Origin of the sequence: Mycetohabitans sp. B8 (assembly GCF_021991875.1) — a bacterium.
Taxonomy (GTDB): Bacteria; Pseudomonadota; Gammaproteobacteria; order Burkholderiales; family Burkholderiaceae; genus Mycetohabitans.
Genome location: NZ_JAHLKR010000020.1, coordinates 1 through 57,671 on the forward strand (window position 1 = coordinate 1; position 57,671 = coordinate 57,671).

The window sequence follows — 57,671 nt, forward strand, 5'->3', positions numbered from 1 at the left end:
GGCCTATGTGCCGCTGGACCCAGCGTATCCGGGCGAGCGGCTCGCGCATATTCTGCAAGATGCGGCGCCCGAGATTGTGTTGGCGGATGCGGTGGGTTGTGCCACGCTCGGTGATGCGGCACTCGCGTCTCGCACGGTGCTCAACCCGAACACAGTGCCGGAGCAGAGGGACACGAATCCGTCGGTACCGGAGCTCACGGCTCATCATCTTGCCTATGTGATTTATACGTCCGGCTCCACCGGTACGCCGAAGGGCGTCATGGTGGAACATCGCGGCGTGATGAATCTTGTGCACGCGCAGATTGCCCGCTTTGATGTGCGCGCGACCAGCCGTGTATTGCAGTTTGCCTCACTCAGTTTCGATGCGAGTATCTCTGAAATTCTGATGGCGTTTGGCAGCGGTGCGACATTGTATCTGCCGCCCGAGACCATCCGTTGGGATCAACGGGAGCTTTGGACTTATTTGGCAAGTCACGCGATTACGCACGTGACGTTGCCACCCGCGCTGTTTCAACAGGGCGAAGCACTGCCTACCCTCAGTACGCCCTTAACGCTGATTCTTGCGGGTGAAGCCCCTGATCCGGCATTAGTGCAGTATTTAAGCCAACACTACACCGTCTTCAATGCGTATGGCCCGACGGAAGCCACGGTGTGCGCCACCGTATGGCGAGGCGGGCGGGAGATGAACAGCAAGGTTGTCCCGATTGGTCGACCGATTGCGAACACGCGGATTTATTTGCTCGATGCCCATCGCCAGCTTGTACCGTTGGGTGCGGTCGGTGAGTTGTATATTGGCGGAGCGGGGGTGGCACGCGGTTACCTGAACCGGCCCGAACTCACGGCCGAGTGCTTCGTGCGTGATCCGTTCTCGAGCGAAGCCGACGCACGGATGTACCGAACAGGTGACTTGGCGCGTTATTTACCCGACGGTAATTTGGAATACCTGGGCCGCAATGATCATCAGGTCAAGATTCGCAGTTTCCGGATTGAGTTGGGCGAAATCGAGGCGTGTTTGGCTAAGCATGCACAGGTACGCGAGGCGGTGGTGTTGGCCATGGGCGAAGGGAGCGCCAAGCGCCTGGTGGCGTATGTGGTGGCGCAGGCCGATGAAGGGTTAGCCAATACGTTGCGCACACATGTGGCCTCAGCGTTGCCCGAGTACATGGTGCCCAGTGCGTTCGTGCGGCTCGATGCATTGCCCTTGACGCCAAACGGCAAGCTTGATCGGCGGGCACTACCCGTACCGGACGTCCACGCATTCGTGCACCAAGCGTATGAAGCGCCGCAGGGCGAGCTCGAGACGACACTGGCCCAAATCTGGTCCGAGCTGTTGGGTGTGGAGCAGGTGGGCCGTCACGACAGCTTTTTCGCGCTGGGCGGCCATTCGTTGCAGGCAATGCAGATGCTCAGTCGCAGCCGCACCGCATTGGGTGTGTCCATTCCGATGCGCACGCTATTTGAGGCCCCCACCCTTGCCGCGCTGGCGCAGCGTGTTTCCACGCAAGGTAGTGTGCAGGATGATTCCTTTGCAGTACTGCTGCCGATTCAACCGCACGGCTCTCGGCCCCCGCTTTTCTGCATCCATCCCGTTACTGGGCTGAGTTGGCATTATCGAAGCCTGGCAAGCTATTTGGGAGCCGATCATCCTGTCTATGGTTTGCAAGCCCGCGGACTGGATGGCGCTTCGTCACTCGCGCCTACGATCGAGGCCATGGCGGCGGACTATATCCAGCAGATCCGCCGTATTCAGCCCCGTGGTCCGTACTATTTGCTGGGCTGGTCGTTGGGTGGCAACGTTGTCCACAGCATGGCGACGCAACTCGAGCAGCAGGGCGAGCGAGTCGCATTACTGGCAGTGCTGGATGCTATACCAGACCATGCTCAACGCAATGGTGAACAAAGCGTCATTGAAGAGGCGGATAGTTATATCCCTCTATTTTTGCGCCACGATGCAGAAAGTGTGTCGGAAGTCGACAAATACCTGTGGGAGAAAACTCGCGTGGTGATTCAGAATAATAAGCATATTATTCGAAGATTTTCGCCGCGTATTTATAACGGCGATATGCTGTTTTTCCGCGCGACGGTGGCACAGGACGGATCTATTGAACCCATTTCACCGCAGGCATGGCAGCCTTACGTGCTGGGCAACATCGAGGTCCATGACATTGCTTGCAAGCATGACGACATGGAGCTGCCAGCGCCGGCATCACATATTGCGGGCATTCTACGCCAAAAGCTAAATGACTTACAGGGATATCGGTCAACCGGGGATAAGGAGGTGCCTTTAACACAGTAATTGAAGTTGTTGATAACAAAGTGTTTTTATCATTATTGACGGGGTATTAATAATATGAAGATTCTCGGTATTAATTCGGCTTATCACGAGTCCTCCGCATCGCTTGTCATCGATGGAAAAATCGTGGCGGCAGTGGAGGAAGAACGATTCACGCGGATTAAGCATGCGAAAGAAGCCAGCGTAACAGGACCCGCTGAATTACCTGAACACAGCATTCGCTTCTGTCTTTCGTATGCTGGATTAAAGGCCTCTGATCTAGACGGAGTGGCTTACTCGTTCGATCCGTCGCTCAGAAAGCGCGAATTTAAGCTTGACCCGCTGAGTCAGCCAGGTGATTGGGGAAGCGCTGAGGGCGAAGAAACCTTTCTTGCTAAGCTTCGTGAAGTTCCCAACGCAATCGATTGTCTTTTGGACCATCAGTTCGGTGACAAGCTAGCCTTTATTCCGCATCATATCGCTCATGCGGCGTCTACCTTCTATCCATCTGGTTTTGCTCAGGCTGCCATTCTGGTCGTCGATGGCATCAGTGAGGCAGGATGCACGCTGTTAGCCCAAGGGGATGGGAATAAGATCACCACGCTGGATCAGATTTATTATCCGCACTCGCTTGGATTCTTGTGGGAAAAGCTGAGCAAGTATCTAGGGTTTTCTGAATATGACGCTTGCAAATTGATGGGGCTGGCAGCCTATGGCGATCCGGCAGTTTTCCGCGAGACATTTAAAAAGCTCCTCGATACAGGAGACAAGCGATATTCGATCGACGTAGAAGTTGCGCGCTTCCGTCTTGCAGACTTCGGCGCGATTGAGGCATTGTTTGGGCCGGCGCGAGCGGACAAGGAACCGATCCTCGATCATCATCGCCATGTTGCCGCCGCATTGCAGGAAGCGACGGATCAGGCATTACTTGGGGTGGCACGTGAACTGCGTATGCGCACCGGATCGGATAAATTGTGCTATGCAGGCGGAGTCGCACTCAATTGCGTGAGCAATTCCGTCATTAAAGAAAGCGGTTTGTTCTCGCAAATGTATGTCCCCACCGCGCCACACGATTCGGGTACAGCAGTGGGTGCCGCACTTCATCTTTATTATTCGCTTTCCGGTCAGCGCCCATCGTGCGCGGATAACAACCCTTATCTTGGCCCCTCTTTTTCCGATGCCGATATCGATACCGCATTCCGTGATGCAGGCTTGTCACCGCAACGCAGCGCCGACCCTGCGCGCGACGCGGCTAAGCTGATCGCCGAGGGCAAAATCGTGGCCTGGTTTCAAGATCGCATGGAATTTGGCCCGCGCGCGCTGGGGAACCGCTCATTGCTAGCCGATCCACGCAGTGCGTCAATGCGCGAGACGCTGAATGTGAAAGTCAAACACCGCGAGGAGTTTCGCCCTCTGGCGCCGAGCGTACTGGCTGAAGAAGCGGAAAACTGGTTTGAGATGGGGCAGGCGTCGATGAGTCATCATTCCATGCTCTTTGCGTGTCCGGCGAAACAGGAGCGTCGTGCATCAATTCCGGCGGTCCTACATAAAGATAATTCGGCACGCGTACAAATGGTCAGCCAACAGAGCAATCCGAAGTTTCATGCACTGATCAAGCATTTCTTTGATATTACAGGGGTGCCGGTTGTGCTGAATACGTCGTTCAATGATAGCGAACCGATTGTCTGTACGCCCTCGGATGCAATTAAAACGTTCCAAGGCACGGCAATTGACGCCTTGTTTGTGGGTGACAGGTTTATCGTCAGATAATCGGCTGGGCAGCGTTAGACAGAATGCCGAACTGCAGTGAGGGCTGACGCTGCGTAAAGGCGTTCTGTCGCGTTAAGCCAGTATATTAAGATTGAAGGTTGTTCAAGTTTGTTGGATACCATGCCGAAACAGAAGAACTCCCTACCGACTGGCGTAGCCAAGGTACTGAAGCGCTTGCATTACCCGCTGGATGTGATCTTGTTATGTGCGCGCTGGTATGTGGCTTAACCGTTGAGCCTGCGTCACTTGGAAGCGCTGATGGCCGAGCGGGAAATCGAAGTGGACCATAATCCACCATACTAAGCGCGGATGCCGTTTTTGTCAGCGCCGCAAGCATTGGGAAATCTTAATCAAGGCTGGACTCGGCAAGCTTGAAGCCGACGTGAACGAGCTCGTAGCGCCCATGGAAGAGGTGGGTTTTCGCGAACTGCCGGTGACAGCGGTACACGCTGCGGCAGTGCGCGGCCTGCTCGATATTCACCGTGCTTCGTTTGATCGGTTGTTGGTTGCACAGGCTATGACTGAGCCGCTGCGGCTGCTATCCGACGATGACAACGTGGCGAAGGACATGGGTCTCGTCATCAAGATTGGAGCCGGCGAATCGCAATTGGGCGGTAGACTGATCATCGTAAAAACCGGCCAGACTGGGCGGTCAAGCCGCCCACGCTCGTGTAAGCGACGCCCATGTCGATCACACGGTCGGCCGGTGCCTTTGGCGTTATGCTTGCTGCGTGTCGGGGTGAGCCGTGTGGTAGGCGTCCATCATCTCCTTGATCTTGCCTCCAAGCGGCCCGCCGCCGAGGGGCCCATTGAAAAGCTGGCTGAGCGCCTCAAGCTGTTTTTCTTGATCCGCCGACATAGTTTTGGGGTCTAGCGACTGCAGGCTAGTCGGATCCATAAGACTGCCGCCAATGGTAGGCATCATAACGCTCTCCTTGAAGTAGATCAGTGCTGAGCTGGCTTTCGATCGCCGAGCAGCACAACGATGCCATGCCGAACTGCGTGGAGTCCGGTGATCGCGAAGTAACACGTTGCGACACGAACTCAGGCGCGCGCTGTTGCGCAGGCATGGGCGTCAAATGGCATTGACCCTGTAACGCAGGACACCCGGACACTGTTAAGTAGATCCTTCCTATGTAGCGTGAGACCAACCAAAGCTTAAGTGAATCAAGGCGAACGCAACGGAGGCTATCATGCGTACAGATCACTGAGCCGGCGTCGATGCTGAGAACGTAATACTGGCAACGTCACCCGACCTGGCGGGGGCCCAATGGAAAATTGCGTTGCACGATGGACGCAGACAGAGCCCAGTTGTTAGCGCCGATGTAAAAATGGCTCTTCCACACTTTGTGTGAGTCTGGAACGGCCAGCAGTCGCCGTAGGCTTCCCGGCAAGACGGTTAGCACCATGCCATGCACCAGCGTGGCTAGCGCGACCTGCAGATGTTGGGCCACTTCGATTCTCAGCGCCGCCGTGCGGTGGGCACTCAACCGTTGCGCTAGCCGGTTGGAGACCTTCGCAGTCTTGGCCACTTCGTCAGCCTCATCGCCTTTGTCCTCATTCGCGTCTTCGCTTGCGGTGAAACGCTGCCGCAGCTCTTCCCGCGTGCGCAGCGCCTTTGCCTCTTGCAGCGGCTCACGATGAATGACGGCTTTGCCTTCGTGGTCAAGAGTGACAATGGCACCGGCTACGGCGCGCACCTCCGAGGCACAGCCCTGCAGGGCACGCTCGATGGCTTGCAGCTCCTCGGCTACCTGCGCGCGCCGCTGTTCCTGCGCCTCCCCCTTGTCCCTGTCCTCGGCAGCGTAAGCGTCTTCCGACTTCCGCTATTAACCTACTTTACAAATCAACCAAGTAGGTTAAAATAATTAGATGGAGAAAGGCACCCCTCACTGTAAACTGACAATCGTCAAAGATTTGGTAAAGGTCGGACAAGTCCGGGCCACCGCAAGCGCCTACAGTGGAGCGCGTGAGCTTGGCATCAATGATCTGGCCGGGATGTGTGCCGTTGTTTTGGCGCTCACTACCGCCGACTTCTACAAGAGCATGACGACCCATGCCGATCATCGTATCTGGCAGGACGTATACCATGCCAAGACAGCAATTGGCGATGAGGTGTACCTGAAGCTGACTGTTATTGATGACGTGCTGATCGTTTCTTTCAAGGAGCTGTGACCATGAAATGCCCATGCTGCGGCGCGGCGGAACTGATCCACGATACCCGCGACGTGTCCTACACTTATAAAGGCGAGACTACCTCCATTCCAGCGGTAACGGGCGACTTTTGTCCTGCCTGTGGTGAAATCACCTTGGACCGTGAACACGGCGACCGCTATAGCGAACTGGTGGGCTTGTTCCAGTATCAAGTCAATGCCGCCTATGTTGATCCTGGCTATATCTCCAAAGTGCGCAAGAGGCTCGGCCTTGACCAGCGGCAGGCCGCCGAACTTTTCGGCGGTGGCGTCAATGCTTTCTCTCGCTACGAAAACGGCAAGACTAAACCGCCGCTGGCCTTGGTCAAGCTGTTCAAGTTGTTGGATCGTCACCCAGATCTGCTTAACGAGATCAGAACCGTCTGACAGACTGGAAAACGCTAGCTGTAAAATGGCGTCGTCAATAATTTTAAAATTGAGTTGTAAGCCAGCGTGTCGTTTGATGTGCCGGCAGGCATCGTTGGGTGGAAACGTTGTTCCCAGCATGGCGACGCAACCCGAGCAGTAGGGCGAGCGAGTCGTATTACTGGCAGTGCTGGATGCTATACCAGACCCTACTCAACGCAATGGTGAGCAAAGCGTCATTGAAGAGGCGGATAGTTATACCCATCTATTTTCGCGCCACGATGCAGAAAGTGTGTCGGAAGTCGACAAATATCTGTGGGAGAAAATTCGTGTGGTGATTCAGAATAATAAGCATATTATTCGAAGATTTTCGCCGCGTATTTATAACGGCGATATGCTGTTTTCCGCGCGACGGTGGCACAGGACGAATTTATTGAGCCCATTTCACCGCAGGCATGGCAGCCTTACGTGCTGGGCAAAACCGAGGTTCATGACATTGCTTGCAAGCATGACGACATGGAGTTGCCAGCACCGGCATCACATATTGCGGGCATTCTACGCCAAAAGCTAAATGACTTACAGGGATATCGGTCAACCGGGGATAGGGAGGTGTCTTTAATATAGTATTTCTCTTCAAAAGTGTGAGTTGCCAACAAACGAGGTAACAACTGCCGCATATTGGCATTGCACTATCCGCCAAGAACATGACGGTCAAAGTCCACCGCTGTGCTCAGCTTCCCACTTTTAGCTAATCTGGTGTGTGGCCTCACTTCGTATTGCGCCGTTTTTTATCGACTGCCGAGCTTACAGATGGACTTTGATCTGCATGCCGCTTTGAACGACTACCCAGCCTACATGTGTGCGTTGGAGTCGTGCCCGCAGCCTGCTACGTCGGCGCCCCCGCCGACATTGAAACCAGCAAGCGGTGGGTTGGCGAACCTGCCGGCCAGCCGGCCCACGACATATCATGATCTGCCGCGCGAACTCATTGAACGGATCGGTGACTACGTGCCCGTGCAAGACGTGGGAAATTTTTCCGCAGTCGATCGTCGCACGTACCATGCGATGCAAAGTCGGCGCTTAGTCTACCGCTACTGGCAACGAGCGAATCAAGCCGTAAGTCTCGCGTCAGTCAACCAGCTGCTCAGTGAGATGGGTAGCACGCTCGCCGATCCGGCGCAGCACGTCGAGCCGCTTGACGCGTTGCGCCAGCGTTTGGAAGCATTGCCGTATCGCGAGCAAGGCGAAGCCTTCAAGCGCGTGTACGCGGCGGCGCAGCGCATTCCGAAGGAGGGCGTGCAGATACAAAAAGCGCTGTTGTTGCACTCATTGCCCGATTTTCATTGGAGCCATCGGGATGAATTATTCGACTTTGCTTACGCGATGGCGCAGCGGCGTGCGCCCGAAGAAGAGAATGTTTGGGCGGAACTGGCTGACAGTTTGAAATTCTTGTTGTTTGGCTCAGCTGAATTTGTCGAGCGTTATCAGGCGCTCGTGGCTCGGCTGGCGTCCTTGAGGGTGTCCGAGCAAGCGGAGCTGATCCCGGTATTGTGTCTGCGAATGATTCACTTTGGGGGAAACGACGACCGCCGCCCCGAGTTGTACGCAGTGTTACGCGGACACGCGTTGCAACTGCCGCCCTCTCATCAAGGCGCATCGGTTGGCATGTTAGCAAGTTTCATATGGGTTTTACCGCAAACGGAACAGCTTGCACAGTATACGCAGCTGCGTGATGTGGCGCTGTCGCTGCCTGACGAGCAGTTGGGCGTTGCGCTAAGCGATCTCCCAGAGGGGCTGACGCATTTATCGCGCGAGCACCACGCACACGAACTCCAGTTACTGGAGCCAGCATTGCTGCGCGTACTGCCAGCACAGCGCGCACAGGTCGCACTTGGCCTACTAACGTGCACCTACAATCTGGACGATGCACTGGTAAAGTGGGCCTGGCAGCAGGGGTTGAGTCTACTGAATGGCACGGGCGAAGCCGCTTTATGCGATGTGCTTAACCGACTTCGATTCGCGGGTGTGCTAAAGAACTTAGACGATCGTCAATGGAATATAGCGGTGGGTGAAATTACCCGCTTTATGGAAGCCAACCAGTTCTCTGAGCCGGCCCGGGCGCGAATCCAGGACAGTGTGCCTTGGTTCAGAAGTCGGTCACATTAACCTGCGGCTGAACCCGCATGCTTCGTTTATACGGGAGATCCTTCGTGAGTCGGACAGGGTGATGTCAGTCCACCGTCTATCTTCAAGTGCTGAACACCACCCTAGGATTCACCATGGACCCCCGGATACCCCTCTCTTCCATTAATGTAGGCGCCAGCACATCATCCGCGCCACCCAGCATTTCGCAGCGCTCAACGGCTCCCTTGCAGGGAACCCCTCGATCTACCTCCTCGGCGCTCTCAGGGCTGTGTTGTCTAAGCCGAAGCTCGGCAAGGACTTGTTCTACCGGCAGGCCGAAATGGGCGGCGACGCCGCCTATCAATGGGCCGCGCAGACGATGGCATGCAACATGATGGACGGGGCCGCGTTGGACGGCGTCCAGGCGTTCATCGACCAACGTGGCACGCGACGTTGACTGACCTGTCGGGCGCCGGGGCGGCGCTTGCATCACATCAGGGGCCTCGCTGTTTTGCGCCAGCTGGCTTATCCTTCGGCGGTTGCAAAAAAGCGGAGTCACCGATGCTGATTAACTGCGCTGCATACCACGATGGTCGCAAGATGGGCGACATCCCGGTGGGTGACATTAGCGAATACGTCGCGAAACCGGACTGTTTTGTCTGGGTGGCGCTGAAAGACCCGGGTCCCGAGGAATTGGCGCAGATGGCACACGAGTTCGGCTTGCACGAGCTTGCGGTCGAGGACGCACGCCACGGTCATCAACGGCCGAAAATCGAAGAGTATGGCGCGTCGCTATTCGCCGTGCTGCACACGGTCGAGCAAACGTCAGACAAAGAATTGGAAGTCGGCGAGGTGGCGATCTTTGTCGGCGCAAACTATGTGTTGACCATTCGTGCAGGCAGCAAGCACGGCTTCCAGGACGTGCGTGCCCGCTGCGAGCGTGACGCGCATTTGCTGCGGCACGGCTCGGCCTTCGTGCTGTACGCATTGATCGACAGCGTAGTGGACCGCTATTTTCCTGTCGTCGAGGCGTTGATCGACGAGTCGGAGATCGTCGAGGACCGGATTTTCGAGAAGAAGGGCACCGCGGCGTCGCGTGACGTGATAGAAGATCTGTATTCGCTCAAGCGCCGCTTTGTGCGGCTGCATCACCACGTCGCGCCTTTGCTGGAGGCGGTGGGGAAGTTGCAGGGTGGCCGCGTCCCGGCGCTGTGCGCCGGCATGGAGGCATATTTCCGTGATGTCTATGATCATCTGGTGCGCATCGACAAGCTGATCGATGGTCGCCAAGAGATGATTTCGACCGCGATTCAGGTGAACCTGGGCATGATCTCGCTGGCAGAAAGCGAGACGACTAAGCGGCTCGGCGCGTTTGCCGCGCTGTTCGCCAGTCCGACGATGATTGCGGGGATCTACGGGATGAATTTTCAAAGCATACCGGAGCTGCACTGGCAGTATGGCTATCCGGCGTGCCTGGCGGTCATGCTGGCGATCGATGCGGTATTGTGGTGGCGGTTTAGGAAGGCGGGCTGGCTTTGACCCGGCAGCATGGGCCGAAGGGAGATTCCGACATTGAGAGGCCGCGCCGCCGCGCTACCCTTGACGCTATTATCAAAGCCGAATCGACCCACGCCGCGGGCTATGACGGACTAACTTCACGCACGTGGCGCACACCCTGCATTTGCTCGAGCCGGCGCACAATGGTCGCGAACTCTGGATCGGTGACCCGCGAGAACGCGATTGTCACCTCATCGATATCGCCGCCGTCTTCCTGTTGCTGCACGATGAAGCGCTTGATGCGCGCGCTGCCCGGGCCAAGCACCTCGGACAACGTATCGATCGACAACGCACCGCGGCTGGCGACGAGCCGCACCTCGCGGCGGAGCTTAGCCGCGATGAAGCGTCGCTCGAGCGGCTTCACGCCGACCAGGATCACTAGGATGATCGCCGTCGCGGCGCTGGCCGCGACGTACAGTCCGCCGCCCACGGCCAGCCCGACGCCAGCCACGGTCCACAGGCTTGCCGCGGTCGTCAGCCCCCGGATGACTTCCCCGCGCAGCAGGATTGAGCCAGCACCAAGAAACCCGATGCCAGACACCACTTGGGCCGCGACCCGCGACGGATCCAGCACTACGCCTTCCTTGCCTTGCACCTGTGTGAAGCCATAGGTCGACACAACCATGATCAAGGCGGAGCCGACGCAGACCAGCATGTGGGTGCGTAGTCCGGCTGCCCACTGCAGCCGTTCCCGCTCGATGCCGATCACGCTGCCGAGCGCCGCCGCCATCAGCAACCGCCCGACCAACTCCAGGTTGCCGATCGAGCCAGCCATTTCAATCAGAGTCCAGTTCATTGCACGCTTCCGGTGTTGGATCGCGCCAGCGCGAGGCGCCGACGCAGCCGCCAAAATGCAAGGTTACTGGAAATCTTGACGTTCGCCGATCCCGGGCCAGTCATTTGATCGTTCTCAGATTAAAAATTCATCACGTGGCGGCGCAGCATCGTGAAGGCGGCAAGCATTGCCTGCTGCTCGCGCCGCTGTCCGCCGATAGCGCGGCATCGCCGGAAACCCGCGCGGGCATTATTCCAAGGCGTTCTATGCTGTGCTACATTTATTGGTTTGAGAATCGTCCTGTCGATGCTATGGTAAGCCACCTTGCGGCACTGATCTGGTGCACGCGCCGCTCAATCATTAAGGTCTACAAGACATGAAATCGACAGTGTTTTCCACGCTGCTGGCCGGCTTGCTGATCATCGCGGCTGGCGTCGCTCACGCTGACCGGCTCGACGACATCAAGAAGGCGGGCGTGTTGCGGGTGGCGACGTTCGACAGCAATCCGCCATTTGGCTTCGTCGACGCGAAGACGCATCATATTGTCGGCTTGGACGTCGATTACGCCAAGGCCCTGGCCGATAAGCTCGGCGTGAAGCTCCAGTTGCAGCCGACCAATCCGGCGAACCGGATTCCGTTTATCACGTCCAGGAAGGTCGATCTCGTGCTGGCAAACTTCACGATCACCGAGGAGCGCGCCAAGCAAGTGGACTTTAGCATTCCATATTTCTCTTCCGGCCAGCAGTTCCTCGCCAAGAAGGGCGCGCTCAAGTCGGCCGAGCAGCTCAACGGTCTGCGGATCGGCGCGGACAAGGGCACGATCAACGAAATTACGCTGCGCGAGAAATTCCCGCAGGCTACCATCGTCGCGTACGACGACACGCCTTTCGCGTTCGCCGCGCTTCGGGTCGGCAACGTGCAGGCGATCACGCAGGACGGTCCAAAGCTGGTCGGCCTGCTCGCCAACGTGCCCGACAAACAGAACTACGAAATCCCAGCGTTCACGATTTCCAACGACTATATGGGCGTAGGTATCCCGAAGGGCGAGACGCGGCTGGTCGCGTTCGTCAACGATACGCTGCGCGGGCTGGAGAAGAGTGGCATGGCCGAGCAGATCTACAATCGCTGGTTTGGCCCGCACACGAGCACGCCGCTGCCGCGCCTGTTCAAGATCGGCGACAAGGTCTGAGCCGTGCCGCAGGAGTGGATCCTGACGCCGAAGTACGTCGGCTGGCTGCTGCAAGGTTTTGGTGTCACGTTGGCGCTGGCCGCGACGGTGATCGTCGCCGCCACTGCGAGCGGCTTTGCGTTGGCGATGGCGCATAGTGCCGATGCGCGGCTGGTGCGTCGCGCCGCCGCAGCCTACGTACTGGTGTTTCGCAATTCGCCGTTGCTAGTGCAACTCATGTTCTGGTATTTCGGCGCGGCGACATTGCTGCCCGATGGGTTGATGCAGTGGCTGAACGCGCCTCATGTGATCCAAGCCGGTGCATTGTCGCTACGCTGGCCGCCGTTCGAATTCATCGCTGGTTGGGTCGGGTTGACGTTCTACTCATGCGCGTTTATCGGCGAGGAGTTTCGCGCCGGCCTGCGGGGTGTGTCCGGCGGACAACGCCAGGCCGCCGCCGCGCTCGGGCTCACGCGCTGGCAGGCGTTCTGCCATGTCGTGCTGCCGCAGGCGGTCCGCAACGCGATGCCGCCGTTATTCGGCCAGTACATGAATATCGTGAAGAACTCGTCGTTGACGATGGCGATCGGCTTAGCCGAGCTCTCGTATGCGTCTCGCCAAGTTGAGACTGAGACGTTCAAGACGTTTGCCGCATTCGGCGTGGCGACGGCGCTGTATATCGGCACAATCGCGGTGATCGAGGCGCTCGCGCACGTGGTGCAGCGGCGTCACCCGGCTGCTCGCTCGGGGTGACGATGGACATCTCAATCCTGCTGGACAATCTGCCGTACTTGCTGGTCGGCACGTTCCCGAACGGGCCGCTTGGCGGCGTGGCGTTGACGTTGGTGCTCGCACTGACGTCGGCCTTCGCCTCTGGCGCGCTCGGGCTCGTCGCCGGTATCGCGTTGGCGGTGACGCGCGGCGCTATTCATACGGCGTTGCTCGCCGTGCTCGGGTTCTTCCGCGCGATTCCCGTGCTGATGCTGATGTTCTGGACATATTTTTTGCTGCCCATCGTGCTGCATATCGATGCGCCCGGTCAACTAACCGTTGTCTGCGCATTGTCGCTGATCGGCGGCGCCTACCTGTCGCATGCGGTGTACGCGGGCATCCGCGCGGTGGGCGCCGCTCAACTGCAGGCCGGGCTGTCGCTGGGTTTCACGCGGATGCAGGCGCTGCGCTTCGTGGTGCTGCCGCAGGCGTTGCGGATCATGGCGCCGTCGTTCATCAACCAATGGGTGTCGCTGATCAAGGACACGTCGCTGGCGTACATCGTTGGCGTGCCGGAACTGTCGTTGCTCGCCACGCAAGTCAACAACCGGTTGATGGTCTATCCGGCCCAGATTTTTGCGCTGGTCGCCTTCATCTATGTACTGATCTGTACCGCATTCGATGCGATTGCGTCGCGGCTGGTCGCCGTGACGACGCCGCGGCCGTTACACTAATCACGGCACAACGGCACAAATGCGTTGAGCGAATAACGTAGCGTGCTTTAGTGCGGCGCGAGCGTGGCACGCCCGTGGGTTAGGTCGCGCAATGCTTGCTGGGCGGCGTCCAGCGCATCCTGCGGCAGCACGACGGTCAGCGTGACGCGCATGCCATGCTGGCTGTCGGCGAGCACATGGCCTTGTTGCGCGATCCAGTGCCGGATACGTGCCTCATCTGCGTAGCCGGCGTCAATGGTCAAGTGCTTCTGGGCGATGCGCTCGATGCGCGGCGCGTGCTGCAGCGCCGTCGCAACCGCGTCTGTGTACGCACGCACGAGTCCGCCTGCGCCGAGCTTGGTGCCGCCGTAGTAGCGCACCACCGTCGCGAGCACGCCGTCCAGGTCGTGATGGCGCAGCACCTCCAGCATCGGGCGGCCCGCGGTGCCGGACGGCTCGCCGTCGTCGGACATGCCGGACTGGCCGCCGGCGAGTAGCGCCCAGCAAACATGCGTCGCATCCGAGTGGACGGTGCGCAGGCGATGGACTTCGGCCAACGCAGTAGCGCGGTTTTCGACTGGCATGACGGCGCTGATAAAGCGACTCTTGCGAATATCGAGTTCCGCGTGGACGGCAGAAGCGAGCGTGTAGGTCGGCAATTGACAGGACTTTCGAGGACAGGCTGGGTTCGCCAGCAGCCGTGCCGATGACATCGCGGCCAGCTGCCGTTCGGCTATCATACCCGATGAGTTCCACGAAGGCGGCAGCGCCGCCGGCGCTCGCGCCGGCGGTTACCGAAGGGTTCATGATTCGAAAGACGTTGAACGCGACGCGGCTGCAACAGGAGTTCGAGCGCCGACTCCACCGGCTTTATCACATTGCTGACGACGGCGTGAAGATCCGCGTGCCGCGGCCGCGCATGCAACCGCCCGACGCATCCGGATGCAACTGGACGCTTGGACACTTCAGCAACGCGGCCGGCTATGAGAAAGACATTGCCGCGGTGCTGACGGCGATGCGAGCGGAGTACAACCTAGTGGGCGAGGTGACGCGTCCGGATGATCCGTTCGGCGCATAGCCCCCGCTGTTGCACCCTGCACGCCGGACCGCGGCGGGCCGTGCGTGATGGCACGGTATGCCGACGACGCTTAGATTACGAAGAAGCAGTATATGCCGTTGCGCTCCCCGCTGTGCGATGAGGTCCAGTTGTGCGACGAGGGCATATTCCCAGTCCAAATACGCCTGCGTGGCGTCATGCAGGTCGTCGGTGCCCTGATACGGACGCCGGCAGCGGTCGATTCGGAGTGACGCGGTGCGCGCCTTGCCGGTCTCGATGGGCAAGACCCGCATCGATCCATGCCGCTGTGCCGTCGGTGGGCACTTACACTGGCTTGCCGGCCAGCGCGGCGATGACGGGCGCCCCATAAGGCGCCAGCGCATGGGTCCTCTATACCGCGATGACGCGCGCAGACGGGTTCAACGCCAATGCACACGCGCGCTACGAGTGCACGGCCTGGCGCGCTGAGTCCTTGAGGTGCATTATCTGATAGTCCTCTGTGAGAGACGCATTGCCTGATATTCATATTGACCGTTTGCCAATAAGATAAGTGATGCGGCGGATTCTTAAAGCGCTGGCCTGCCAACGTGCTGTGAGCGGACGCAAGGGCGCTGCGCTGGGATAGAATGAGTTAGATCGGCTGGTGGCCGTCGCGCGATGGGCCACGTGCCGACTGCTCGCGGGACGGTGTGCGCGATGCCGTGTTGCGTGGCTTCGATGTACGATTTACCACGCTGTAATCGAGCCTATTGCAAAGAGCCATGTGCCGATGACCAACCGCGGACCTGCCCCCGACAGCCTGACGTGCGTTTGGCCGATGTTGTGGGTCGAAACGATTGCCGACTATGCGATATTCGCGTTGTCGCCGGATGGCCACATACTGAGCTGGAATGCCGGTGGCGAGCGTATCTACGGGTATACCCGCGAGCAAGCGCTGGAGCGCATGCTTGACGACCTGTATCCAGACCAGGACCGCCGGGCCGGCGCGCCCGCGGCTGCGCTGCGCACGGCGGCGCGCGACGGCCGTTATGAGAGCGAGGGATGGCGCGTGCGCCGCGACGGTACGACGTTCTGGGGCAGCATCGTGATGACGCCGCTGCATGGCACGCACGGCCAGCTACTCGGCTTCGGTAAGATCGTGCGCGACATGAGCGACAAGAAGAAAGTGCACGATGTGGCGATGGAGAGCGAGCGGCGTTTCCGGCTGCTCGTTCAGGGCGTGACCGACTATGCGATCTTCATGCTGTCGCCACAGGGCATTGTCACGAACTGGAACCAGGGCGCGCGACGCATCAAGGGCTACCAGGCCGAGGAGATCATCGGCTCGCATTTTTCCCGCTTCTACACGCGGCAGGAGGCTGCCGCCGGGGTGCCGCAACGCGGCCTCGAAGTGGCGGCGCGTGAAGGTCGCTGGGAGTCGGAAGGCTGGCGTGTGCGGCGCGACGGCTCCCGTTTTTGGGCGCACGTGGTGCTCGATGCCATCCGCGACGATGATGGCGAGCTGATCGGCTTTGCCAAGATCACGCGCGATATCACCGAGCGGCGCGAGGCGGCTCAGGCGCTGGAGGAAACCCGCACTGCGCTGTTCCAGGCGCAGAAAATGGAGGCGATCGGCAAGTTGACCGGCGGTGTCGCGCACGACTTCAACAATGTGTTGCAGGTGCTGCGTGGCAACCTAGAGCTGCTCGAGAATCGCCATGGCGGCGACGCGTGGAGCCGTGAGCGGCTCGGCAAGGCCATCGACGCGGTGAACCGCGGGGCCAAGCTGGCCGCGCAATTGCTGGCGCTGGGCCGCCAGCAGCCGCTCAAGCCCCGGGTCGTCAACCTCAGCGGTGTGCTGCACGGCATGGACGACTTGCTGCGACGCGTGCTTGGCGAGACGATCCATATCGAGACGACGGTGGCCGACGTGCTTTGGAACACGCTGGTGGACAGCCATCAGCTCGAAAACGTGATCCTCAATCTGGCCATCAACGCCCGCGATGCGATGCCCGACGGAGGTCGGCTGGTGTTGGCGCTGGCCAATGCGGTGCTAGGTCCACAGCCGGTGGCCGGGATTCCGGATTTGCGTCCTGGTGAGTATGTGACGTTGGCGGTTACCGATACCGGCACCGGCATGCCGCCCAGCGTGATCGAGCGGGCGTTTGATCCATTTTTCACGACCAAGCCGGAAGGGCAGGGCACAGGGCTGGGCTTGAGCATGGCGTACGGCTTTGTGAAGCAAAGCGGAGGGCATATCCTGATCCGTAGCAAGCCGGGGCAAGGCACGAGCGTGCGCATCTACCTGCCGCGCTCCACGGCGCCGGCCGATACGGTGCGGGTGCCGCCGAGCGCGGCGCCGCAGGGCGGCAACGAGACGATCCTGGTGGTCGAGGACGACAAGGCGGTGCAGGCCACCGTAGCCGAGACGTTGATGGGACTCGGCTACCGGGTGCTGCGCGCTGACGACGCAGATCAGGCACTGGCATTGATCCGCAGCGGCGTGCATGTCGACGTGCTGCTTTCGGATGTGGTGATGCCGGGTTCGATCCGCTGCCGCGAACTCGCGCGTATGGCGTTGCGCCTTCGACCGTGGTTGAAGATCGTGTTCACATCCGGCTATACCAAGGACGCAATCGAGGACAATGCGCGGCTGGACGACAGCGTCGAACTGCTGCGCAAGCCATACAGCCGCGAGCAGTTGGCGGCGCGTTTGCGCACCGTGCTCGGCAACCACGACGTGTCCGTCACCGCCGGCCGGGCATGCTCGGCGGTGCTGGCCCCGAGCGATGCGACTGCCGCGCTCCGCCGCGCCCCTCGGCCCGCAAAACGCGTTGACCCGCCGCCGCAGGGGGCGGCCAGTGTGCGTCAGTCCCCGGTGCCGGACGATCCGGCTGCGCGTGCCGAGCGCTTGCGCATCCTGCTAGTCGACGACGACGCGGCGGCGACCGAGGCGGTACGGGAAATCCTATCGATGCAGGGACATGTGACGGTCGCGGCGGGCACGGCGGAAGCGGCGCTGGACGCGATCCGGCGCGATCGGTTCGACGTATTGCTCACTGACATCACGCTGCCGGGCATGTCAGGGGTCGAATTGGCCCAACGCTCGCTCGACGTACAGCGCAGTCTGCGCGTGATCTTCGCTTCCGGCAACGATGTTCCGGGCAACTGTGATCTGGGTTTCGCGTGGGAAGCGCTGCGCAAACCGTACACCGTGGAGCAGTTGCGTGCCGTACTGGGGCGGCCGTGACGGGTGCGGGCCACGCAAGATGACGATAGGAGCATCACTATTGTCGCAGGAATGCAATGGGTATGACTGAAGTAGCGGTCACCCGTGTCGGCTCGTCGATGAACGGTTTTGTGCAATCCGGCGCAGGCCGGGACAATGTGGCAAGGCCAGCGAACTCGGTGAGTTCCGTCTATTTGGGTCATTGAGCGGCGTCGTTGGATCAAGCAGATCGCTTCATGCCGATCCGCTCGCGCATTTGCGCGGTGATCGTCTGTCGTACGCGGACGTAGCCATGCCACGGATCGGTATTCTGTTTGGCGAGACGGTGGCGAAGGTTGGCGATCGTCCATTGATTGGCGCGCTTCAGTGACGTAAGTTCGTCACGCCGGAGCGGGACCGAGACGGGCAACTGGGCTCGGGCGCGTACCGCGTACGGTGCAATCGTTGTCACGCCTTGGCCATTGCGTAGATAGTCGATGAAAATACGACCGACCCGGTTTCTCGGGCCGGATACCGCTGAGGATCGGTCCGGCAGCTGTCGTGCCATATGCTGGACAAGCGCTTGCGTGAACTCTTTCACAACGGCCCATTCCTGTGACGCCGTTAACGGCACCACCAGATGAAGCCCCTTGCCGCCGCTCGTTTTCAGGAATGATGTCAGACCGAGTTCGTCCAGCACGGCCAGTGTCAGTTGTGTCGCCTCGATCATTCGTTTCCACGGTAGCGCAGGGTCGGGATCGAGGTCTAGTACGAAAGGGTCGGGATGATCGAGCCGCGCGGTGGTCGCATTCCATGTATGCAACTCGATGGCGCCCATCTGCGCCGCGCATCGAATGCGTTTTGCAATGACTGGAAGTTGGGCAGCCCCGCTTTGTTGAGGACTACCACTTCGCCGTCCAGCCATGCCGAGTCCAGTTTTAGGTGGCCTAACGCCTCGGCCTGGCGCGGCATCTTCAAGGTCCAGTCGTTGCCGTTACGGGTGAACAGCCTGACCTCATCGCCGTCGATCCGCGCCAGGATCCGATAGCCATCAAACTTGATTTCATACCGCCAGTGGCCGGCCGGGGCAGCATCCACTAGCGTCGCGAGCGCTGGTTTGAGCGATTGGGGTAACGGTGCGGCGCGTGCGCCGTCCAGCGCAGGCGTGTGGAGCTCACGCCGGCTCTGTGTCGTGGCGGGCTCGTGTAGGGGGGCTTGCGCCGACGCGTTGCTTGTCGTTCCAGGTTGGCGCTGGCGCGTCGCCTGACGCGTCGCGGGGCGTTGGCCCGAGGTCGCGGGCCGCAGGGTGCGGTCACTGAGCACGCTGTCCGGCAGCGCTTGCACAATATCGTATTCAGATTCCGGGCGCGCATAGCTGTCGTCCGATTTGATCAGCAGCCATGGCTCTTGCTTGCCTTCCTGCCGGATACGTACGAGATGCCAACGACCGGTGAGTTTTTCGCCGTTAAGGTGGAAGGTCAGTCGGCCTTTTCGGTAAGCCTCGGTGGGCTCGCCGTCCGGCACCCAGACGCCGCGGTCCCATACGATCACGTCGCCGGCGCCATAGTGGCCTTTCGGGATATGACCTTCGAACGTCGCATAGTCGAGCGGGTGATCCTCCACATGGATCGCGATGCGCTTGACATGTGGGTCCAAGCTCGGCCCCTTCGGGACCGCCCAGCTTTTCAATGTGCCCTCTAGCTCGAGGCGCAAGTCGTAGTGCAACCGCGTCGCGTCGTGCTTCTGCACGCAGAACTGCAATGCAGGGTTGGTACGCCCCCGTTGTGCCGACGGCTTGCCCGTTTTCCCCGACGGCTCTGGGGTGGTGTCGAAGTCGCGCTTACGCGTGTATTCATCTAGTGCCTTTCGCATCCGGGTCTCCGTTCGTGCGTCGGACCTGCGCGCCGTGCTTGGGTGTGCCGGTCCACCGTCCGCGTCACTCCCCCATTGCAATTCGGTCTAGGTCGGTGCATGGTCGCTCGCCTGTGGCCGGCCGCGCACCCAAGTGTCTACCCCCGCGGGTGGGGTAGATATCATCGTCAGTCGGCACCCCGTTATAGTCGCCTGCTAGCACGACGGGCCGGCTGTCGTTGACCATCGTCGCCGCATGTTCGATCAGCTTGTCAAACCAGGCGAGCTTGTAGTCGAACTTCGGGCTGGGCTGCGGATTGCCGTTCAGCAAGTACAACGTCGCAATCAGCAAGCCGGCGACGCTGACTTCCAGGTACCGGCTATGCGTGTCGGCCTCGAAGCCGGGCAGCGCCCGTCGCATAGTACATGGCTGCTCGCCCCGCGCCAGGATTGCCACGCCGTTCCACGCTGCCTGGCCGCGCCAGAGCGCGCCGTAGCCGGCCCGCTCCAGCTCGCTTGCCGGAAAGCGCTCGTCGGGTGTCTTCAGTTGCTGCAGGCAGCCCGTGTCAGGCGCCTTGCGCTCGAGCCATTCCAGCAGTTGGCCGAGTCGTGCCCGCAGGCCGTTGAGGTTAAAGGTGGCGATTTTCAATGGTCGGGTACTTCGATGGCGCGCACCCCGCTAGCCCAGCAAGCCTCATGCCGATCCGTCGTTGTCGTGCGCTGCCGCCGCAGCGCGTCACACCGCGCGGCGGCGCGCACCCGACAAGCGAAACGGCCACGGCGACCTCGATAAGGCGCCGCGCCGCATGCCGACCCAGGATTTTGCCGGATTCGCCAACAACTATGATGGGCCAAGGCTTGGCCTGTGGCGTTCCGCCTATTACCGGGCGGTAAGCTACCTATCAGTTCGCGATCCTGTTCGGCAAACGATTCGCTTGCGCCATCAGCTGAGATTTTTTAACCGACCTCAGCACACAAAATTTCTGATATCTCCATTGCTATGCTCAGATAACGGCTTGGTATTCAATAGCCGCGACTACACCGCGCTAGTAAGCGGTTAGGGGCGACGCCAGCCGTTCATCATGCCACATTGTCTGCGGCAAAACGGCATGGTCGAGCGCGTGATACGCACCCTCAAGGAGCAATGCACGCATCGCCACCGCTTCGAGACCTTGCAGCACGCGAGCCGGGTCATAGACGACTAAATACAGTTCTACAACCACCGGCGCTTGCTCAGGCGCTGGGCATGCAAACGCCCGTACAGGCGTTCAATTGAGCAGCCTGATGTGTGCCCATTGTGCTAGGTCATTACAGTAACGCTGTATCGACCATTGGTTGGCGGTTGAGCGATATTCGTTGTCGATCGTATAGCCGCCGGCCATTGGGAATATCCAATATAAATGGCGGAATCATTGTTACGGCGTCTCATAACATAGAAGAGCGCCGTTGCGGTTGCGGTTGCCGTTGCCGCTTGGTTTTTCAAGTCTGGGGAGGAAGCGATGACGATCTTTGGTGTTATCGTAAGCAAGCTGCTGCGTAACGCGAAGCCGGATGCGTGTATCGTTTCGCTGGAACCCGCGCCGGACCCGGCGGCGGCTACGGTGTCGACCGACGCGCCGATTCCGGTGCCGACACCGCTGAGTGGCGTCGATGTCGCCGCCGTGCTGGATGCACGGGTGTGCGAGGGCGGGCATGCGCTGGATTGGCGGCGATCTTTGACCGACCTGTTCGCCGCGCTGGATATCGACGACGGCCTTGCGCAACTCAGCCAGCTTGCCGGCGAATTGAGATGCGACGGCCCGATTGACGACCCGGCGACGATCGAGCGGTTGCACGGCAAGTTGATGCATGCGCTGGCCGCTAATGGCGCAAAAGTCCCCCCGCCGTTCCATTGAGCGGCGCTTTGTTGTGGACCTTGAAATTGATTGACAATGCTCATGACATAATCTAACCGGACGTTGCCGATAGAATGTCGGCTTCGCGATGGCAGCTAGGGCGTCGCGTTTTCCTCCTTGTCACGATTTTCCATATGTATAAGAAAGGCGCTGTTGTCGAGATTCAATTCACCGCCAACCGGCTCAACGACCACGTAGGAGAGCCTTACTGGATCGACCTGGACCCGGACGAGGCGGCGGCTCTGTATCGGCAATTGCACGCCAGGTTTGCCAATGCGACGCCGCAGGCTCAACCGCTTATCGTATCGTTAGACGCACCGGCGGCCGGGCACGGCCCGGCAGGGGACGCATCATGTCAGGCGGGCCTCGCTGCACGGCTCGATACCGCCGCAGCGGTGCAGCCGGCTTCGGCGCAGCCCGACGTGGTCGCGTTTCGACAATGGGTCTGCGTGATCTGCGGCTGGGTCTATGACGAGGCGCACGGCGCGCCAGACGATGGGCTCCCGCCAGGGACCCGCTGGGAAGACGTGCCGGCCGATTGGCGGTGCCCGCTTTGCGATGTGGGCAAGGCGGACTTCGCGATGGTCGAGTTCTGAACCGGTATCAGTCAGTGTCACGGTTCACTGGTATGCGTCGAGGATGCCGGGTAGGCTGGCATCGCATACTTTGCACAGCGTGGCTGGCGCCGATCGTGGCCGATCGGCGCGGTCGCCATACAGGCGTGTCGTTCTGTGTCATGGTCAACAATAAATGGGTCACGTACTTGCGATGCTTGTATCCCCTCTACACGCAAGCGCCAACTTCATGTCCAAGTCGCCTCGAGATCCTGCCTAGGCTTTCGCTGAACCGGCCCGGTGGCCGCTTCACGCAGCAGCAGGTGCGGGCTCCGTCAGCGAGGGTTAGGGTTCCTCGCCTGGCAGCCCAGGCAACGTCATGACAAAGCGTGCGCCGCCGAGCTCGCCTTGCTCGAGCCATACGCTGCCGCCGTGCAGCAGTGCGACGCGCCGCACGATCGCCAGTCCCAAGCCGAAGCCGCTGGTTTGCCGGTCGCGGTTGGAATGCAGCCGGTAGAACGGCTCGAATACCCGTTGACGATCTTCGATGGGGATGCCTGGGCCGTCGTCCTCGACAGCAAGCTGCAGCGCGCCATGCGCGTCAGTCGTTGCGCTCAGCATGATGTTGTTGCCCGCATAGCGCAGGCCGTTGCGCACCAGGTTCAATAATGCGCGGGCAACCAGCTTCGGATCGCATACGTGCCGCTGTGGCGCGCCCTGCGTCGATACCGACAGTGTCAGCCCTCGGTCGTCGACGTCATGCGCGACGCTGCCGGCGACGCTGTCGAGCAGTTCGCCGACCGCCACATGCATCGGCGTCTTGTGCGGCGCCCACTGCTCAAGGCGGCATAGCGTTATCAACTCGGTCACTAAATCGTCGAGCTCCCGCACGTCGGCGTGCAGCGCGTCGTGGCGCTCGCGCTGGCGCTCAGGCGAGTCTGGCGACGCAAGCAGCGCCAGCCCAAATTCGAGCCTGGCCAGCGGCGTCTTCAGCTCGTGCGAAATACCGTACATCATGTCACGCTGCTGCAGGATCGAGGTCTCGATCTGCTCGGCCATCTCATTAAATTGCCGCGACAACGCATAGATGTTCGACTTGCTGGACACCTGGGCCCGCGTGGACAGCTTGCCTGTGCCGAATGCACGAGCAGCGGCCTCAAGCTTGCGCAGATCGCGCCAGTGGTAATGAATCCATGCCCCGACGGCCAGCAGCGTGGCGAGCGCGATGAACCCGTATGCGTAGATCTGGATGTCCAGATTGGTCGGCTCCTCCGGATTGGCGTGCACGATCATGCCGTCCGGCAATGGCATGTAGTAGTGATTGGTATCCATGCTCATCACGATCTTGCCGGCACGCAGTTCGCTCAACTGCCGCCCGTTGAGCAACCGCTCGACGTCCTGCCATGTCATGAAGCTGAAACTTTCGCTCCCATGCTTGCTCAGTTCGCGTAGCGCCGCGGCGCGCTGATCGCCGGCGTGCCGCGCGAGATAATCGGTCAGCACGAACGCGTAGGTGGACAGCGAATTGCGCGCCTGCTCGCTGGCGCGCTCATGAAAAATGCGAACGAACGACACGTTGACCAATGCGATGGCGGCACCCGCGACGACGATGACGGCCAAGTACAGCTGGATCAGCGAACGAAGCATTGACTCCTCCCACGCGAACGGGCTGAATCGGTAGCCGCGTCCCAGATGGTCTTGATCTTGCACGGCGCTGACGTAGCGTCTGCGAAGCGTCGCCTGAGTTGTGAGATGCTGGAATTGACGGAACGGTCCAGTGCGTCGAATTCGATGCCGCGCAGTGCATCCAGCGCGACGTTCCCGCGCCGGACCCCATGGACCAAGGATTTGTCGCTGTCGAGGATCTCGCGCACCAACTGCGCGAGCGGGTCCTCATCCTCAATTAGCAGGACCTGATGTTTAAGCGGTACGTCTTCCATGGTCTTTTTTGTGTCGCACCGGCCGATTCTATCCGGCCTAGCGGTGCCATGGATAGTGCGCAGATAGCCCAGGACAACCCGTTAAACTGGGACACAAATCTGCACAACTTCAGAATAGAGGTGCAGTCGGCGATCTTAGACTATTGTTTCCATCACAACCTTTTTGCTGACTCGCGTACAAACGTCTACTCTCCCTGGCGTTGCCGCTGGCCACGTTGCCTGCCGCGCCACCGACTCATGCCGAGCACATCTATACGATCATGGTTGGCGGCGGTGTAGACTATTCGCCGTTTCACGCTGGCACGTACCCCATCTGGGCGTTGTCGCCCATCAGAAACGCGTGGTTGGCGTCGGCGACCGCGCGCAGGTAGTGCCACAGGGACGTGACGCGGCGCAGCTTGCGCAAATCCTCGCGGCAGCATAGCCAGAAGCGACGCGTGACGAATACTTCGTCTACCAGCACGGGCATGATCGCCAGATCGGCCTCGCGCTTGGACAGGCTCACGAAATGCGGCACCGGCAGCAGGTCGATCGAGATGTCGGGATGGTGCGCGCTGAAGCGTGCCAATTGCGGCGACAAGAAAAAACAGCCGTCACGCGCGCAGCACGCTCGCGATGGCGTCGGCGACCACGCCGACGTTCTGCTCGTTCAGGCCCGCGACGCACATCCGCCCGGAGCGAACCAGATACACGCCGTGCTCGGTGCGCAGCCGGTCTACCTGCGCGGCGCTCAGCCCGGTATAGGTGAACATGCCGCGCTGTCGGATATAGCGCGACAAGGCATCGTCGGCGACACGGCCCTGCAACCGTTGGTGGATCGCCTGGCGCATCGCGGCAATGCGCTTGCGCATCGACGCGAGCTCGGATTGCCACGACGCGCGTAGCGCCGGCGTGCAAAGCACCTTGTGTACCACCTTGGCGCCGTAGGTCGGCGGATTGCTGTAGTTCGCCCGTACCGCGCCGGTCAGCTGCCCGAGTACGCGCGTTGCCTCGTCGGCGGATTGACACACGACGCTCAGGCCGCCGCAGCGCTCGCCATACAGCGAGAAATTCTTCGAGAAAGAGTTCGCGACCAGGCATGATAGGCCGCGCGCGGCCAGCTCGCGCACCGCGAAGGCGTCATCGTCCAGATCCGTGCCGAAACCCTGGTACGCCATGTCGACGAACGGCAGCAGCTCGTTTTGCTCGATTAGCGAGATGACGTCGCGCCATTGGTCGCGGTCCAAGTCGGCGCCGGTCGGGTTATGGCAACACGCGTGCAGCAGCACGATGTGGCGCTTCGGAATCGCGCGCAACGCATCGAGCATCGCGTCAAAGCGCAAGCCGCCGGTGGCGCCATCGTAGTACGAGTAGGTGTTCACCGTGAAGCCGGCGCGCTCGAACACCACGCGGTGGTTTTCCCAACTGGGGTCGCTGATCCACACCTGCGCGTCGGGGAAGGCGCGCCGCAGGAAATCTGCGCCGACTTTCAGCGCACCCGAGCCGCCCAGCGTCTGTAGCGTTGCGATGCGCCGAGCGGCGCGTGCGCCGCACGCGTCGCCGAACACCAGTTGCTGTACTGCGTCGCGATACGCGGGCAGTCCCGACATCGGCAGGTAGGGGCGGGGTCCGTGCTCGCCGGCCAGCGCCTGTTCCGCATCGCGTACGGCAGCCATGACCGGCAGCTTGCCCTGTGCGTCAAAGTAGATGCCGATGCTCAGATTCACCTTGTCGGACCGGGAGTCGACCTGAAAATCCTCATTGAGCGTCAAGATCGGATCACCGGGAAACGCTTCGACGTGCTCGAACATGGAATATCCTAAAAAGGTAAGACGTTACCGCCTGGAGGTCTCGCCAGATAGCGCCAACGGCGCACCGGGCTGGCGAAAGCGATAGCTTACCGCCAACACTGCCAGCCAGACAGGAATGAGGTAAACCGACAGGCGCAACGGTGGCGTGCGGTACATCACGATCAAGATCGCGGCGAGGAACGCCAGGCACAGATAGTTCGTGAACGGATAGCCGACGCTGGCGAAGTGGCTCGTCTGGCCGGTCCTGCGCTTGTGCTGCCGAAAGCGCAGGTGGATGATGCTGATCATGGCCCAGTTGATCAGCATCGCCGATACCACGAGCCCCATCAACAGTTCAAGTGCCTGGGCCGGCATCACATAGTTAATGACCACGCACACGCCGGTGATTGTCGCTGACACAGCGAGGGCGGCGACCGGCACGCCGCGCCGGTTCACCGCGCCGAGTGCGCGCGGCGCGCTGCGTTGCTGCGCGAGCGCGTACAGCATCCGACTGTTGCTGTAGACCCCGCTGTTATAAACCGACAGCGCGGCGGTTAGCACCACGACGTTGAGCACGGTGGCCACCACGTTGCTGTTCATCGCGTGGAAGATCATCACGAACGGGCTGCTGCCGCTAGCGACCTTCTGCCATGGATAGAGCGACAGCAGCACGGTGAGCGCGCCGACATAGAAAATCAGGATCCGGTAGACGACCTGGTTGGTGGCGCGCGGAATACTGTTGTGTGGATCGTCGGCCTCGGCAGCCGTGATGCCGACCAACTCCAGGCCGCCAAACGAGAACATGATCACCGCCATCGACATCGCCAGACCATTGGCGCCGTTCGGGAAAAAACCACCGTGCTGCCACAGGTTGGCAATGCTCGCTTGCGGGCCCGCCGAGCCGGACAACAGCAAGTAGGCGCCGAATATGATCATGCCGGCGATCGCGGCCACCTTGACGATCGAGAACCAGAATTCTATCTCGCCGTATGATTTGACGCTGCCTAGGTTGATTGCGTTGATTAGCACGAAGAACACCAGCGCCGAGGTCCACGTCGGCACGCTGGGCCACCAATATTGGATATAGATGCCGACCGCCGACAACTCGGCCATACCCACGAGGATGTACAGTACCCAGTAGTTCCAACCGGACAGGAAGCCGACGAAGCGGCCACAGTACTTGTCGGCGAAGTAGCTGAACGAGCCGGCGACTGGCTCGTCGACCACCATCTCGCCGAGTTGCCGCATGATTAAAAAAGCGATGCCGCCGGCCAACGTATAGCCGAGCAGTACCGACGGCCCCGCCATTTGGATCGTCTGTGCGATGCCTAGGAACAAACCGGTGCCGATGGCGCCGCCCAGCGCGATCAGCTGGATATGCCTATTTTTCAAACCACGCTTGAGCGCGGTATCTGTATTGTCTGCTACTGCCATGCGTCCCTCCATTCTTGTGGAATCAGGTGTGGTGCCGCGTCGATGGGGTTATGGGCCGGCCTTGCGGCCCCTGGAATTCAGGCTGAATTTATCAATTGCGCTAGGTAATAGTATTACGTGACTCGCCGAGTTAACCCATTGCTTAGGCTATAAAATTTTGTGTTTTGCGAAGAACAGAACATCAAAGTGCAGAGACTCGAGCTCGATTGTACGGATCGCCAGTTATTGAGCGTACTACAGGAATAGGCGCGGGCTTCAAACTCGGATCTGGCTGAGACGATCCTGCTGTCGCCGGCGCAGACACTGCGTCGCCATCGGCACCTGGCGGAACTCGGCGTGATCAAGCGGTACGAGGCCCGCCCATGCGGCGCGATGACGATTGCGCCGGCCAGCGAGTTAGGAAACGCGATCGAGCCGCCGTCGCTGTGCCCAATGAGCCACATCCGTGCACGCTCGGCCGCGTCGATGCCCAGTGCATCGAGCAGTGACGGCAGCACGTCGCGGGCCTGCTCGTTCCACATCGCCACGCTGCCCAATCCCTCATGTAAAAATACCGCGATCGGCGCGTCGTGACGCGTGCGGTTCAGCCAACGATACTCGATTGGCAGCGTGCCGTGCGTCGCGCCGGCGGGCAGCGTTGTCAGTGCGCCATCGGCGGTGACTTGGCCTGCTGTGCCGGTCTGAGCGGTGTGTGCCTTCGCGGAGCCTGCGCAATGATGCATGAAGACCTCAGGATTGTGCTCGCAACTTGAAGCGTTGGATTTTACCTGTTGCGGTCTTCGGCAACGCGTCGACGAACACAATTTTGCGCGGAGACTTGTGCGGCGCGAGCCGTTGCTTGACGAATGCGCGGATTTCGTCGGCTAGCGCATTCGAAGCACTCACGTGAGCCTTGAGTAAGACGAACGCGCGCGCTTTCAGCAAACCGTCACGCTCGACGCCGACGACGGCGGCCTCCAGTACCGCCTCGTGATGCGCCAGCGACATTTCGACCTCGACTGGCGAGACGTACTGGCCGCTGACCTTGAGCATGTCGTCGCTGCGGCCTGCGTACACATAGCGGCCGTTGGACTGGCGGCGGAATTTGTCGCCACTGCGCAACCAATCGCCAAGGAACGTCGTACGGGACTTCTCGCGGTTGCACCAGTACATGAGCGCTGCGCGGGGGCCCTTATGAACAGCTCGCCGATCTCGCCGTCCGCGACGGGCGCGCCGGTCTCGTCGCGTAGTTCGACCTCGTAGCCGGGTACTGGCGTGCCGGTGGTGCCATATTCGACGTCGCCCGGCCGATTCGACAGGAAAATATGCAGCATTTCCGTCGAGCCGATCCCGTCGAGGATCTCGCAGCCGAAGTGCGCGCTGAATCGCTCGCCAATCGCCTTGGGCAGCGCTTCGCCGGCGGACGTGCAGATGCGCAGCGCAACCTGCTCGCGCGCGGGCAGGCCAGCATGTTCGCGTACAGCGTGGGCACGCCATAAAAGATCGCGGCACGATGCCGCACGAGTCGTGCGAACACCGCGTCTGCACTGGGGCGTTCGGCCGTTAGCACGGTGGTCGCGCCGACCGAGAGTGGAAATGTGATTCAGTCGCCGACGCGGCGCCCCATGCTGCGATGGGACGGTAAATTCGACTGTTGGCGAACGCGCTCAATCCGTCCAGACATGACGACCGGGGAAAATTGACCGTTGTGCGCCGACAGCGGAACGTATGGCTTTTACTGACTGTCTGTTCATTGCCGGGGCGGCGAGCCTGCGGCATCATTTGAAGGAGAATCATGAACAAACAGGAACTCATCGATGCGGTCACAGCGGCGACCGGCACCAGCAAGACCGCGATCGCCGATACGATCGATGCGATCATCGGCACCGTGACCACGATGGTTGCCAACGGCGAAGTCGTACAATTAATCGGATTCGGCACGTTCGGCACGGGTGCCCGGGCGGCGCGTATCGGCCGCAATCCGGCCACGGGGGCGCAAATGCAGATCGACGCGGCCAAGACTATTAAGTTTACCCCGGGCAAGGCGTTTAAGGACGCGGTGAACGCCTCGTGACGCCGCGCCGCGCCGCGGCAGGCATGTCACCTGCGCTCAATGTCAAAATAGCTGCCTGTCCAGGCTGGACAGGTTGGCCCATTTGACCGTGCTTGTCAGCGTCCGTCCCGTTTCATCGATCGATTCGATCATCGCGCGCTGTCCACGGGCTTCGGCGAGGACGCGCACGATCCGCTGTTGATAGCGCATCAGCGCGCCGATGGGCGGACATTCGATGTTCTTTCGTCTGTAGACGGGCTTGGGCATACGAGCGAGGACGCGAGCAGACAAACGCGGCCGGATTATCGCACGAATACGGGCGGGCGCTGCCGCCCGCAGCGGCGGCGCCCTCAGCCTGCACCGCCGGGTACTTTTCCTGCAGCGAATGGGCGAGCGCCCAATGCATGATGAGCAGAACGCGAACAAGGCACTGCAGGTGGCCGATCGCGGCTACGTATTGGAAACCGGCCGCGTGATGCTGGCCGATACCAGTGCAAATCTGCTGGCCAACGAACGCGTCAAAAGCGCGTACCTTGGCGGCTGACCGCGGGGCATTTCCGCGGTCCCACCCAACGGCACGGCTACGCCCAACGGCGTGGCTGCGTCGCCGGGCCGGGGCGGCTACGAGTCAGAGCCGATAGTCTCCCGCCGCCTCGGGCTGGAACACGATCTGCTCGACCTTGAGCGTTTGAGGTGCCCCGCTGGGAGGCGTCACGCGCAATTCATCGCCTGGCGTCGCGCCGAGTAGCGCGAGACCGACCGGCGAAAACACGTTCAACCGTCCCTGCGAGAAGTTGGCGTTCGGCGGGTAGACGACGGTCCATGTCATGCGTTCGCCGGACGACGGATTCGACAGCGTTACAGTCGAATTCATCGTGACGACGCTCGGGTCGATGTCGGTGGCCTCGACCACGGCTGCGCGCTCGAGCAGGGCATCGAGCATCGTCTGGTAGCCGGATTGCGGGCTCGCTTGTGCCGCATGGCGCTCGAGTCGGCCGACATCGGTTTCTGTCAAATAGCAGGTCTTCATCTCGTTTCTCCAACGCAACGACAAATCAAATGGTTGGGTGCGCCCGGTACCCGCCCAGGCAGCGGCTGAAACAGGGGGCCGCTCAGTGCGAGTGCCGGGCCAATGAAAGCGGTGCCGCAGCGATGTATCGGAGCAGGTCGGTACCGGGTCGGTCCGTGCGGATCGCGCGCGCCGCTGCCGCCGCACGCATGGCGCGGCGACGTCGCAAAGGCATGGGAAGCAGGAACACGCGCATGGCGGGTCTCGACCGGAGAACGGGGAATGAAGAGAACAACATGATGCTATCACAGCGACAGCGTGCCGTATCAAGTAGCCCGAAGGCGGTATCGTTAAGCGTGCACGCTGGTGTGGAGCCCCGAGCCCACGGACATGCGCGATCAGCGTCTCGAGCTCGCCGATGATATCGTCGAATTCTCGAGTGCCGCCCCAGCGCACGAGGACTTCGCCGGCGCTCGCCTCAGCGGACCACGCGCTAGGGCAAACGGCGCTTGCGGGGCCTCGGAGTAGAGCAGTCCATAGGCGTTCTGCGCCTGCTCCATTGCAGCCGGAACATGCGCTGCAGCAGCGGGCGTGGACCGGCCAGCGCGACCACCACTGCGCGCTGCGGGAGCGGCTATAGTTGGGCGGACAGGGGCCTGGTGGCCGGCAGACCTAGGCGTGGTGTCGCACGCGGACAGGGGGTGTTCAGAATGGAACACCGATGCCGCGTGGAGCAGCGCGCGCGGCTGCTGCGCTGCGGCGTCAATTGTCGGTCCGTGAACCGGACGCGCCCGCCACACCGGGCATTTTGCGATAGATCGTATTGCGCGATACCCCGAGTGAGCGGGCTGCAGCCGACACGTTGCCGCCATGGCGCGCAATGGCGGCAGCGATTGCACAGGCCTCGACGTCCTGTAGCCGCACGGGTGGCGGCAATGGCGCGGAGCCGCCGCACCAGGTGGCATCCAGGGCGCCAGCCGCGGCATGCGCATCGCTGCTTGCCCGACACAGGTCTTCGAAGAAATCGTCCGGCAGATGCTCGCGCCGAATCACGCCGTCATCTTCGACCATCGCGGCTGCCGTGCGCAGTAAATTGCCCAACTGCCGGAAGTTGCCGGGCCACGTGCATTGCTCAAACAGCTTCATCACGTCACTGGCCACACTCAGCGGCGGTACGCCGGCGGCGCTGTGCGCCGACTCCAGTTGCAGCATGCGTTGCACGACCGGCGTGAGGTCGGTGCGCTCACGCAGCGGTGGCAATTTGACGACTAGCCCATTGAGCCGGTAGTACAGGTCTTCGCGGAAGCGATTGTGCGCGATCATCTCCCGCAAGTCGCGATGAGTGGCGCAAACGATTGCGATGTCGACTGGGATTGAGCGGTTGGATCCAAGGGGGTTGACCACGCGCTCCTGCAATACGCGCAACAACCGGACTTGCAATGGATACGGCATGTCGCCGATCTCGTCGAGAAATAGCGTGCCGCCGTCGGCCTGCAGCAGTTTGCCATTCGAGCCTTTGCGCCGGGCGCCGGTGAACGCGCCTTCCTCGTAGCCGAACAATTCCGATTCGATTAATGTCTCCGGAATCGACGCGCAGTTCACGGCAATGAACGGCCCATCGCGGCGCGGTGAATCGTTGTGGATTGCCTGCGCGAGCAACTCTTTGCCGGTCCCCGTCTCGCCGTTGAGCAGAATCGGGATGTCCTTGCCGAGCACCTTGCGGACCTTGGCGATCACCGAGGCGACTTGTGGGTCGCCGGTATCAAGGTGGCTCAGCCGCGATTGCGCCGCCGGTGCTAGGGGAGCCGGGCGGAGCGTGCTCCGCGTCGTGGTGCGCAACTTGAAGCCCGCGTCATGCGGCGACGCGGCCGGAGCGCCCGGCGTGCGCCTGAAGTCGACTCGCGCGCGCACTACCGCGCCGTTGTGCAGATTGAGTGTCAACCATTGCCCATCGTGATGGCGTACCGTATCGATCAGTTGCGCGCTGGTCAAGCCGAACAGCGATGACAACGTGTGCGCACGCAGCGCGCTGAGCGGCAGATTCAACTGAAATTGCGCGCTGCGGTTCGCGGACAGGAAGCGGCCATCGCTGGTGAACGCGGCGATGCCTTCCATCAACGTGCCGAGGAACTCCGCACGCGCATGGAACGCGACCTGCAGCGTCTCGCGGAAGGTGCTGGCGAATAAATGATTCTCGATCATCTGCACCGACATTTTGGCCAGTGCCATCGTGTGCTGATGATAGCTGCGATAGTCGCCCGTTACATCCAGCACACCGATCAGATCGCCGTACGGGTCAAGGATTGGCACGCTTGAGCAGGTCAGGAACTGGTTAGCTGCCAGATAGTGTTGCTTGCCATGCACGACGATCGGACACTGCTCGGCGATCGCGGTGCCGATTGCGTTGGTGCCCTGCCGGTCCTCGGCCCAATTTGCGCCAGGGCGCAGGGCGACCTTTTCAGCGCGCGGCAGGAAGTCATCGTCGCCGATGGCGTGTAGGATCAGCCCGTGCGCGTCCGTCAACACAATCATGCTTTGCGTGTTGATGATTTGTTCATGCAACGTTTCCATCACCGGCATCGCGTGCGTGCACAGCATTCGGTTTTGCTCGCGCTTCACGCTAAGTTCGGGGCCGCTTAGCACATGGTAGTCCGGGCGTGCCAGTTCGCGTAATCCATAGGTTTCGGAGCGCTCGCGTGACTTCTGGATCGATGGGGTGAGCCAGCCGAACTTGCCCGGTTGCGGGGCAGTAGCGGCATAACGAGCATTTTCTGCCATGATCTCCTCCGTGTGCGATGCCGGTCATATCGCAGGAACGTCGGGCCGTAAGTTTATGCGACTTCCATGCCGAAGTTCGGGTGCGGCATCGGCTGTCGGATCGCGTTTATCGCGGGCCCGGGAACGCGAGGCGTAAACGGTACCGCGAAAGCGGCGTCCGCGCCAGTGGCGGGCAATTGGGTAAAACCCATGACGCGTCCCAGGCATGCCACGCACGCTCATTGGCCATTTTTGCGCTTGAGCGCTGGCTTCAAATGAAGTCGAATGATCGGACGAGTTTTATGACCGGAAAGACGGCATGATAGACGGCGGAATGCACTAGGGCGCAGCGTTGCTGCGTCCGGCCAGGCTGTACGCTATGTGCGGATCGCTAGTTGCGGAACGAGTCAAGCGACAGGCCCAGTTCCCCGGCCAAGTGCGCCACCATAGCCTCCAATTGGGTGACCTTGTCAGCCAGATGTCGATGCTCGAGCTTCAATCGCTCGAGGTTGTCGTGCGGGCCGCCGGTTTGGGTGTGCCCGGCGGTCCGTCGGCCGGCCCGACAGGGACTTCGCCGCACAGCAGGTGTGCCCAACGGCTCTCGCGTTCGCCCGGTGCGCGCGGCAACTTGACCACGCGCGGCGGTTCGTGACCGGCCAACTCGTCCAGGAATGCTTCAACCGACGAATTGTCGGCAAAGCCATGCAACCGTGCCGTTGACAGCCTCAGTTCGGCACATGTTTGCGGGCCTCGCAGCAGCAACGCGGTGAGCAGTGCTGCGGCTTGCCGCGGTAGGCCCAACACGCGTTCGAGGTTGTGCTCGAAGCGCGGCACGCGACTGCTGCTCGACTCGATGATCAGGCTCAAGTGCTTCAGGCCATCCAGTGCCGCGAGCACGTCGGTCTCGCCGACGTCCATGAGCGGCACGCGCGCGGTTTTTTGGTTGCAGCCGGACGTGAGCCCATTAAGCGACAGCGGATAGGTGTCAGGCACGGTGTGTTGCTTCTCGAACAACACGCCCAGCACACGCGCTTCGAGGGGCGTAAGGGGGCGGATCGTGCGCAGGCGTGGCGTGTCTGGATTCGGGGACATGGTCGGCATCGTAGCGGTTCGGACAGGCCCAGGATTGTCGCCTAAAACGCATCGTCGCAGAAGGCGTGGCCCGCCGCTGAGAGGGGATAGCATTGTCAGCTTGGCGCGCTCGTGGGGCACCCATAGAACAAAATGCGGCCATGCGTCGGCAATGCGGATCATCGAGCATGACTTCTTTCTTGCGCGCTTGGATGGTAGAATGCGCTCCGCCCTCTCCCGGGGTGATGAAATTGGTAAACATAGCGGACTTAACAATTTGAGTGCACGGCTGGAAACGGCCGATGTAGAACCCTTCAAATTCGGCGAACCCCCTGGCGCATGAGCCGAGGCAACGCCGAGCCAAGCCGGTCGGGCCCTGCTGGGCCTGGCGGGAAGGTGTAGAGACTAGACGGAGGGCGCCTAATGCGCGATACCGCGGTAACACGAGCGGCGCCGCGCGATGGCGAAGGCATAGTCCAGCGCACGAACGCTGACCATCGCGAGGTCGGCGGCGCCGAAAGGCGTGGTGTGAAGAAAATCCGCCGCTTCACGGCTTGCCGGTTCGAGTCCGGTCCCCGGGACCACGAATGATTCCAACGATTCTGGCGCTTCGTCATTGTGTGGCGTCACACCAGCCGCGTAAGCGCAAGGCCAGCTTTGCGTAATGATCCGCATGCCTAGCCGGCGATCTCCGTTACCATCCTTGCCCGCCGTGACGCTTATTGGTCGATAGGCTGCCTGTCGTTATGCTGTCGTTTGCGCCATTCGCGACGCCTCGTCGTCACGACTCAGTAGTGCAGTAGCCATCCTGTAGCGCGACGTGACTGGGCAACGGCTTAAACCCTCAAGGTGTGGCGTTTCAACACCGCACGCCTTTGCATGCATGTTGCCTCGAATGAAGCGTCAATGAGCTTCGCTTTACGGGTGCGCACTGTAGCAATGGGGCGGTCACCAACGCATTGCGTGGGACCCTAGCGGTGGGGCCGGGCGCGAGGTTAGGGACGTGCGTTTCAACGGTACTGGCGCCAGTTCGATGGGCGGACCTGGCCGCGTCCGGCTCGACGGTCATAGTCGTAAAGCGGTTCTCACAGGATACCGAGTCGACGCGGGCGGCGCGCGATACGGTGTTTCTCTTCCAACGATACTAAGCGAGCCGTTCGCCGTGCTATGTTCGTTGCCGAACTGAATGTTTCGGTGGGCCGCGCTAGCCGTTGCCCGAGCCGACGCGGCGGGTTTCACGAGCGAAGCGGGTTGCGGCTGGCGGCCGGCAGGCGGTGTAGGGGGCTAAGCCGTGCCGCCGCGTATGGAGCGGGTCGGGGATAGGGCGGGATCGCGACGTTAGGGCCGTGGCGAGCCTGCCCCGGCGCGGCCACTGGGATGCGCCAACGATGAACTGGCCATGATCGGGGCGGTGGCGGGTGGCGTGGCCGCCTGAGTATTGGCGCGCGGATAACGATCGTGTTCTTCTGGGGCGGTATCGTCGCGCGCGGTACGCGCCAGCGCGCGCAATTGGGCGAGCGCCACATGCATCTCTTCCAGCGCAGGATCGACTGCGGGCGTCGCCGCCGCAGTCCCGGTCGTGGATACAAAGTTTGAGCGCAGTGGCGCGTCGTCGAGGCTCAGGTCGGCAATCAGCACCACGGCGGCGACCGCGGTGCCGATACCGGCCATCCAGTGCGAACGTGGTGACACGTCTCGCGTGGCCCTACGCGCATGGGGCACCCTGCGCGCGTTGCGTAGGCACAGGCGTATCCACTTGCTCCACCGCCACCGTGGCGCTCGTCGATGGCTGCCATGGGGCTGCGGCGCAATACGGCACATACCGGCATGCAGTGCAAAATCGTATTCTGCGCGGCGTAACGGGTGGGTCAACGCGGCATAGGCGTCGTTGATCCGCTGGAATTCCGCTTGTGCAGAGTGTTCGCGCCCGCGATTGCGGTCCGGATGCCACTTCATAGCTGCACGCCGCCACGCCACCTTCAACTCGGTGGGCGTTGCGTGAGGCGTGACCCCCAGGATGTCATATAACGTTTTCATCGCGGAGTTCTTTGTCGGTACGCCGCGCCCGTTGCGTACCGAGGGTTTTACGGATGCGGAGCACGAACGTCTGTGCGCAAACGTACGCCGATACATTGGCTGCTTCGCGCGATAGGCCTGCACTTCGCACGGTTTCTCCCTGCCCGCCGTGGACTGTTGCTTAATTCGGACGGCCTGAGCGGTCTATCGGACACGCTGGGTAGGAGAAATGTTTCGAGTGGTAACCCGGGATAGATGAACCAGCATAGCAAAAACGAAGCGGACGATTGCAGGTGTCGCGAAATGGGGCCTTTGCGGCACGAACGCGCCAATGCCATATCGGATCAATGCCCTATCGGATTTTCGTCAGACTGCCCAGATACAAAGATTTACAAACCGTCGGCGCCCGTAACGCTTCGACGCCATAATGACGCCGTGCTCGCTTACTATGGATTCCGTCTCGGCGAGGCTTGCCCGACCGGCATTTTTTTACCGGACTTTGCGCAAGTCAGAATCCGATGACTGACAGGTTTCAGCGATTGGACGCGCGAGCACTGCGTACCGGCCTGGCCAGTCACAAGCAATGTGAGGCGGTGATGTCCGAGCGTGGAGCCCCTGTGTGCCGCAGGCCGTGTGCTAACCCGGATTGTCGGCCCGTTTAGGGGGACATTGACGTGACGCAACGCTTGCTGCGGACTGAATTTTAGTATGCAGTCCGTGATAATGGCGTGGCTGTCACGCCGAGTATGGCCGCGTGCGGGATCAGGGCGATGGTACGCTCAACGATGAACAGGTTCGCCGGGGCAGGGTGCCACGCGCTATCCTTCCGATAAGGGGCAGAGTGAATGAACAGCGGACACAAGCGGCAACTCGTCTACGTGACGCGGTCAGCGGACCGTGCACTACAGCGCTTGCTGGCCCGACATGGATGGGCCGTCTCGACGTGCGATACGGCGCGTCAGGCCGAGCGCCTAGTGAACACCACCAGTGCACGCGTGGGCCTCTTTGACGTCAGCAGCGGCTTTGATGATGCGATCGCGCAGTTCGAGCCGGTGCTGCTTCGCCCAGACATGATGTGGGTGGCGACGCCCACGGCCGCGCAATTGGCGGCGGCACATGTGCGCCGATGTGTGCGCAGCCATTGTTTTGACTTTGTGGCGATGCCGGGCCCCGCGCAATTGGTGGTAGACGTGGTCGCACGCGCGTACCAGATGGCCGAGCTCGACGCGGGAGACGACGCGCCGCGTGCACACGGCGAGATGATCGGCGACTGCGAGGCGATGCAGCAATTGTTCCGCGTGATTGGCAAGGTCGCTAATACTGACGCACCCGTGTTGATTTTTGGCGAGTCCGGCACGGGCAAGGAGCTCACGGCCAAGTCGATCCACGATCAGTCGATTCGTGCAACGGGGCCGTTCGTTGCGATCAACTGTGGCGCGATCCCGCCTCATCTGCTGCAATCCGAGCTGTTTGGCTACGAGCGGGGGGCGTTCACCGGCGCGAATCAGCGCAAGATTGGCTACGTCGAAGCAGCCAATGGCGGTACGCTTTTTCTGGACGAAATCGGCGATCTTCCGCTCGAGAGTCAAGCGGGCCTGCTGCGCTTTCTGCAGGAGCGCACCATACAACGCCTAGGCGGACACGATGCGATTTCGGTGGATGTGCGAATTATCTCTGCCACGCACGTTGACTTGGAGGCGGCGGTGCGCGTGGGGCGCTTCCGCTCAGACCTCTATCATCGATTGTGCGTGCTTAGGCTCGAAGAGCCGCCGCTGCGCGCTCGCGGTCGTGACATCGAGTTGCTTGCGCGGCGCATGTTCGAGCGCTATCGTGGCGACAGTCCGCGGCACATACGCGGCTTCTCTGCGGCGGCGCTTAACGCGATGTATCGTTATTCGTGGCCGGGCAATGTGCGCGAGTTGATCAATCGAGTGCGCCGCGCGATCGTGATGGCTGAGGGACGGGTGATCACGCCCGCGGACCTGGAGCTGGAGGATGTCCTCGAGCAACGGGCGCCGACGCTGGCAGTCGCTCGCGAGGAGGCTGAGCACCGCGCGATCGAAGGGGCGCTTGCGCGTCATCGGAACCGACTTGCCGGTGCCGCGCAGGAGCTCGGCGTGTCACGCGCCACGCTGTACCGGCTGATGCTCGCGCACGGCATGCGCACGCGCCAAGGCCGAGATGATACCCAGCCAGAGTCATCGCGCGCCGTGTCGTTGACGCTCGCAACCGGCCGAGGGCTGAGCGCTGACGGTCGGGCCACACTGGCTCGCGCCGCGTCGGGCGACGCGGCGCATTCGGCGCATCCGCCGGCGCGGACATCGAGTGACACTGTCTGCGCGGAAGACGCGGTGGGACGCGATTTCGATCCCTACCGGTCGCGTTCATTGACAAAAGTGCGGGCTGAAGCCACGTCGCAACGCGCGCATCGACGCAATCCATGGCTCCCTGATGGCCCGCATACCGGCGCTGATACGCTGCCCAACCCCGACGAACGTAGCTGGCACCCCGTTTTTGATCTTGCCGGTATTGGTCGCCGCACGATGCTCGACGAGGCATTGAACGACACTGCCAAGGACTTCCGGCTCTTGCAGCGCAGTTGACGCACTGTGGCGCTTGGCACGCGCCGTACGTGCGTGCCCGGTCCCCAGGCCGGCGGTGGCGCTGCAACTTTGTTCGCAAGCGTACTGAATGCAATGCCTCTCAACGGATTAAATCGGTTCGATGATGAATAAACCTTCAAGAGGCAGCCTCTGCCGCCGCGAGTAGCGGCGCCGGACCGTACCTGGGGACACCATGAATAGCAAGTTGCGAGAAATTCTTGCCCAATGGGCCGACCTGGACGTGCCCATCGCGTCCCTGTCCGACGATGCCAGCCTGTATGATGCCGGCATGTCGTCGCTGGCCACCGTCAAGATCTTGATGGCGATCGAGAACGCCTTTAATGTCGAAATTCCGGATGAGTGGCTCACGCGCGAGTTGTTCACGAGCGTTGCTTGGTTGGGCCAGGCGATCAAGCAACTCCAGTCCGACGAGGCAGCTGCATGATGGTGGCGCCCGGGCGGCAGAAAGCGGTCACGATCGTGCGGGGCCCCACACGGGCGATGCCGGCCCGGGTCAGTGGCGTGGCCCGCCCGAGCTCACGGCGATGGTCCGGGCCGGTCTCGGCCGAACATGCCCACCTGCAGCCGCTGCTGTGCATTGCGTCCGAACATGCCACCGACGTGGATCGCGACGCGCGCTTTCCCACCGAGGCGCTGGGCGCGCTACGCGAAGCAGGCTTGATGTTATCGCTGGTGCCGGCGCCGCTGGGCGGAGCCGCAACATCGCTTAAGACCGTTGCAGGTATTTGCGAGGCGCTGGCGCGCGCTTGTGCATCTAGCGCGATGATGTTCGCGATGCACCAGGCGAGCGTCGCATGGCTCATTCTGCATCACGAAGCGCATGAGGCCAATCGCACATTGCTGCAGCGATTGTGCGCCGAACAAATGCTGTTCGGCATTGCCGGCATGGCCGACCCCGCCCCGGTGGCGGGCACCGCTGGTGGGCCCGGGCCTGCATTGCTACGGCACCATGCGGCGCAACTCACGCTGGTGATCGACGGCACGACGATCCCGTATGGTGCTTACGCGGATGGCCTGTTGCTGCCGGCGGGCGAAGACGGATTCGTCGCCGCGCCCAAGGAGCAGTACAAGCTGGAGCGGCGCGAAAGCTGGGATGCGCTCGGCATGCGAGGGTTGTGCAGCGACAAATTCCGTGTGGTCGTCACGGGCGAGCCGGGCCAGATCCTGCATACGGCGCGGGATGACGCAGGCAGCCTTCATGCGATTGTTCAATTGCTGCACAGCGCCGTATGGGTCGGCATCGCCGCTAGCGCATTGGAACGAGCGCAGGCTTACTCAAGGGGGCAGGGCGAGGCCACGCACGCGTTGATGCCTGGCGCCGCGCGCCTTGCCGAGGCCAATGCGCTGTTGCAGAGGATGCGCGCGCATCTGGGCAGCGCGCTGGAGCAGGCCAGCAGCGGTTCGAGCGGTTTGCCGCCGCGGGGTCTTACCTTCGTTGACGAAATACAGGTGTTGAGGACCGGCGTATCGAGAAGCGCACGGGCGCTGGTCAACCACACGATGATGGTCTGCGGGATGGACGGCTATCGCAACGATACCGATGTCAGTGTCGCGCGGCACCTGCGCGACTTGTACGCTGCACCGCTCGGGCTGAGGTCTGCCCGCAATGCAGCCATTTCTCCCACCTCTGCCTTCGACGCCACGCCGTCGAGCGATATCCTCCCCGATTAATCCCCCGTGTGTTGCGCGGCACGCCGACGCGCACAGGGTTCGTGCGTTTCAAACTGTAAATTCAGTGTCGATGGTGTTACATCGACGAAACGGATTCCAATCAAAAGGGTGGCGTCTTGGCCATGACCGGTAATTATTACGGGAATCCGGCGGTTGCGCTTTTGTATTTTTTTAAATTAATAAATTTTATTAAAAATCAAAAATTTGTGAGTGATATGTGGGGTGGCGAACATAGACCGACGCCGGCTGGGCAATTCAAATGTGAAACGGTTTTGTGCGTTTTATCGCACCGCGTTCCGAGCGTCGATTCGGTGCCTCGACGGGGTGTGGGTGGACGCCAAACGCGTCTTAACCCGCGCGCAGAAAAGGAATAAGCGGTCAGACGCATGTTTTGAGCCGAGTCACACGGATGGCGCGATGCAACATCGGATGTGTCCCGCGATCCCTAATGTGTTCACCCATGCGACGCTTTTGGGCGGCGCGGCGGCGGCGCGGCGGCGCGCGCCACGCGCAGCCCTTTATCAATCAAGGACTTCTGGCCTAGTGGCACATAACTCGCTGAATCAAGGTCATGTCCCCTCGAGAGGGCGACACGGCAACGTGACAAAAAACGTTCAACAGGTTGCGGATCCGAGGTCGAGGTAAAGATTGCAGAGGTTGCAATTGTCCTTGAATCGTGATCAGCGAAATTCGACGGACACCACGCTGCATTTGCGCAGCATAGCCAACCGGAACACGAATATGCTCTACCCCAGAGATGATCTGCATGCAAACCACTTGCTCGGCGCCTTGACCCAGGAGGACTGGCGATCGCTCGAGCCGCACCTCGAGTTGGTTCGTGTCAAAAGCCCGCAACTGCTTTGCGACGCCGATGAACCGATCCGGCACATGTATTTCCCGACGACTGCGGTGATGTCGATGTTGTACCTGATGGAGGACGGCGCAACGGTCGAGGTCGCGGCGATCGGCAACGAGGGCGTAGTCGGGGTACCCGTGCTCACCGGCGGCGGCACGATGCCCAGCCGTGTCGAAGTGCGCAGCAGCGGTTTTGCATATCGTGTGCCTGCCAGCGTGTTCCGAAAGGAGTTCGAAAAGTCGATGGATATTCATCGGCTGATGCTGTTGTACATCCAGGCACTGATGACGCAAATCGCGCAAAGTGCGCTATGCAACAGACACCATTCGGTCAATGAGCAACTCTGTCGCTGGATCTTGCTTGCGCATGACCGTTTGGTCACGGACGAGTTGGCGGTGACCCAGCAGATGATTGCGAACATGCTGGGGGTACGTCGCGAAGGGGTGACCGAGGCGGCCGGCAAACTGCAGGAAGCAGGCTTGATCAGGCAACGCCGCGGACATATCACTGTGCTTGACCGGCATGGCCTAGAGACGCGGGCATGTGAGTGCTACAGCATGATTCGCCGAGAATTTGATCGACTGTTGCCGCGTGCCCACGATGTCGTGGCGCTGGAGCGCTCGCGCACGATCGCGCCGGCCGACGCACGTGCACTGCGCACGCTCGGCTGCGTCCGTGTGATGCAACCCGCCTAAGCGTTCGCGCGGAGAAATTCACCATGCTAGGAATCGTTGCAAGGCTCTTGGACGTCTTGCTCGTTGCGGCTGGCGCATGGCTGGCGCATGCGTTGCGCTACAACGGCTCATTCGACCTGACCGACGCGGAGCGCGCGCTGGTGGCGCTCTCGTGCACATTGACGCTACTGGTCTTCCCGCCACTGGGTATCTATCGCTCGTGGCGGGGGCAGACACTGTACCGATTGTTGTCACGCGTCACGCTTGCCTGGTTCGCGGTGGTGGTGCTCGGCTTGTGCTTCATCTTCACGCTGCATCAAAGCAACGACATCTCGCGCTTGTGGCTGGGCACGGCGGTGTTGACCTGCGGCGCGTTGCTGCTCGCGGGTAAGTTGTTTATCCAGGCGATATTGCGCAAGGTCCGGCAAGGTGGAAAGAACCAACGTTCGGTGATCATCGTCGGCACCGAGAGCTATAGCCGGGCCGTTCTTGATCAGATGCACGCGGCGTCGGAGGCCGGTTTTTGGCCAGTGTATGTGTTCGACGACAGCGGCACGGTGCCTGTGGCGTGCATTGGCGGCGTGCCGGTACTGACGGACTTCACGCAACTGGCCCGCATCGTGCGTGCCGGCGGCATTGATGAGATGTGGCTTGCGTTGCCGTTATCGCATGAACGCGCGATCCAGCGCATCGTGCGTGAGTTCCGTCACGATTTCGTCAACCTGAGGTTCTTGCCGGACGTGCGAAGCATGACGCTGTTCAGTCAATCGGTCACTGAGGTGTTGGGCATGCCGGCGATCAACTTAGCGGCCAGTCCGGTCTCTGACCCGCAACTGTGGCCCAAGTGGGTGTTCGACCGGTTGTTCGCCTTGGCGGTGCTGGTGCCTTTATTGCCGCTGTTCATTGTGTTGGGCATCGCGGTAAAGCTCTCGTCTCCCGGCCCGGTGCTGTTCAAGCAAAAGCGCAAAGGCATCGATGGACAGGAGTTCGAGATTTTCAAATTCCGCACCATGCGCGTGCACCAGGAGCAGCATGGTGTGGTGCGCCAGGCTTCGCGTCATGACTCGCGCATCACCAAGGTCGGCGCGTTCCTACGCCGCATGTCGTTGGACGAGTTGCCGCAATTTCTGAACGTGCTGCTGGGCCACATGTCGGTGGTGGGTCCGCGACCGCATGCAATCGAACACGATGACCTATACAAGGACTTGATCGACGGCTACATGTATCGCTACCGCATCCGCCCGGGGATCACCGGATGGGCTCAAATCAATGGTTACCGCGGTGAGACCCGCAAAGTAGAAAAGATGGAGACAAGAGTCAAGTTTGATTTGTTCTACATACAAAATTGGACATTTTGGTTCGACATCAAGATCATCTTGATCACGCTGGTGAAGGGTTTTGTCGGCCGTAACGCATTTTAAACCGTACCGTTCGATGAGCCGCACGTCGGTCCGTTCCGGTGACCCGGCGCATTGCTGCTAGATGAAGTGGAAAGAAAATTTGCGCCAAGGCCATGCGCCACGCGTGTCACGCGTTGGCTCTGGCCAGCCGCGTAATAAGGAGAAACGAAGATGTTGAAGCACTCCATGTGGATGGCCGTCGCGATGACGGTGGCATTGTCCAGCTGCGTGTTGGCCCCGGGACCGGCATTGGATTCGAACCGCATGCACGACGATCTAAGCAAACCGACTGATACGACGACCTACGACGTGAACCTGATCACCCCGGAACTCGTCTTCAAGCTCAAGGAGTCGGATGCGGCCGATGCGCGCGCGCGCGAGGCGAGCCTGCACGCGATGCCGGCCGATGAGGTGAGCGACTACCGGGTCGGGGTGAACGACGTGCTGGGCATCACCGTATGGGGGCATCCGGAGTTGACGCAAGGCGGCAATGCGGCGACGACTCCGCTGCCGGACACGGGCACACTGCAGGGCATGGGCAGCTTGGGCGCCGGCCAGCAGCAGCCGCAAAGCGCATTCAGCACCAATGGTCCGGGCGAGCTTGACGCGCAGGGTCAGCGGGTCGCCGCCGATGGCACGATCTTCTTTCCGTCGCTGGGCCGCGTGCGAGTCCTGGGACAGAGCACGGTGCAGATCTCGCGACTGTTGCATGACCGGTTGAAGGGCCGTCTGAAAGACCCGCAGATTGACGTGCGCGTGATCCAGTATCGCAGCCAGCAGGTACAGGTGACGGGGGGTGTGAAAAATCCGGGGCAGTTGTCGTTGACCGGCTCGGCGATGCGGGTAATCGATGCGATTAACCGTGCCGGCGGCGGTAATCCAGACGCGGATTTGCAGCGGGTGTTGGTGTCCCGTGGCGGCAAGGTGATCACGATCGATGCGACGCGGATACTGAACCGCGGCGATATGCGGCAGAACATCGTGTTGCAGAACGGCGACATCGTGAACGTGCCGGACAGGACGCAGAACCGCGTGTTCGTGATGGGCGAGGTGCCCAAGCCGCAGACGGTGTTTATGAACCAAGGCCAGTTGACGTTGGCTGACGCGCTGACCGCGGCCGGCAGTATTGATCCGGCCGGGGCGAACCCACGCCAGATCATCGTGATCCGCCATCCCAATCCGCCGCTCACGCAGATTTCCAACGGACAGGATGGCCTGGAGGAGGGCTTCAAGAAGGCCAGCTATGCGCCGGCCGACAACAAGCCGGAAATCTTCCGACTGGACATGACACAGGTCGATGCCATGATGCTGGCCACTGAGTTTGACATGAAGCCGCTGGACGTGGTCTACGTCGGCACCGCACCGGCTGCCCGCTTCAACCGCCTGCTTGCGCAAATCCTGCCTTCGGCCGAATCGTTCTACCTGGTCTGGTCGGTGGCGCACAACCGTTAACCATTGATCGGCGCAGATACCTGAGCATGATTCGAATTGATGGCAACGAGCGATAACTGAGGATTTCACATGGAAGCGCGACACATCGACATGGGCTATTTGCCGCCGTCGGGCGCAAGCGAGGGGCTCGTACCGCGAGACTTGGTTCGCGTGATCACTGACAACCTATGGGCCGTGGTCGGCATTGCGGCGGTGATCACGGTGCTGGCGAGCGCGTACGCATTCTTCGCCACGCCGCTGTATTCGGCAGACACCCTGGTGCAGGTCGAGGCGCCCAAGCAAAACGAGTTGGCAGACCTGGTCACCAAGCAGTCAAGCCAGAACAATAGCTCGCCGAACGGACCGCCGACGGAGACCGAGATGGCAATCGTCACCAGTCGCGCAGTCCTCGCGCCGGTGATTGCTCAGTACAAGCTGGACGTGCTCGTGACGCCGCATCGGTTTCCGGTGCTGGGCAAGATCGCCGAGGCGCTGGCCACGCGCGGCGAGCCGTCGCGGGCGTGGTTGGGCCTGTCTAAGTACGCATGGGGCGGCGAGTTGGTGGACATCGCCCAACTGAACGTGCCGCGCGAGTTGCAGGACAAGAAGCTTGAGCTCAAGGTGCTCGGCGCTCGGCGTTATCAGTTGCTGGACGAGCAGGGCAATCTACTGGTGAAGGGTATCGAGGGACAACTGGCGCAAGCCGGCCCGGTATCGATGCTGGTCGAGCGGCTGGCGGCGCGCGATGGCGAGACGTTGACAGTCGAGCGCCTGAATGAGATGACGGCGGTACGGCGCTTCATCAATCAGCTCAAGGTCGTGCAGGTCGGCAAGGAAACCGGCATTGTGCAGATCAGCTACGAGAACAGTGATCCGGCGTTGGCCACAGCGGTGGCCAATGCGGTGACGCAGAACTACATCGGCTCGCGTGTCACGCAGACGCAGGAAGAGGTGAGCAAGATGCTCGCGTTCATCAACAACGAGTTGCCGCGACTGCGCGACGACCTGAAGCAGGCCGAGGCGCAGTTGCAGTCGCATCGGGTCGCGTCTGGCTCGATGCAGGCGACGACCGAGAGCCAGAGCTATCTGCAAGGCAGCATCGAATTCGACCGACAAATCGCCGCGCTGAACCTGCAGCGTACTCAACTGCTGGATCGGTTCACGCCGCAAAGTCCTGAAGTCAAGACGGTCGATGTGCAGCTGGCGCAGTTGCGTGCAGCCAAGGGCAAGTTCGAGTCGCGTTTCGATTCGATGCCGAGCGCCGATCGGCAATCTGCCGATCTGGCGCGCGATGCGAAGGTGGCCGAGGAAATCTACGTGGCAATGGTCAATAAGGCGCACGAGCTGTCCGTATCGCGCGCCGGCACGGTAGGCAACGTGCATGTGATCGACACCGCGGTACAGTCTTCCACGCCAGTCAAGCCGCGACGCGCGTTGATCATTTCGGCCGCAATCGTGCTCGGCCTCATGCTTGGCGTGCTGTATGTGATATCGCGCCGCTATCTGTCGCAATCGGTCAGTGAGCCCGAGCAAATCGAAGGCAAGCTGCGCCTACCGGTGTTCGGTGCGGTATTGTTCAGCGACGAGCAGGTGCGGCTGGCGCGCACGCCGCCGCTGCCCGTGCTGCCCGGGGCACGCGAGCCGTCGCTGCACGACGACGCGCGCGGCGCGACGGCGCTGGTGGCGTCGCCCGATGCGGTGGCGGGCGGGTATCAGCCGCGTGCGCACGCCGGCGGGCTGCTGGCGGCCACGCGCCCACGCGATGTCGCGACCGAAGCGCTGCGCGGCATCCGCACGATGCTCAACTCGAAACTGCTCAGGGCCACGAACCGGATTGTGATGGTGACCGGCGCGACGCCCGGCACCGGCAAGAGCTTTATCTCCGCCAATCTCGCTTTGCTGTACGCGCAAGCGGGCAAGCGCGTCTTGCTGGTCGATGCGGATCTGCGCCGCGGCCGGCTGGGTATGGATTTCGGACTGCCCGCGAATACGGTGGGGTTGGCCGAGTTGCTCGGCGACGGATTGGCACCGGAACAGGCGATCCATCCGAGCAGTGTGGCCAACCTGTCGTTGCTGCCGGCCGGCGCACGTCCCGGCAACCCGTCAGAGCTGTTGGCGATGGCGCGCATGGCGGAGCAACTCACGCAGTTCAATGAACGGTATGACTGGGTGTTGGTCGACACGCCGCCGGTGCTGGCGGTTGCCGATGCGTCAATTGTCGCCGGCTACGCGGGCGCGACGGTGCTCGTGATGCGGGAGAATGCGCAGACTGAACTGGAAGTGCAGGAAACGCTCAAGCGCCTGGGCCGGGCCGGTGCCCAGGTGGCCGGCGCGATCTTCAACGGGATGTCAGCGCGCCGCAGCGACCGCCGCAGCTACGAGTACATCTACGCTTATACGCGGGAAGGCGATGCGTCGGCAGCCTGAGCATGAGTGTTCGCATGGCGGCGCCGCGCCGCTCACGGCCGTCTCGCCGCCGCGCGTGCAGGCCGCCGCTGGCGGCGACACGCTGGCGGGTGGACGCTGCCACGCGGCGCCGTTACCGGCGCCCATCGCGATCAATGGCAAGTTCACGTCGCAACGGCTCACTGGCGTACAGCGCGTGGCGCGCGAACTGACCGCGGCGTTATCGCAGCAGTGCGGCCCATCCGCTGCGTCGCCGTTGCTGCTGGTGCCCCGAGATCACATCGACAGCGAACTGCCGGCTGCCACACCGCGGCACGTGGTGCCGCATCTGCGCGGCATCCTCTGGGAGCAGTTCGCGCTGCCGTTCGCTGCTGGCCCCCGCACGCTGCTCAGCCTGTGCAACATCGGTCCGCTGTTCAAGCGCCGCCAGGTCCTGATGATCCACGACGCCGCCGTATTGGACTTGCCGCAAGGCTACTCGACCCCGTTCCGCCTGTGGTATCGCTTCGCGTTCACGCTGCTTAAGCGTAATGTGCGGCATATCCTCACGGTCTCGTCGTTCTCGAAGGGGCGCATCGCTGTGCAGCTTGGCGTGCCGCCTGAGCGCATTTCTGTGATTTCGCCCGGTGTCGACCATTTCGACCGGCTCGAGAGCGACTATGCCGTGCTGCAGCGGTTGAACCTGTCGTTTGACCGTTTCGTGCTGATCGTCGGCTCGCTAGCGCCGGGCAAAAATCTCGCGCGCATGCTGGAAGCGATCGCCTTACTCGAGCGCGAGCATCCGGAGCTCACATTTGTGATCGCCGGCGGGCAGAACGTGAAGGTGTTCGGCGCATCGTTGCCGCGCGCCGCCAGCGCCGCCAAGCACATCGTCTGGGCCGGTTACGTCAGCGATGGCGAGCTCAAGGCGTTGTACGAGAATGCGGCATGCTTCGTGTTTCCGTCGTTGTACGAAGGGTTTGGCCTACCGCCGCTGGAGGCGATGTACTGTGGCTGTCCGGTGATTGCTTCGCGCGAGGCGTCACTGCCCGAAGTGTGTGGTGACGCGGCGCTTTACTGCGACGCACATGATGCGGCTGACATTGCAGCGAAGATTGTCGAGTTGATGAGCGACGTCGAGCAGCGCCGCGTGATGCGCGAGAAGGGCCGCGCTCATGCGCAGCAGTATCGTTGGGATACGTCTGCGAGCCGCTTGCTGCGAGTGCTGCGCCAGTTCGGATGACGGCAGCACCGCGGCACACGACAGCCTGGCGGCGGACCCCTGCCTGAGCGTGCCCGAGCGGACAGTTGGCATCGCCGCCGCGCTCGCAGATCAACGCATGGGTGGAACGCGTGATCGGCGCGTTGCTGGAGTTAGGCCGCCGCGGTGCTTCACGTCGGCACTATGGGCGCGTGCTGCGTCAGCCAGCCTCGCCAGAGCGGGGGCGGGCGATGCCCAGCTTGGCTAGCCGCCGGTACAGTGTGGCACGCGACATGCCCAGTGCGCGCGCGGTGCGCGTTGCATGCCAGTGATGCTCAGCCAGTGCGTCTAGGACCCTGGATCGCTCGATGGCCAGCATATCGTAGGCATGCGTGTTGCCGAACCGCTCGCCCGTAGCATCGCCGTTCGTGGCGTGCCAGGCCACGCTTGCGTGCGGCGGATGCGGCGATTGCGCCAGGGTATCAAGCTGTGAGCGGACATCGGCCGGCAGGTGCGCTGCCGTGATCAACTGCGTATCGCAAAGTAGGCACGCGTAGCGCAGCACGTTGCGCAGTTGCCGGACATTGCCCGGCCACGGGTGGCGCGCCAGCCGTGCGAGCAGCGTGCTGTCGAGCGTAAGCGCACGGGGCACACGCCGGGCCTCGTCCTGGAATACGGAGACAATCACATCTTCGATATCGGCTCGATCGCGCAGTGCTGGCATCGTCAGCACGACGCCACTGAGCCGATAATACAGATCCTCGCGGAACCGCCCGGAGGCGACCATCGCGGCCAGGTCGCGGTGGGTCGCGCAAATCACGCTTAGATCAACCTGCACCGGTGTATCGGCACCCAACGGCAGCACCTCGCCTTCGGCGAGCACGCGTAGTAGCCGCGTTTGCAGATCGATCGGCATGTCGCCGATTTCATCGAGGAACAGCGTGCCGCCGTCGGCTTGCGCGATGCGCCCGCGCGCGCCTTTCGAGCGCGCGCCAGTGAATGCGCCAGGTGCGTAACCGAATAACTCGCTCTCGATCAGCGATTCCGGAATGGCGCCGCAGTTCACGGCAATAAAGGGTTGCTTGCTTCGTTCGCCGCACGCATGGACGGCCTTAGCGAACATTTCCTTGCCGGCGCCTGTTTCACCCAGGATCAGAATGGGTAGGTGTCCGCCCGACAGTCGCAACGCGATGCGCGCATTGCGTGCGATCACCGGGTCACGGCTGTCGAGAAATACGCGCATCAACGGCGGCGCCGAGTGCACCGATGCACCGTCGGCCGCGCGAGGCGGTACCGACAAGCTTGGCAGCGACGGTTGCCACGGCGACATGCTGGTCTGGGGCGCGCGTATTCGCGCGTACAGCATATCGCCCGACGCATGCGAGCGCAGTGCGGTCATGCGCTGCAGGCCGTCGATGGGAAACAGGTCCGTGTCACGCGCGTCGAACAGCATCGACAGATGCACGGGCGCGCCCGACGCGAGCATTGGAAACCGCTGCTTGGCCTCGCGGTTTGCCGCGACAAGGGTGCCACTGTCATCGAACGCAATCAGCACTTCTGGATTCACCTCGACAAAGTGCGGGTTGCCGTGACCGAGCAATAGCCAGTACTGCGCCGTCTGCTTCACGAAGTACCCATCTTCGATCAACTGCGCGGTATGCCGTACGAGTTGATGGACGATGCTTTGGCTATCCGGGCCATCGGGCGACTGCAGCGCGGACGCATCCACGACGCCGATCAGCTTGCCGTCCGGCGCGAGAATCGGTGCGGCGGTGCACGTGAGGGTCGTGAACAGCGAACGGAAATGATCGACCTTATGCACGGTCATCGGCGCGCATTCGGCGAGCGCGCTGCCGATGCCGCAGGTACCTTGCTCGCGCTCGGACCAGCAGGACCCGATGTACAGTCCCACCTCCTTATACTGACGGCGCAAATGCTGATCGATCCGGTAGTCGACCGTCACCCCTTGCGCGTTGGCCAGCAGCACGCAGTAGCCCGCGCTGCGCAGCGTGTCATGCAGGCGTGACAGGTATTGACCGGAGGCGAGCAGGAAATCCTCTTCCTGCTGCTGTATCTGCTTGAGCTCGTACGTCGTCAGGATCCGCGGCGATGCCGGTGACGTCGGATCGATGCCATACAGTTGCATTGACCTGTGCCACGACGACAGCAGCCGCGGGCTGGTATCCGGAAAGTCACTCGTGCCATTGCGGACCGCATCGATCACACGGTCCACGTGGGCGGTTTTCGGATCCCTTGCCATGAAGTCACCACCCTTCAGCCGTCATGCGCTTGGTTGTTCCGTCATATTCCGCAGGCATTCGAGGCCCGTATCCCGCCACCCGTCTTCCATTCACGAATGTATCAGTGTATCGATGTGTGAGACACGGCGTGCCGGGTCCATGAATCGCCCCGCCCGCCCCGTCAATTGCGGCCAGCGGCCCGAGGTGCGTGCATCCCACGCTCGGCCGGCGGTACGGCATGAGTCAAAAGTGTCTCAAGCCAACGTCTGCGTGTGAGCATGCCGAAACTCGCAAACGTTTGCAAGAGTTCGCTTTTCACGACAGCTCAACACTCATGGCACAGTCGTTGCTTTTAATGGCGTGCATCGGACAGCGATCATTGCTTCGCCGTCAGATAAATGAAATAAGTTGAAAGAATAATGAAATGTTAGCGTAAGTCGTTGCCCGCAGCAATGGGCCGGTGTGTTTCAGTGCGACGTGGGTAGGCGCTAAAACCTTATGGACTACTATGTTTTGTGCCATTGATCGAGATCGTGACTCGCTCCAGTCACCGCGTGCGGGGCAAATGGGCGCCCCCGTTAACGCCACGTGCCCGTTGGACGGCGCCGCCGCGAGCTTGGCCGTTGCAGTGCTGATTCAGGATGGGGAGCTTTATGCGCGTGTGAAGACTGCGCTGCAGCAATACGGGATCGCCTGCCGCCCATTCGTTGACGACATTTCGCTGGTCCGTGCAGTATCCCGCCAGGCATTCAGTGCGGTGCTGCTCGATGCGACGGCGGGCGTTGATCCGTTGCATCCCGTCCTGGCGCACCGGCTGTGCTATCGCGCGCCGCAGATGCCTGTGATCCTGATTGGTGTGGCAGGCGATGTGGTGAGCAGCACGGCAGTGCTCGAATCGGGCGCCGACGATGTCGTGCTGGCGCCGGTTAACGCGCGCGATTTGATGACCCGGCTGCAACTCGCGATACTGCGTCATTGCCGCGACGAGCGCGCGCGCGAAGGCCGGCAGCCTGTATTGCAACGTGGCGAGTACCGGCTGGATCGGGGCGTGTGCACCGTATCGGTGCGGGATAGACAGGTGCGGCTTACGCCGCGCGAATTTGAGCTCGCCTGGATGCTGTTCTCGAACGAAGGTGAATACGTCAGCCGCGAGCATATCGCGCGCACGATATGGGCCGGTTCCGACAAGCGCGTCGATGGCGCGCTGGATCAGCACATTTACAAGCTGCGCAAGAAGCTCGCGCTTAACGGCGAGAACGGATGGGCGATTCAGCCGCTATACGGGCACGGGTACCGCATCGTCGCGCTGGATGCGAGGGGGCCGCGGCAGGCGGCGTGAGTGGTGCCACGTCGGCTCGGCAACGGCGGATTAGTCCTCGATGCGCAGGCCGACCTTCAGGCTGACCTGCCAGTGAATGACCTTGCCGTTCTCAATATGGCCGCGCGTGTCGGTGACCTCAAACCAATGCAGGTTGCGCAAGGTCTGCGACGCCTTCTCGATTGCGTTCTCGATGGCGTGCTGGATGGATTGTGTCGACGATCCGGTCAACTCGATCTGTTTATATACGTGGTCACTCATGGTCTTCTCCCGGTAAGGTGAACAGCGCTGTGTTCAGTCTCGTATGTTCGTAGCACGGCCTATGCCAGCCCTGCGCGCCGCGTGGGTGGCGGTGCGCCAATAAGGCACAACGCACAAGGCACGGCCAGGCACGAGACGACACGAGAGGGCGCGACAACGCAGCGAGGCCAATCCGCGTGGCGCACGCCGTGGCCACGCATGCTGTCGCCGCGATCGCCGCTTGCCGGCTGACGACGCGGCGCGGAGGGGTCCCGCAAATGGATGACGGGCGTAAGCCGGGCCATTGTCTCCGACATGAAGGACAAGCTTGACACGGGCTCCGGCGTCGATAGGGGTGACAACAGCACGCTCGAAAAACGGCGCATCATCGTGCCTCCTGCGGCGACTGGGTTTCGTCGTTACGCACGCGGAACCACGTAGCGTACAGCGCGGGCAGGTAGAACAGCGTCAATACGGTGGCGCTGGTGATGCCGCCCATCAGCGCTGTCGCCATTGGGCCGAAGAAATTGCTGCGCAGCAGCGGGATCAGCGCCAGCACTGCAGCGGCGGCAGTCAGGGTGATGGGTCTGAAACGGCGCACCGTCGCGCCGACGATGGCAGCAAGACGGCCATGTCCGGCCGCGATATCCTGCTCGATCTGGTCGACCAGGATCACGGAGTTACGCATGATGATGCCGAACATCGCGATCACGCCAAGCAGCGCGACAAAGCCGAACGGCTGGCCAAACGCGAGCAGCGCGGCGACCACGCCGATCAGCCCGAGCGGTGCGGTGAGCATCACCATCATCACGCGTGAGAAGCTCTGCAGCTGGATCATCAGCAAGGTCAGCACAGCGATGATCATTAGCGGCAGTTGCGCATTGATCGATGCTTGCGCTTTCGCGTTTTCCTCGACCGAGCCGCCGACCTCGATGCGGTAGCCTACCGGCAGCTTCGCACGCAGCCCCGCCAATGCCTTGTCGATTGACTGGGTGACGTCAATGCCCTGTACGCCGCCACGCACATCGGATTGCACCGTGATCGTCGGTTGCCGATCGCGCTCCCAGATCACCGCGTATTCGAGCCCGTACGACAGTCGCCCGAGCGTGCCGAGCGGCACTGGCCCGGACGGCGTGGGCATCGCCAGCGACGCGAGCGCCGACGGGTCAACACGCTCGTTGCGGGGCGCGCGCAAGTCCACTTCGATTAGCTTGTCGCGCTCGCGGTATTGCGTGACAGTGTAGCCGGACAGCGACATCTGCAGGAAGCTAGCAATATCCTGCGACGATACGCCTAACTCGCGAGCCTTGGCTTGGTCGACCACCCAATGCACCGAGCGTTGCCCGGGCTCGTCCCAATCGAATTGAACATTGCGCGTGCGAGCGTCGTCCTGCATCACCGAGGCGACTTGCGTGGCGATGGCGCGTACCGTCGCGATGTCGTCGCCGCTGATGCGGAATTGCACCGGATAGCCGATCGGCGGGCCGTTCTCTAGTCGGGACAGCCGCGTGCGAACATCACTGAAGTCGGTCGTGAGCTTGTCGTCGAGCAAGCGCGCGAGCGCGTCACGATCCTGGACGGACTTTGCGGTGATGACGAACTGCGCGAAGTTGGGCAGTTGCAGTTGCTGGTCTAGCGGCAGGTAGAAGCGCGGCGCGCCGCTGCCCACGAAGCTGATCGCATGGTCGATCTCCGGCCGCCCTTTGAGCAGCGCCTCGATGCGCTGCGTTTCCCGCAACGTCGCGTCGAATGATGCGCTTTCGTTCAGCCGCACGTCGATCAACAACTCTGGCCGGTCCGAACTCGGGAAGAACTGCTGCGCGACTAGCCCGAAGCCGCCGAGCGCGACTAAGAAAAGCACGAACGTCACGGCTAGCACGACGAAGCGGTGCTTGACGCACCAGGTGATCCATACGCGCAGGCGTGCGTAAAAGCGCGTGTCGTAGATATCGTGCTCTTGTTCTTGTTCTTGTTCTTGTTCTTGTTCTTGCCTATTCCGTTGCTTGTGTCCGTGTACCGGCTTTTGCTCGCGTTCGTCTGCGTGCCTCTGCGCTTCGGGAACGGCGGGCCGCTTGCGCTCGGGCAGCATGTGATAGCCGAGCAGTGGGATCACGATCACCGCGGCGAGCCACGATAACAGCAACGCGATCGCTGATACCTCAAAGATCGAGCGGGTGTATTCGCCGGTGGTGGACTTGGCCAACGCAATGGGTAGGAAACCGGACACGGTGACCAGCGTGCCGGTGAGCATTGGAAACGCGGTGCTGGTGTACGCGAATGCAGCGGCTTTCGCGCGGCTCCACCCTTGTTCAAGCTTGACTGCCATCATCTCGACCGCAATGATCGCATCATCGACCAGCAAGCCGAGGGCGAGCACCAGCGTGCCAAGCGATACCTTATGTAGCCCGATATTGAACAGGCCCATCACCAGTGCGGTCACGGCTAGCACGATTGGGATCGAGATGACCACGACCATCCCGGTGCGCAGCCCGAGCGATACGAGGCTGACCACCAGCACGATGCCGACCGCCTCGGCGACGGCCTCCATAAAGTCATCCACGGAATGCGACACGGCATGCGGCATGCTGGAGACCTCGGTCAGTGCCAGCCCGGCAGGCAACTGCGTGCGCAACTGCGCGACGCGCGCGTCCAGCGCCTTGCCGAGCTTGATCACGTCGCCGTCTGGCTGCATCGTCACGCCGATGCCGAGCACCGGGCGGCCGTTGAAGCGCATCTGCGTGACCGGCGGATCATCGTAGTCGCGGCGGATTGTGGCGATGTCGCCCAGCCGGAACGAACGGTTGTTGATGCGCACCAGTGTATCGGCGAGCGCGTCAACATGATTGTATTGGCCGCTCGGTCGCACGAATACGCGATCATCGGCGGTGGTCAGCACGCCGGCCGCCACGACGGCGTTTTGCGTGTTGATCGCATGGGCGAGTTGTTGGGGGCTGATACTGAGCCGGGACAACTGCGCGTTCGAAATCTCGATATAGATGTGCTGGTTCGGATCGCCGAAGTAATCGACTTTTGCGACGCCGGGTACGCGCAGCAACTCGCCGCGCAACTGGTCCGCGTAGTCGTGCAGCTGCGCGGCGGAAAACCCGTCGCCCTCCAGCGCATAGATGTTCGTGTAGACGTCACCGAACTCGTCGTTGAAAAAGGGTCCCTGCACGCCGGGCGGCAAGGTATGGGCGATGTCGCCGATCTTCTTGCGGATTTGGTACCACGTGTCTGGCACGGCCGAGGCCGGAGCCGAATCCTTAATCGTGAAGAACAGCAGCGACTCACCAGGGCGTGAGTAGCTGCGCAGGAAGTCGATCTTTGGGGTTTCCTGTAGCTTGCGTGCGATCCGGTCGGTGATTTGCTGCTGGACCTGCTGGGCATCAGCGCCGGGCCACCGTGTCTGGATCACCATCACCTTGAAGGTGAACGGCGGATCTTCCGATTGCGATAGATTCCGGTACGACAGGATGCCGGCAAGCGTGACTAGCACCAGCACGAAGACCACCAATGCCTGGTGCCGCAGTGTCCAGGCGGATAGGTTGAAGCGTCCTTCGTCGTGCGCATGACCGGGCGGTTTGTATTGAGCGCCGGTCATAGCGCGAAATCCTCCGGATGCAGCGGCGCGACGGGCTTGACCTGTTCGCCCGCGCTGACCGTGTGCACGCCGCGTAGCACGACGCGCTCGCCGTCGGTCAGTCCGGCGCTGACCACCACGGTGCGTTCGGTGTAGTGCGACACCGTGACCGGCCGCAGCTCCAGCGTGCCCACGTCCTGTTTGCGCGCATCGCGCGGCTGGCCGGCGTCGCGTGACGCGGCATTGGCACGAATCACCCATACCGCGGGGCGTTCGTTTTGATGGAACAGCGCGGTGGCGGGCAGGACGATGTCATGGCTGACCGCGCGCGTGGCGTGCGGCTGGAAGGCCACGCGGGCGGTCATGCCCAGGCGTACCGTGTCGGCGCCGCCGCGGGGCAACTCGAGCGTGAGCTTGGCGCGATAGGTCCGGCTGGCCGGATCGGCGGACGGCGCCAACTCGCGCAGCGTCGCGGTGAACGCCTGGCCAGGCAACGCGGCAAGCGTGACATGGGCCTTTGTGCCGGGACCGATGAAGGCCAGTGTGCGCTCCGGCAGGTCGCAGATCACGTCCAGCGCGCCAGACCACGCGAGTTGGTAGACCGCTTGTCCGGCCGATAGGTTCTGTCCAGTGTCCGCCAGTTCCTGCGTGATCACCCCCTCGTGGTCGGCGGCGAGCGTAGTGTAGCCGAGCTGATCCTTTGCCAGCGCGGCTTGCTGAGCGGCGGCATCGCGCTGCGCGAGGGCCGCGGCATGGTTGTCTTCGGTTTGCTCGAGTTGCAGTTTGCTGATCAGGTTTAACTGCGCCTGCGCGCGGTCGCGCTTGAGTTGCTGTCGCGCGAACAGCAGCCGGTGCTCGGCCGCGCTCAACTGTGCGGCGGCGCTTGCAGCGTTCTTACGCGCATCGGCGGGATCGAGTTGCGCGACGATCTGCCCGGCGCGTACGGCGTCGCCCAGATGGACCCGGCGCTCGATCAGTTTGCCGCTGACGCGAAACGACAGCGGCGTCGAGAATCGCGCGGCCACTTCGCCGGGGACGATTGTCGCGGCAACGGCGCCGGCTGTGGCGCTGTGCACGGTGGCCGCCACGACCGGTCGAGCCGGCATGGCCGGGGCGGCACGGTCGCGGCACGCGTTAAGCAGCACGAGCGCACCCAGCGCGCTGGCGACGGCGGTCGTGCACGGCGCCAGGCGCGGGCGACGACGCGGGGCGGAATGCAAAACGAGAGCTTTCACGGCAACTCCGGCGAGAGGCGACGGACGCAATGAGCCGATGCGTCGCCCGGACACGCCTGTGATGCGCGTGACGTCGCACCCGCCCGCTGAATACTAAATCGTATTTTAATGCACTGTTGTATCCAGATGCAAAAGTGTATTGACGTGGCCGATGGTGATATCATGCGGCCATGTCGACGTCTCGTGCTCGCCCCCGTACCCGGCTCACGCGAGAGCAAAGCCGGGAGCAGACGCGTCAGCGCCTGATGGACGCTGCGCAGACGCTTTTCATGAAAAAAGGATTCGACGCGTCCAGTGTCGAGGATGTCGCCGCGGCAGCCGGCTACACGCGCGGGGCGTTCTATTCAAACTTCAAGGACAAGGCGGAGTTGCTGCTGGCGTTGCTGAAGCGCGATCAGGGCGATATTCAGCAGGCGTTGCAGCGCATTTTCGATCTACAGGGCAGCGCGCAGGACATCGAGGCGCGGATTCTGACGTACTACAGTACGCTGTACTGCGAAAACAAGTGTTTCCTAGTGTGGATGCAGGCGCGGTTGTTGGCCACGCGTGACGCGAAGTTTCGTGCGCGGCTCAATGCGCTGTCGAAACAGACCCGC

General features: G+C 61.6%; 43 protein-coding genes and 11 pseudogenes (1 of these 54 running past the window's edge). 29 read left to right on the forward strand and 25 right to left on the reverse strand.

Features of this window, described 5'->3' with window-relative positions; genetic code table 11:
- The 3 genes and pseudogenes from KQH60_RS12630 to KQH60_RS12640 all read left to right on the forward strand — a co-directional run.
- Window positions 1-2,296: amino acid adenylation domain-containing protein (locus tag KQH60_RS12630; RefSeq protein WP_237576796.1), on the forward strand; the 2,296-nt coding region annotated here is incomplete at its 5' end.
- A 54-nt stretch (window positions 2,297-2,350) separates the two neighbouring features.
- Window positions 2,351-4,042 carry a carbamoyltransferase C-terminal domain-containing protein gene (locus tag KQH60_RS12635; RefSeq protein ID WP_237576797.1) on the forward strand — a complete coding sequence of 564 codons (1,692 nt, stop codon included), beginning with the start codon at window positions 2,351-2,353 and terminating at the stop codon, window positions 4,040-4,042.
- A gap of 120 nt (window positions 4,043-4,162) precedes the next feature.
- A pseudogene (locus KQH60_RS12640) lies at window positions 4,163-4,333 on the forward strand (IS6 family transposase); the annotation flags it as partial.
- A gap of 55 nt (window positions 4,334-4,388) precedes the next feature.
- Here the strand turns inward: KQH60_RS12640 and KQH60_RS14865 are convergent.
- The 3 genes and pseudogenes from KQH60_RS14865 to KQH60_RS12650 form a co-directional block, all read right to left on the reverse strand.
- Complete coding sequence (locus KQH60_RS14865) at window positions 4,389-4,523, reverse strand: hypothetical protein (RefSeq protein WP_255779141.1); 135 nt, start codon at window positions 4,521-4,523, stop codon at window positions 4,389-4,391.
- A gap of 237 nt (window positions 4,524-4,760) precedes the next feature.
- Window positions 4,761-4,967 carry a hypothetical protein gene (locus tag KQH60_RS12645; RefSeq protein ID WP_237576798.1) on the reverse strand — a complete coding sequence of 69 codons (207 nt, stop codon included), beginning with the start codon at window positions 4,965-4,967 and terminating at the stop codon, window positions 4,761-4,763.
- 466 nt (window positions 4,968-5,433) lie between these two features.
- Window positions 5,434-5,865 (reverse strand): annotated as a pseudogene (locus KQH60_RS12650) (chromosome partitioning protein ParB); the annotation flags it as partial.
- Between the two features lie 49 nt (window positions 5,866-5,914).
- Here KQH60_RS12650 and KQH60_RS12655 point away from each other — a divergent pair.
- The 5 genes and pseudogenes from KQH60_RS12655 (at window position 5,915) to corA (ending at window position 10,263) form a co-directional block, all read left to right on the forward strand.
- Complete coding sequence (locus KQH60_RS12655; protein ID WP_237576799.1) at window positions 5,915-6,217, forward strand: type II toxin-antitoxin system MqsR family toxin; 303 nt, start codon at window positions 5,915-5,917, stop codon at window positions 6,215-6,217.
- A 2-nt stretch (window positions 6,218-6,219) separates the two neighbouring features.
- Window positions 6,220-6,621, forward strand: a complete 402-nt coding sequence (locus KQH60_RS12660; protein WP_237576800.1) for a type II toxin-antitoxin system MqsA family antitoxin — start codon at window positions 6,220-6,222, stop codon at window positions 6,619-6,621.
- A gap of 789 nt (window positions 6,622-7,410) precedes the next feature.
- Window positions 7,411-8,766, forward strand: coding sequence for a hypothetical protein (locus tag KQH60_RS12665; RefSeq protein ID WP_237576801.1), 1,356 nt, complete (start codon window positions 7,411-7,413; stop codon window positions 8,764-8,766).
- Between the two features lie 268 nt (window positions 8,767-9,034).
- Window positions 9,035-9,181: pseudogene (locus tag KQH60_RS12670) on the forward strand (enoyl-CoA hydratase); the annotation flags it as partial.
- Between the two features lie 104 nt (window positions 9,182-9,285).
- Window positions 9,286-10,263 carry a magnesium/cobalt transporter CorA gene (gene corA / locus KQH60_RS12675; protein WP_237576802.1) on the forward strand — a complete coding sequence of 326 codons (978 nt, stop codon included), beginning with the start codon at window positions 9,286-9,288 and terminating at the stop codon, window positions 10,261-10,263.
- Between the two features lie 100 nt (window positions 10,264-10,363).
- On the opposite strand, the gene KQH60_RS12680 is transcribed toward corA, so the two are convergent.
- Complete coding sequence (locus KQH60_RS12680) at window positions 10,364-11,077, reverse strand: MgtC/SapB family protein (protein ID WP_237576803.1); 714 nt, start codon at window positions 11,075-11,077, stop codon at window positions 10,364-10,366.
- Here KQH60_RS12680 and KQH60_RS12685 point away from each other — a divergent pair.
- Genes KQH60_RS12685 through KQH60_RS12700 form a run of 4 tightly spaced genes read left to right on the forward strand, consistent with a single transcriptional unit; the run spans window position 11,077 to window position 13,669 of the window.
- Window positions 11,077-11,436 (forward strand): hypothetical protein, encoded by a 360-nt coding sequence (locus KQH60_RS12685; RefSeq protein WP_237576804.1) that lies wholly within the window; start codon window positions 11,077-11,079, stop codon window positions 11,434-11,436. The genes KQH60_RS12680 and KQH60_RS12685 overlap by 1 nt on opposite strands.
- Window positions 11,433-12,245, forward strand: coding sequence for an ABC transporter substrate-binding protein (locus KQH60_RS12690; protein WP_237576805.1), 813 nt, complete (start codon window positions 11,433-11,435; stop codon window positions 12,243-12,245). The genes KQH60_RS12685 and KQH60_RS12690 overlap by 4 nt, the downstream gene beginning before the upstream one ends.
- A gap of 3 nt (window positions 12,246-12,248) precedes the next feature.
- Window positions 12,249-12,977 carry an amino acid ABC transporter permease gene (locus tag KQH60_RS12695; protein ID WP_237576806.1) on the forward strand — a complete coding sequence of 243 codons (729 nt, stop codon included), beginning with the start codon at window positions 12,249-12,251 and terminating at the stop codon, window positions 12,975-12,977.
- Window positions 12,978-12,979: 2 nt separating this feature from the next.
- On the forward strand, window positions 12,980-13,669 hold the full coding sequence (locus tag KQH60_RS12700) for an amino acid ABC transporter permease (RefSeq protein ID WP_237576807.1): 690 nt from the start codon (window positions 12,980-12,982) through the stop codon (window positions 13,667-13,669).
- 47 nt (window positions 13,670-13,716) lie between these two features.
- Here KQH60_RS12700 and KQH60_RS12705 read toward each other — a convergent pair whose 3' ends face one another.
- The gene (locus KQH60_RS12705; RefSeq protein WP_237576858.1) at window positions 13,717-14,361 is read right to left on the reverse strand and encodes a YigZ family protein; all 645 of its coding nucleotides are present in this window, start codon (window positions 14,359-14,361) and stop codon (window positions 13,717-13,719) included.
- 92 nt (window positions 14,362-14,453) lie between these two features.
- On the opposite strand from KQH60_RS12705, the gene KQH60_RS12710 reads away from it, so the two are divergent.
- Window positions 14,454-14,726, forward strand: a complete 273-nt coding sequence (locus KQH60_RS12710) for a hypothetical protein (RefSeq protein WP_237576859.1) — start codon at window positions 14,454-14,456, stop codon at window positions 14,724-14,726.
- A gap of 125 nt (window positions 14,727-14,851) precedes the next feature.
- On the opposite strand, the pseudogene KQH60_RS12715 reads toward KQH60_RS12710, so the two are convergent.
- Window positions 14,852-15,083 (reverse strand): annotated as a pseudogene (locus tag KQH60_RS12715) (hypothetical protein); the annotation flags it as partial.
- A gap of 439 nt (window positions 15,084-15,522) precedes the next feature.
- Between KQH60_RS12715 and KQH60_RS12720 the strand changes: the two are divergent.
- Window positions 15,523-17,934 (forward strand): PAS domain S-box protein, encoded by a 2,412-nt coding sequence (locus KQH60_RS12720; RefSeq protein WP_237576808.1) that lies wholly within the window; start codon window positions 15,523-15,525, stop codon window positions 17,932-17,934.
- A gap of 199 nt (window positions 17,935-18,133) precedes the next feature.
- Here the strand turns inward: KQH60_RS12720 and KQH60_RS15095 are convergent, their stop codons facing one another.
- The 3 genes and pseudogenes from KQH60_RS15095 to KQH60_RS12730 all read right to left on the reverse strand — a co-directional run bounded on the left by KQH60_RS15095 (window position 18,134) and on the right by KQH60_RS12730 (window position 20,392).
- The gene (locus KQH60_RS15095; protein ID WP_368669352.1) at window positions 18,134-18,730 is read right to left on the reverse strand and encodes a DNA primase small subunit domain-containing protein; all 597 of its coding nucleotides are present in this window, start codon (window positions 18,728-18,730) and stop codon (window positions 18,134-18,136) included.
- A complete protein-coding gene (locus KQH60_RS12725; protein WP_368669353.1) occupies window positions 18,658-19,764 on the reverse strand; it encodes a DNA polymerase ligase N-terminal domain-containing protein in 1,107 nt (368 codons plus the stop codon). The genes KQH60_RS15095 and KQH60_RS12725 overlap by 73 nt, the downstream gene beginning before the upstream one ends.
- Window positions 19,765-19,851: 87 nt before the next feature.
- A pseudogene (locus KQH60_RS12730) lies at window positions 19,852-20,392 on the reverse strand (exodeoxyribonuclease III).
- Window positions 20,393-20,852: 460 nt separating this feature from the next.
- Here KQH60_RS12730 and KQH60_RS12735 point away from each other — a divergent pair.
- The 3 genes from KQH60_RS12735 (at window position 20,853) to KQH60_RS12745 (ending at window position 22,234) form a co-directional block, all read left to right on the forward strand.
- Complete coding sequence (locus tag KQH60_RS12735; protein WP_237576860.1) at window positions 20,853-20,948, forward strand: hypothetical protein; 96 nt, start codon at window positions 20,853-20,855, stop codon at window positions 20,946-20,948.
- Between the two features lie 294 nt (window positions 20,949-21,242).
- A complete protein-coding gene (locus KQH60_RS12740) occupies window positions 21,243-21,638 on the forward strand; it encodes a DUF3597 domain-containing protein (protein ID WP_237576809.1) in 396 nt (131 codons plus the stop codon).
- Window positions 21,639-21,772: 134 nt separating this feature from the next.
- Entirely contained in the window at window positions 21,773-22,234 is a 462-nt protein-coding gene (locus KQH60_RS12745; protein WP_237576810.1) for a rubredoxin, read from the forward strand.
- Between the two features lie 303 nt (window positions 22,235-22,537).
- On the opposite strand, the gene KQH60_RS12750 is transcribed toward KQH60_RS12745, so the two are convergent.
- The 7 genes and pseudogenes from KQH60_RS12750 to KQH60_RS12780 form a co-directional block, all read right to left on the reverse strand.
- The gene (locus KQH60_RS12750; protein WP_237576861.1) at window positions 22,538-23,839 is read right to left on the reverse strand and encodes an ATP-binding protein; all 1,302 of its coding nucleotides are present in this window, start codon (window positions 23,837-23,839) and stop codon (window positions 22,538-22,540) included.
- 3 nt (window positions 23,840-23,842) lie between these two features.
- Window positions 23,843-23,994, reverse strand: a pseudogene (locus tag KQH60_RS12755) (winged helix-turn-helix domain-containing protein); the annotation flags it as partial.
- 430 nt (window positions 23,995-24,424) lie between these two features.
- A pseudogene (locus KQH60_RS12760) lies at window positions 24,425-24,724 on the reverse strand (hypothetical protein); the annotation flags it as partial.
- A 1-nt stretch (window position 24,725) separates the two neighbouring features.
- Window positions 24,726-25,922: an amino acid aminotransferase gene (locus KQH60_RS12765; RefSeq protein WP_237576811.1), complete on the reverse strand. Its 1,197-nt coding sequence runs from the start codon at window positions 25,920-25,922 to the stop codon at window positions 24,726-24,728.
- 24 nt (window positions 25,923-25,946) lie between these two features.
- Window positions 25,947-27,335: an amino acid permease gene (locus KQH60_RS12770; RefSeq protein WP_237576812.1), complete on the reverse strand. Its 1,389-nt coding sequence runs from the start codon at window positions 27,333-27,335 to the stop codon at window positions 25,947-25,949.
- A 113-nt stretch (window positions 27,336-27,448) separates the two neighbouring features.
- Window positions 27,449-28,057, reverse strand: a complete 609-nt coding sequence (locus tag KQH60_RS12775; protein ID WP_237576813.1) for a lipase family protein — start codon at window positions 28,055-28,057, stop codon at window positions 27,449-27,451.
- A gap of 7 nt (window positions 28,058-28,064) precedes the next feature.
- Window positions 28,065-28,929 (reverse strand): annotated as a pseudogene (locus tag KQH60_RS12780) (benzoate-CoA ligase family protein); the annotation flags it as partial.
- 180 nt (window positions 28,930-29,109) lie between these two features.
- On the opposite strand from KQH60_RS12780, the gene KQH60_RS12785 reads away from it, so the two are divergent.
- Window positions 29,110-29,388: an HU family DNA-binding protein gene (locus KQH60_RS12785; protein WP_237576814.1), complete on the forward strand. Its 279-nt coding sequence runs from the start codon at window positions 29,110-29,112 to the stop codon at window positions 29,386-29,388.
- Between the two features lie 42 nt (window positions 29,389-29,430).
- Here the strand turns inward: KQH60_RS12785 and KQH60_RS12790 are convergent, their stop codons facing one another.
- Window positions 29,431-29,634, reverse strand: a complete 204-nt coding sequence (locus KQH60_RS12790; RefSeq protein ID WP_237576815.1) for a hypothetical protein — start codon at window positions 29,632-29,634, stop codon at window positions 29,431-29,433.
- 142 nt (window positions 29,635-29,776) lie between these two features.
- Between KQH60_RS12790 and KQH60_RS12795 the strand changes: the two are divergent.
- A pseudogene (locus tag KQH60_RS12795) lies at window positions 29,777-29,911 on the forward strand (branched-chain amino acid ABC transporter ATP-binding protein); the annotation flags it as partial.
- Window positions 29,912-29,995: 84 nt separating this feature from the next.
- Here KQH60_RS12795 and KQH60_RS12800 read toward each other — a convergent pair.
- The 4 genes and pseudogenes from KQH60_RS12800 to KQH60_RS12815 all read right to left on the reverse strand — a co-directional run bounded on the left by KQH60_RS12800 (window position 29,996) and on the right by KQH60_RS12815 (window position 36,241).
- Window positions 29,996-30,397, reverse strand: coding sequence for a GreA/GreB family elongation factor (locus tag KQH60_RS12800; protein ID WP_237576816.1), 402 nt, complete (start codon window positions 30,395-30,397; stop codon window positions 29,996-29,998).
- A 741-nt stretch (window positions 30,398-31,138) separates the two neighbouring features.
- Window positions 31,139-33,154 carry a sigma-54-dependent Fis family transcriptional regulator gene (locus tag KQH60_RS12805; RefSeq protein WP_237576817.1) on the reverse strand — a complete coding sequence of 672 codons (2,016 nt, stop codon included), beginning with the start codon at window positions 33,152-33,154 and terminating at the stop codon, window positions 31,139-31,141.
- A gap of 370 nt (window positions 33,155-33,524) precedes the next feature.
- A pseudogene (locus tag KQH60_RS12810) lies at window positions 33,525-34,225 on the reverse strand (YceH family protein).
- Window positions 34,226-35,542: 1,317 nt separating this feature from the next.
- Window positions 35,543-36,241, reverse strand: coding sequence for a J domain-containing protein (locus KQH60_RS12815; protein WP_237576818.1), 699 nt, complete (start codon window positions 36,239-36,241; stop codon window positions 35,543-35,545).
- A gap of 824 nt (window positions 36,242-37,065) precedes the next feature.
- On the opposite strand from KQH60_RS12815, the pseudogene KQH60_RS12820 reads away from it, so the two are divergent.
- The 8 genes and pseudogenes from KQH60_RS12820 to KQH60_RS12855 form a co-directional block, all read left to right on the forward strand.
- A pseudogene (locus KQH60_RS12820) lies at window positions 37,066-38,397 on the forward strand (sigma 54-interacting transcriptional regulator); the annotation flags it as partial.
- A 619-nt stretch (window positions 38,398-39,016) separates the two neighbouring features.
- Complete coding sequence (locus KQH60_RS12825; RefSeq protein ID WP_237576819.1) at window positions 39,017-39,268, forward strand: acyl carrier protein; 252 nt, start codon at window positions 39,017-39,019, stop codon at window positions 39,266-39,268.
- A complete protein-coding gene (locus KQH60_RS12830) occupies window positions 39,265-40,515 on the forward strand; it encodes an acyl-CoA dehydrogenase family protein (protein WP_237576820.1) in 1,251 nt (416 codons plus the stop codon). Before KQH60_RS12825 ends, KQH60_RS12830 begins: the two co-directional genes overlap by 4 nt.
- Before the next feature lie 741 nt (window positions 40,516-41,256).
- Window positions 41,257-42,066, forward strand: a complete 810-nt coding sequence (locus tag KQH60_RS12835) for a Crp/Fnr family transcriptional regulator (protein ID WP_237576821.1) — start codon at window positions 41,257-41,259, stop codon at window positions 42,064-42,066.
- 23 nt (window positions 42,067-42,089) lie between these two features.
- Window positions 42,090-43,466, forward strand: a complete 1,377-nt coding sequence (locus tag KQH60_RS12840) for an undecaprenyl-phosphate glucose phosphotransferase (protein ID WP_237576822.1) — start codon at window positions 42,090-42,092, stop codon at window positions 43,464-43,466.
- Between the two features lie 150 nt (window positions 43,467-43,616).
- Window positions 43,617-44,897, forward strand: coding sequence for a polysaccharide biosynthesis/export family protein (locus KQH60_RS12845; protein WP_237576823.1), 1,281 nt, complete (start codon window positions 43,617-43,619; stop codon window positions 44,895-44,897).
- 69 nt (window positions 44,898-44,966) lie between these two features.
- Entirely contained in the window at window positions 44,967-47,303 is a 2,337-nt protein-coding gene (locus KQH60_RS12850; protein WP_237576824.1) for a polysaccharide biosynthesis tyrosine autokinase, read from the forward strand.
- Window positions 47,287-48,504 (forward strand): glycosyltransferase family 1 protein, encoded by a 1,218-nt coding sequence (locus tag KQH60_RS12855; RefSeq protein ID WP_237576825.1) that lies wholly within the window; start codon window positions 47,287-47,289, stop codon window positions 48,502-48,504. The genes KQH60_RS12850 and KQH60_RS12855 overlap by 17 nt, the downstream gene beginning before the upstream one ends.
- Before the next feature lie 178 nt (window positions 48,505-48,682).
- Here KQH60_RS12855 and KQH60_RS12860 read toward each other — a convergent pair whose 3' ends face one another.
- On the reverse strand, window positions 48,683-50,722 hold the full coding sequence (locus KQH60_RS12860; RefSeq protein ID WP_237576826.1) for a sigma-54-dependent Fis family transcriptional regulator: 2,040 nt from the start codon (window positions 50,720-50,722) through the stop codon (window positions 48,683-48,685).
- Window positions 50,723-51,267: 545 nt separating this feature from the next.
- Between KQH60_RS12860 and KQH60_RS12865 the strand changes: the two genes are divergently transcribed.
- The gene (locus tag KQH60_RS12865; protein ID WP_237576827.1) at window positions 51,268-52,041 is read left to right on the forward strand and encodes a response regulator transcription factor; all 774 of its coding nucleotides are present in this window, start codon (window positions 51,268-51,270) and stop codon (window positions 52,039-52,041) included.
- A 30-nt stretch (window positions 52,042-52,071) separates the two neighbouring features.
- Here the strand turns inward: KQH60_RS12865 and KQH60_RS12870 are convergent, their stop codons facing one another.
- From KQH60_RS12870 to KQH60_RS12880, 3 genes are all read right to left on the reverse strand, one after another.
- Window positions 52,072-52,281 carry a dodecin gene (locus KQH60_RS12870; RefSeq protein ID WP_237576828.1) on the reverse strand — a complete coding sequence of 70 codons (210 nt, stop codon included), beginning with the start codon at window positions 52,279-52,281 and terminating at the stop codon, window positions 52,072-52,074.
- A 364-nt stretch (window positions 52,282-52,645) separates the two neighbouring features.
- Complete coding sequence (locus tag KQH60_RS12875) at window positions 52,646-55,861, reverse strand: efflux RND transporter permease subunit (RefSeq protein ID WP_237576829.1); 3,216 nt, start codon at window positions 55,859-55,861, stop codon at window positions 52,646-52,648.
- Complete coding sequence (locus KQH60_RS12880; RefSeq protein WP_237576862.1) at window positions 55,858-56,997, reverse strand: efflux RND transporter periplasmic adaptor subunit; 1,140 nt, start codon at window positions 56,995-56,997, stop codon at window positions 55,858-55,860. Before KQH60_RS12880 ends, KQH60_RS12875 begins: the two co-directional genes overlap by 4 nt.
- A gap of 248 nt (window positions 56,998-57,245) precedes the next feature.
- On the opposite strand from KQH60_RS12880, the gene KQH60_RS12885 reads away from it, so the two are divergent.
- A protein-coding gene (locus KQH60_RS12885) for a TetR/AcrR family transcriptional regulator (protein WP_237576830.1) crosses the window boundary here: on the forward strand, window positions 57,246-57,671 show its 5' portion. It continues 243 nt past the right edge of the window; only the first 426 of its 669 coding nucleotides appear in the window; its start codon is at window positions 57,246-57,248; the stop codon falls past the right edge of the window.

Excerpts from the sequence above, each read along its gene's own strand:
- KQH60_RS12645 (WP_237576798.1), bottom strand. The coding sequence starts at position 4,967 with ATGATGCCTACCATTGGCGGCAGTCTTATGGATCCGACTAGCCTGCAG.
- KQH60_RS12725 (WP_368669353.1), bottom strand. The coding sequence starts at position 19,764 with ATGCGAAAGGCACTAGATGAATACACGCGTAAGCGCGACTTCGACACC.
- KQH60_RS12800 (WP_237576816.1), bottom strand. The coding sequence starts at position 30,397 with ATGAAGACCTGCTATTTGACAGAAACCGATGTCGGCCGACTCGAGCGC.
- KQH60_RS12775 (WP_237576813.1), bottom strand. The coding sequence starts at position 28,057 with ATGCATCATTGCGCAGGCTCCGCGAAGGCACACACCGCTCAGACCGGC.
- KQH60_RS12815 (WP_237576818.1), bottom strand. The coding sequence starts at position 36,241 with ATGAAAACGTTATATGACATCCTGGGGGTCACGCCTCACGCAACGCCC.
- KQH60_RS12690 (WP_237576805.1), top strand. The coding sequence starts at position 11,433 with ATGAAATCGACAGTGTTTTCCACGCTGCTGGCCGGCTTGCTGATCATC.
- KQH60_RS12705 (WP_237576858.1), bottom strand. The coding sequence starts at position 14,361 with ATGTCATCGGCACGGCTGCTGGCGAACCCAGCCTGTCCTCGAAAGTCC.
- KQH60_RS12765 (WP_237576811.1), bottom strand. The coding sequence starts at position 25,922 with ATGTTCGAGCACGTCGAAGCGTTTCCCGGTGATCCGATCTTGACGCTC.
- KQH60_RS12785 (WP_237576814.1), top strand. The coding sequence starts at position 29,110 with ATGAACAAACAGGAACTCATCGATGCGGTCACAGCGGCGACCGGCACC.
- KQH60_RS12700 (WP_237576807.1), top strand. The coding sequence starts at position 12,980 with ATGGACATCTCAATCCTGCTGGACAATCTGCCGTACTTGCTGGTCGGC.
- KQH60_RS12870 (WP_237576828.1), bottom strand. The coding sequence starts at position 52,281 with ATGAGTGACCACGTATATAAACAGATCGAGTTGACCGGATCGTCGACA.
- KQH60_RS12740 (WP_237576809.1), top strand. The coding sequence starts at position 21,243 with ATGACGATCTTTGGTGTTATCGTAAGCAAGCTGCTGCGTAACGCGAAG.
- KQH60_RS12835 (WP_237576821.1), top strand. The coding sequence starts at position 41,257 with ATGCTCTACCCCAGAGATGATCTGCATGCAAACCACTTGCTCGGCGCC.
- KQH60_RS12855 (WP_237576825.1), top strand. The coding sequence starts at position 47,287 with ATGCGTCGGCAGCCTGAGCATGAGTGTTCGCATGGCGGCGCCGCGCCG.
- KQH60_RS12680 (WP_237576803.1), bottom strand. The coding sequence starts at position 11,077 with ATGAACTGGACTCTGATTGAAATGGCTGGCTCGATCGGCAACCTGGAG.
- KQH60_RS12745 (WP_237576810.1), top strand. The coding sequence starts at position 21,773 with ATGTATAAGAAAGGCGCTGTTGTCGAGATTCAATTCACCGCCAACCGG.
- KQH60_RS12710 (WP_237576859.1), top strand. The coding sequence starts at position 14,454 with ATGATTCGAAAGACGTTGAACGCGACGCGGCTGCAACAGGAGTTCGAG.
- KQH60_RS12735 (WP_237576860.1), top strand. The coding sequence starts at position 20,853 with ATGGTCGAGCGCGTGATACGCACCCTCAAGGAGCAATGCACGCATCGC.
- KQH60_RS12875 (WP_237576829.1), bottom strand. The coding sequence starts at position 55,861 with ATGACCGGCGCTCAATACAAACCGCCCGGTCATGCGCACGACGAAGGA.
- KQH60_RS12860 (WP_237576826.1), bottom strand. The coding sequence starts at position 50,722 with ATGGCAAGGGATCCGAAAACCGCCCACGTGGACCGTGTGATCGATGCG.
- KQH60_RS12840 (WP_237576822.1), top strand. The coding sequence starts at position 42,090 with ATGCTAGGAATCGTTGCAAGGCTCTTGGACGTCTTGCTCGTTGCGGCT.
- KQH60_RS12865 (WP_237576827.1), top strand. The coding sequence starts at position 51,268 with ATGGGCGCCCCCGTTAACGCCACGTGCCCGTTGGACGGCGCCGCCGCG.
- KQH60_RS12665 (WP_237576801.1), top strand. The coding sequence starts at position 7,411 with ATGGACTTTGATCTGCATGCCGCTTTGAACGACTACCCAGCCTACATG.
- KQH60_RS12655 (WP_237576799.1), top strand. The coding sequence starts at position 5,915 with ATGGAGAAAGGCACCCCTCACTGTAAACTGACAATCGTCAAAGATTTG.
- KQH60_RS12845 (WP_237576823.1), top strand. The coding sequence starts at position 43,617 with ATGTTGAAGCACTCCATGTGGATGGCCGTCGCGATGACGGTGGCATTG.
- corA (WP_237576802.1), top strand. The coding sequence starts at position 9,286 with ATGCTGATTAACTGCGCTGCATACCACGATGGTCGCAAGATGGGCGAC.
- KQH60_RS12830 (WP_237576820.1), top strand. The coding sequence starts at position 39,265 with ATGATGGTGGCGCCCGGGCGGCAGAAAGCGGTCACGATCGTGCGGGGC.
- KQH60_RS12660 (WP_237576800.1), top strand. The coding sequence starts at position 6,220 with ATGAAATGCCCATGCTGCGGCGCGGCGGAACTGATCCACGATACCCGC.
- KQH60_RS12770 (WP_237576812.1), bottom strand. The coding sequence starts at position 27,335 with ATGGCAGTAGCAGACAATACAGATACCGCGCTCAAGCGTGGTTTGAAA.
- KQH60_RS12790 (WP_237576815.1), bottom strand. The coding sequence starts at position 29,634 with ATGCCCAAGCCCGTCTACAGACGAAAGAACATCGAATGTCCGCCCATC.
- KQH60_RS12750 (WP_237576861.1), bottom strand. The coding sequence starts at position 23,839 with ATGCTTCGTTCGCTGATCCAGCTGTACTTGGCCGTCATCGTCGTCGCG.
- KQH60_RS12635 (WP_237576797.1), top strand. The coding sequence starts at position 2,351 with ATGAAGATTCTCGGTATTAATTCGGCTTATCACGAGTCCTCCGCATCG.
- KQH60_RS12805 (WP_237576817.1), bottom strand. The coding sequence starts at position 33,154 with ATGGCAGAAAATGCTCGTTATGCCGCTACTGCCCCGCAACCGGGCAAG.
- KQH60_RS12825 (WP_237576819.1), top strand. The coding sequence starts at position 39,017 with ATGAATAGCAAGTTGCGAGAAATTCTTGCCCAATGGGCCGACCTGGAC.
- KQH60_RS12850 (WP_237576824.1), top strand. The coding sequence starts at position 44,967 with ATGGAAGCGCGACACATCGACATGGGCTATTTGCCGCCGTCGGGCGCA.
- KQH60_RS12720 (WP_237576808.1), top strand. The coding sequence starts at position 15,523 with ATGTTGTGGGTCGAAACGATTGCCGACTATGCGATATTCGCGTTGTCG.
- KQH60_RS15095 (WP_368669352.1), bottom strand. The coding sequence starts at position 18,730 with ATGGGCGCCATCGAGTTGCATACATGGAATGCGACCACCGCGCGGCTC.